This window comes from Candidatus Bathyarchaeota archaeon (genome assembly GCA_026014465.1).
Lineage (GTDB): Archaea > Thermoproteota > Bathyarchaeia > Bathyarchaeales > Bathycorpusculaceae > JADGNF01.
The window spans coordinates 1-56817 of sequence record JAOZID010000010.1; the positions used below are offsets into that span (position 1 = coordinate 1).

General features: G+C 48.0%; 60 protein-coding genes, 1 tRNA gene and 1 rRNA gene (1 of these 62 only partly in view). 30 read left to right on the plus strand and 32 right to left on the minus strand.

Features of this window, described 5'->3' with window-relative positions; all coding sequences use genetic code 11:
* Positions 1-49, plus strand: a 16S ribosomal RNA gene (locus NWF04_02075); the annotation flags it as partial.
* Positions 50-342: 293 nt separating this feature from the next.
* A complete protein-coding gene (locus NWF04_02080) occupies positions 343-531 on the plus strand; it encodes a TRAM domain-containing protein (protein ID MCW4005376.1) in 189 nt (62 codons plus the stop codon).
* Positions 532-579: 48 nt separating this feature from the next.
* On the opposite strand, the gene NWF04_02085 is transcribed toward NWF04_02080, so the two are convergent.
* From NWF04_02085 to NWF04_02105, 5 genes are all read right to left on the minus strand, one after another.
* Entirely contained in the window at positions 580-924 is a 345-nt protein-coding gene (locus NWF04_02085; GenBank protein ID MCW4005377.1) for a hypothetical protein, read from the minus strand.
* 75 nt (positions 925-999) lie between these two features.
* Positions 1000-3036 (minus strand): ferrous iron transport protein B, encoded by a 2037-nt coding sequence (gene feoB / locus NWF04_02090; protein MCW4005378.1) that lies wholly within the window; start codon positions 3034-3036, stop codon positions 1000-1002.
* 3 nt (positions 3037-3039) lie between these two features.
* Complete coding sequence (locus tag NWF04_02095; protein MCW4005379.1) at positions 3040-3345, minus strand: ferrous iron transport protein A; 306 nt, start codon at positions 3343-3345, stop codon at positions 3040-3042.
* Positions 3336-4010, minus strand: coding sequence for a metal-dependent transcriptional regulator (locus NWF04_02100; GenBank protein ID MCW4005380.1), 675 nt, complete (start codon positions 4008-4010; stop codon positions 3336-3338). The genes NWF04_02095 and NWF04_02100 overlap by 10 nt, the downstream gene beginning before the upstream one ends.
* 169 nt (positions 4011-4179) lie before the next feature.
* Complete coding sequence (locus NWF04_02105) at positions 4180-4470, minus strand: cupin domain-containing protein (GenBank protein MCW4005381.1); 291 nt, start codon at positions 4468-4470, stop codon at positions 4180-4182.
* Between the two features lie 261 nt (positions 4471-4731).
* On the opposite strand from NWF04_02105, the gene NWF04_02110 reads away from it, so the two are divergent.
* Positions 4732-5592: a peptidylprolyl isomerase gene (locus NWF04_02110; protein MCW4005382.1), complete on the plus strand. Its 861-nt coding sequence runs from the start codon at positions 4732-4734 to the stop codon at positions 5590-5592.
* Between the two features lie 34 nt (positions 5593-5626).
* Here NWF04_02110 and NWF04_02115 read toward each other — a convergent pair whose 3' ends face one another.
* On the minus strand, positions 5627-6664 hold the full coding sequence (locus NWF04_02115) for an NAD(P)-dependent glycerol-1-phosphate dehydrogenase (protein MCW4005383.1): 1038 nt from the start codon (positions 6662-6664) through the stop codon (positions 5627-5629).
* Between the two features lie 269 nt (positions 6665-6933).
* Between NWF04_02115 and pyrB the strand changes: the two genes are divergently transcribed.
* Positions 6934-7854 (plus strand): aspartate carbamoyltransferase, encoded by a 921-nt coding sequence (gene pyrB / locus NWF04_02120; GenBank protein MCW4005384.1) that lies wholly within the window; start codon positions 6934-6936, stop codon positions 7852-7854.
* A 9-nt stretch (positions 7855-7863) separates the two neighbouring features.
* Here pyrB and NWF04_02125 read toward each other — a convergent pair whose 3' ends face one another.
* Positions 7864-10074, minus strand: coding sequence for an ArsR family transcriptional regulator (locus tag NWF04_02125; GenBank protein MCW4005385.1), 2211 nt, complete (start codon positions 10072-10074; stop codon positions 7864-7866).
* 137 nt (positions 10075-10211) lie between these two features.
* On the opposite strand from NWF04_02125, the gene pyrH reads away from it, so the two are divergent.
* The 7 genes from pyrH (at position 10212) to NWF04_02160 (ending at position 15033) form a co-directional block, all read left to right on the plus strand.
* Positions 10212-10886 (plus strand): UMP kinase, encoded by a 675-nt coding sequence (gene pyrH / locus NWF04_02130; protein ID MCW4005386.1) that lies wholly within the window; start codon positions 10212-10214, stop codon positions 10884-10886.
* Between the two features lie 117 nt (positions 10887-11003).
* On the plus strand, positions 11004-11261 hold the full coding sequence (locus NWF04_02135) for a winged helix-turn-helix domain-containing protein (protein ID MCW4005387.1): 258 nt from the start codon (positions 11004-11006) through the stop codon (positions 11259-11261).
* A 61-nt stretch (positions 11262-11322) separates the two neighbouring features.
* Positions 11323-11676 carry a hypothetical protein gene (locus NWF04_02140; GenBank protein MCW4005388.1) on the plus strand — a complete coding sequence of 118 codons (354 nt, stop codon included), beginning with the start codon at positions 11323-11325 and terminating at the stop codon, positions 11674-11676.
* Positions 11677-11796: 120 nt separating this feature from the next.
* A complete protein-coding gene (locus tag NWF04_02145) occupies positions 11797-12486 on the plus strand; it encodes an ABC transporter ATP-binding protein (protein MCW4005389.1) in 690 nt (229 codons plus the stop codon).
* A gap of 1 nt (position 12487) precedes the next feature.
* Complete coding sequence (locus tag NWF04_02150; protein ID MCW4005390.1) at positions 12488-13792, plus strand: ABC transporter permease; 1305 nt, start codon at positions 12488-12490, stop codon at positions 13790-13792.
* Between the two features lie 114 nt (positions 13793-13906).
* Positions 13907-14524: a class I SAM-dependent methyltransferase gene (locus tag NWF04_02155; GenBank protein MCW4005391.1), complete on the plus strand. Its 618-nt coding sequence runs from the start codon at positions 13907-13909 to the stop codon at positions 14522-14524.
* Between the two features lie 56 nt (positions 14525-14580).
* The gene (locus tag NWF04_02160; protein ID MCW4005392.1) at positions 14581-15033 is read left to right on the plus strand and encodes an NUDIX hydrolase; all 453 of its coding nucleotides are present in this window, start codon (positions 14581-14583) and stop codon (positions 15031-15033) included.
* Here the strand turns inward: NWF04_02160 and NWF04_02165 are convergent.
* Positions 15030-15161, minus strand: coding sequence for a hypothetical protein (locus tag NWF04_02165; protein ID MCW4005393.1), 132 nt, complete (start codon positions 15159-15161; stop codon positions 15030-15032). The genes NWF04_02160 and NWF04_02165 overlap by 4 nt on opposite strands.
* 531 nt (positions 15162-15692) lie before the next feature.
* Here NWF04_02165 and nadA point away from each other — a divergent pair.
* Positions 15693-16604: a quinolinate synthase NadA gene (gene nadA, locus NWF04_02170; protein MCW4005394.1), complete on the plus strand. Its 912-nt coding sequence runs from the start codon at positions 15693-15695 to the stop codon at positions 16602-16604.
* On the opposite strand, the gene nikR is transcribed toward nadA, so the two are convergent.
* Complete coding sequence (gene nikR, locus NWF04_02175) at positions 16601-17011, minus strand: nickel-responsive transcriptional regulator NikR (GenBank protein ID MCW4005395.1); 411 nt, start codon at positions 17009-17011, stop codon at positions 16601-16603. The two genes, nadA and nikR, sit on opposite strands and share 4 nt — an antisense overlap.
* Before the next feature lie 152 nt (positions 17012-17163).
* Between nikR and trxA the strand changes: the two genes are divergently transcribed.
* Complete coding sequence (gene trxA, locus NWF04_02180; GenBank protein ID MCW4005396.1) at positions 17164-17487, plus strand: thioredoxin; 324 nt, start codon at positions 17164-17166, stop codon at positions 17485-17487.
* A gap of 42 nt (positions 17488-17529) precedes the next feature.
* On the opposite strand, the gene NWF04_02185 is transcribed toward trxA, so the two are convergent.
* The 3 genes from NWF04_02185 to NWF04_02195 form a co-directional block, all read right to left on the minus strand.
* On the minus strand, positions 17530-18162 hold the full coding sequence (locus NWF04_02185; GenBank protein MCW4005397.1) for a hypothetical protein: 633 nt from the start codon (positions 18160-18162) through the stop codon (positions 17530-17532).
* 68 nt (positions 18163-18230) lie between these two features.
* Positions 18231-19994 (minus strand): ATP-dependent DNA ligase, encoded by a 1764-nt coding sequence (locus tag NWF04_02190; protein ID MCW4005398.1) that lies wholly within the window; start codon positions 19992-19994, stop codon positions 18231-18233.
* A gap of 151 nt (positions 19995-20145) precedes the next feature.
* Positions 20146-20271 carry a hypothetical protein gene (locus tag NWF04_02195; protein ID MCW4005399.1) on the minus strand — a complete coding sequence of 42 codons (126 nt, stop codon included), beginning with the start codon at positions 20269-20271 and terminating at the stop codon, positions 20146-20148.
* A 211-nt stretch (positions 20272-20482) separates the two neighbouring features.
* Here NWF04_02195 and NWF04_02200 point away from each other — a divergent pair, with 211 nt between their 5' ends.
* Entirely contained in the window at positions 20483-20911 is a 429-nt protein-coding gene (locus NWF04_02200; GenBank protein MCW4005400.1) for a pyridoxamine 5'-phosphate oxidase family protein, read from the plus strand.
* Positions 20912-21016: 105 nt separating this feature from the next.
* On the opposite strand, the gene NWF04_02205 is transcribed toward NWF04_02200, so the two are convergent.
* The 4 genes from NWF04_02205 to NWF04_02220 all read right to left on the minus strand — a co-directional run bounded on the left by NWF04_02205 (position 21017) and on the right by NWF04_02220 (position 23765).
* Positions 21017-21430, minus strand: a complete 414-nt coding sequence (locus NWF04_02205) for an HIT family protein (GenBank protein MCW4005401.1) — start codon at positions 21428-21430, stop codon at positions 21017-21019.
* Positions 21431-21559: 129 nt separating this feature from the next.
* On the minus strand, positions 21560-22330 hold the full coding sequence (locus tag NWF04_02210; protein ID MCW4005402.1) for an ABC transporter permease: 771 nt from the start codon (positions 22328-22330) through the stop codon (positions 21560-21562).
* Complete coding sequence (locus NWF04_02215) at positions 22327-23316, minus strand: ATP-binding cassette domain-containing protein (protein MCW4005403.1); 990 nt, start codon at positions 23314-23316, stop codon at positions 22327-22329. The genes NWF04_02210 and NWF04_02215 overlap by 4 nt, the downstream gene beginning before the upstream one ends.
* Positions 23317-23330: 14 nt before the next feature.
* Positions 23331-23765 carry a MarR family transcriptional regulator gene (locus NWF04_02220; GenBank protein ID MCW4005404.1) on the minus strand — a complete coding sequence of 145 codons (435 nt, stop codon included), beginning with the start codon at positions 23763-23765 and terminating at the stop codon, positions 23331-23333.
* Between the two features lie 161 nt (positions 23766-23926).
* Here NWF04_02220 and NWF04_02225 point away from each other — a divergent pair, with 161 nt between their 5' ends.
* On the plus strand, positions 23927-24328 hold the full coding sequence (locus NWF04_02225) for a VOC family protein (GenBank protein ID MCW4005405.1): 402 nt from the start codon (positions 23927-23929) through the stop codon (positions 24326-24328).
* On the opposite strand, the gene NWF04_02230 is transcribed toward NWF04_02225, so the two are convergent.
* Positions 24325-24633, minus strand: coding sequence for a Rieske 2Fe-2S domain-containing protein (locus tag NWF04_02230; GenBank protein ID MCW4005406.1), 309 nt, complete (start codon positions 24631-24633; stop codon positions 24325-24327). The genes NWF04_02225 and NWF04_02230 overlap by 4 nt on opposite strands.
* A gap of 142 nt (positions 24634-24775) precedes the next feature.
* Between NWF04_02230 and NWF04_02235 the strand changes: the two genes are divergently transcribed.
* Positions 24776-25213: an OsmC family protein gene (locus NWF04_02235; GenBank protein MCW4005407.1), complete on the plus strand. Its 438-nt coding sequence runs from the start codon at positions 24776-24778 to the stop codon at positions 25211-25213.
* A 24-nt stretch (positions 25214-25237) separates the two neighbouring features.
* Here NWF04_02235 and NWF04_02240 read toward each other — a convergent pair whose 3' ends face one another.
* Positions 25238-27292, minus strand: coding sequence for a glycosyltransferase (locus NWF04_02240; protein MCW4005408.1), 2055 nt, complete (start codon positions 27290-27292; stop codon positions 25238-25240).
* Positions 27293-27420: 128 nt separating this feature from the next.
* Here NWF04_02240 and NWF04_02245 point away from each other — a divergent pair, with 128 nt between their 5' ends.
* The 3 genes from NWF04_02245 (at position 27421) to NWF04_02255 (ending at position 29575) form a co-directional block, all read left to right on the plus strand.
* Complete coding sequence (locus NWF04_02245; GenBank protein MCW4005409.1) at positions 27421-28437, plus strand: hypothetical protein; 1017 nt, start codon at positions 27421-27423, stop codon at positions 28435-28437.
* 96 nt (positions 28438-28533) lie between these two features.
* On the plus strand, positions 28534-29121 hold the full coding sequence (locus tag NWF04_02250) for a hypothetical protein (protein MCW4005410.1): 588 nt from the start codon (positions 28534-28536) through the stop codon (positions 29119-29121).
* Positions 29122-29182: 61 nt separating this feature from the next.
* Positions 29183-29575: a hypothetical protein gene (locus NWF04_02255; GenBank protein MCW4005411.1), complete on the plus strand. Its 393-nt coding sequence runs from the start codon at positions 29183-29185 to the stop codon at positions 29573-29575.
* A gap of 71 nt (positions 29576-29646) precedes the next feature.
* Here the strand turns inward: NWF04_02255 and NWF04_02260 are convergent, their stop codons facing one another.
* The 6 genes from NWF04_02260 to NWF04_02285 all read right to left on the minus strand — a co-directional run bounded on the left by NWF04_02260 (position 29647) and on the right by NWF04_02285 (position 36179).
* A complete protein-coding gene (locus NWF04_02260; protein ID MCW4005412.1) occupies positions 29647-30420 on the minus strand; it encodes a DUF72 domain-containing protein in 774 nt (257 codons plus the stop codon).
* Positions 30393-31808, minus strand: a complete 1416-nt coding sequence (gene ligD / locus NWF04_02265; GenBank protein ID MCW4005413.1) for a non-homologous end-joining DNA ligase — start codon at positions 31806-31808, stop codon at positions 30393-30395. Before ligD (NWF04_02265) ends, NWF04_02260 begins: the two co-directional genes overlap by 28 nt.
* Entirely contained in the window at positions 31805-32659 is an 855-nt protein-coding gene (locus NWF04_02270; protein ID MCW4005414.1) for a Ku protein, read from the minus strand. Before NWF04_02270 ends, ligD (NWF04_02265) begins: the two co-directional genes overlap by 4 nt.
* Entirely contained in the window at positions 32656-33522 is an 867-nt protein-coding gene (ligD, locus tag NWF04_02275) for a non-homologous end-joining DNA ligase (GenBank protein ID MCW4005415.1), read from the minus strand. Before ligD (NWF04_02275) ends, NWF04_02270 begins: the two co-directional genes overlap by 4 nt.
* A gap of 44 nt (positions 33523-33566) precedes the next feature.
* Positions 33567-34229, minus strand: a complete 663-nt coding sequence (locus NWF04_02280) for a dihydrofolate reductase family protein (GenBank protein MCW4005416.1) — start codon at positions 34227-34229, stop codon at positions 33567-33569.
* Between the two features lie 183 nt (positions 34230-34412).
* Positions 34413-36179 carry a thiamine pyrophosphate-binding protein gene (locus tag NWF04_02285; GenBank protein ID MCW4005417.1) on the minus strand — a complete coding sequence of 589 codons (1767 nt, stop codon included), beginning with the start codon at positions 36177-36179 and terminating at the stop codon, positions 34413-34415.
* Between the two features lie 368 nt (positions 36180-36547).
* On the opposite strand from NWF04_02285, the gene NWF04_02290 reads away from it, so the two are divergent.
* Positions 36548-38947 (plus strand): AAA family ATPase, encoded by a 2400-nt coding sequence (locus NWF04_02290; protein ID MCW4005418.1) that lies wholly within the window; start codon positions 36548-36550, stop codon positions 38945-38947.
* Positions 38948-39182: 235 nt separating this feature from the next.
* A complete protein-coding gene (locus NWF04_02295) occupies positions 39183-40808 on the plus strand; it encodes a CTP synthase (GenBank protein ID MCW4005419.1) in 1626 nt (541 codons plus the stop codon).
* Between the two features lie 216 nt (positions 40809-41024).
* On the opposite strand, the gene NWF04_02300 is transcribed toward NWF04_02295, so the two are convergent.
* Positions 41025-41462 carry a CBS domain-containing protein gene (locus tag NWF04_02300; GenBank protein ID MCW4005420.1) on the minus strand — a complete coding sequence of 146 codons (438 nt, stop codon included), beginning with the start codon at positions 41460-41462 and terminating at the stop codon, positions 41025-41027.
* A gap of 329 nt (positions 41463-41791) precedes the next feature.
* Here NWF04_02300 and NWF04_02305 point away from each other — a divergent pair, with 329 nt between their 5' ends.
* The 3 genes from NWF04_02305 (at position 41792) to NWF04_02315 (ending at position 43738) form a co-directional block, all read left to right on the plus strand.
* Positions 41792-42877, plus strand: a complete 1086-nt coding sequence (locus tag NWF04_02305) for a flippase-like domain-containing protein (protein ID MCW4005421.1) — start codon at positions 41792-41794, stop codon at positions 42875-42877.
* A gap of 35 nt (positions 42878-42912) precedes the next feature.
* On the plus strand, positions 42913-43368 hold the full coding sequence (locus tag NWF04_02310; protein ID MCW4005422.1) for a GNAT family N-acetyltransferase: 456 nt from the start codon (positions 42913-42915) through the stop codon (positions 43366-43368).
* A 115-nt stretch (positions 43369-43483) separates the two neighbouring features.
* Positions 43484-43738: a hypothetical protein gene (locus NWF04_02315; GenBank protein ID MCW4005423.1), complete on the plus strand. Its 255-nt coding sequence runs from the start codon at positions 43484-43486 to the stop codon at positions 43736-43738.
* Positions 43739-43770: 32 nt separating this feature from the next.
* Here NWF04_02315 and NWF04_02320 read toward each other — a convergent pair whose 3' ends face one another.
* From NWF04_02320 to NWF04_02330, 3 genes are all read right to left on the minus strand, one after another.
* Positions 43771-44385 (minus strand): helix-hairpin-helix domain-containing protein, encoded by a 615-nt coding sequence (locus tag NWF04_02320; GenBank protein MCW4005424.1) that lies wholly within the window; start codon positions 44383-44385, stop codon positions 43771-43773.
* 101 nt (positions 44386-44486) lie between these two features.
* Positions 44487-45848: an NADP-dependent malic enzyme gene (locus tag NWF04_02325; GenBank protein ID MCW4005425.1), complete on the minus strand. Its 1362-nt coding sequence runs from the start codon at positions 45846-45848 to the stop codon at positions 44487-44489.
* An 81-nt stretch (positions 45849-45929) separates the two neighbouring features.
* Positions 45930-46736, minus strand: a complete 807-nt coding sequence (locus tag NWF04_02330) for a glutaminyl-peptide cyclotransferase (protein ID MCW4005426.1) — start codon at positions 46734-46736, stop codon at positions 45930-45932.
* A gap of 182 nt (positions 46737-46918) precedes the next feature.
* On the opposite strand from NWF04_02330, the gene NWF04_02335 reads away from it, so the two are divergent.
* Positions 46919-47449: an OB-fold nucleic acid binding domain-containing protein gene (locus NWF04_02335; GenBank protein MCW4005427.1), complete on the plus strand. Its 531-nt coding sequence runs from the start codon at positions 46919-46921 to the stop codon at positions 47447-47449.
* 263 nt (positions 47450-47712) lie between these two features.
* Positions 47713-48618, plus strand: a complete 906-nt coding sequence (locus tag NWF04_02340) for a hypothetical protein (GenBank protein ID MCW4005428.1) — start codon at positions 47713-47715, stop codon at positions 48616-48618.
* Positions 48619-48685: 67 nt separating this feature from the next.
* Here NWF04_02340 and NWF04_02345 read toward each other — a convergent pair whose 3' ends face one another.
* A complete protein-coding gene (locus tag NWF04_02345) occupies positions 48686-50362 on the minus strand; it encodes a chloride channel protein (GenBank protein MCW4005429.1) in 1677 nt (558 codons plus the stop codon).
* A 137-nt stretch (positions 50363-50499) separates the two neighbouring features.
* Here NWF04_02345 and NWF04_02350 point away from each other — a divergent pair, with 137 nt between their 5' ends.
* Positions 50500-51519 carry a hypothetical protein gene (locus NWF04_02350; protein ID MCW4005430.1) on the plus strand — a complete coding sequence of 340 codons (1020 nt, stop codon included), beginning with the start codon at positions 50500-50502 and terminating at the stop codon, positions 51517-51519.
* 61 nt (positions 51520-51580) lie between these two features.
* Here the strand turns inward: NWF04_02350 and NWF04_02355 are convergent, their stop codons facing one another.
* From NWF04_02355 to NWF04_02365, 3 genes are all read right to left on the minus strand, one after another.
* Positions 51581-51706: a hypothetical protein gene (locus NWF04_02355; protein MCW4005431.1), complete on the minus strand. Its 126-nt coding sequence runs from the start codon at positions 51704-51706 to the stop codon at positions 51581-51583.
* Entirely contained in the window at positions 51699-52628 is a 930-nt protein-coding gene (locus NWF04_02360) for a trypsin-like peptidase domain-containing protein (GenBank protein ID MCW4005432.1), read from the minus strand. Before NWF04_02360 ends, NWF04_02355 begins: the two co-directional genes overlap by 8 nt.
* A gap of 96 nt (positions 52629-52724) precedes the next feature.
* Positions 52725-53363 (minus strand): hypothetical protein, encoded by a 639-nt coding sequence (locus NWF04_02365; protein ID MCW4005433.1) that lies wholly within the window; start codon positions 53361-53363, stop codon positions 52725-52727.
* Between the two features lie 591 nt (positions 53364-53954).
* On the opposite strand from NWF04_02365, the gene NWF04_02370 reads away from it, so the two are divergent.
* The 3 genes from NWF04_02370 to NWF04_02380 form a co-directional block, all read left to right on the plus strand.
* The gene (locus NWF04_02370; GenBank protein ID MCW4005434.1) at positions 53955-54803 is read left to right on the plus strand and encodes a hypothetical protein; all 849 of its coding nucleotides are present in this window, start codon (positions 53955-53957) and stop codon (positions 54801-54803) included.
* 376 nt (positions 54804-55179) lie between these two features.
* A tRNA-Val gene (locus NWF04_02375) sits at positions 55180-55257 on the plus strand.
* 851 nt (positions 55258-56108) lie between these two features.
* Positions 56109-56817, plus strand: partial view of a hypothetical protein gene (locus tag NWF04_02380; protein ID MCW4005435.1) — the 5' end (the start) only. It continues 2582 nt past the right edge of the window; the window shows 709 of its 3291 coding nt (coding positions 1-709); its start codon is at positions 56109-56111; its stop codon lies beyond the right edge, outside the window.

Here is a 56817-nt window from a genome sequence, read left to right on the forward strand (position 1 = left end):
AAGTCGTAACAAGGTGGCCGTAGGGGAACCTGCGGCCGGATCACCTCCTAAGAAAACAAGTTTGTTTTTACTGGAGGAGCAAGGAAGCATCTGCCATATCTCTGAGAAACAGGGAAAACGTCAAAGCCCATACATCACATGTGAAAAAGAGCATTTCTTTTTTGTTTTGCTTTAGCCTTACTGTTTGTTGTGCTTGTTTCTTGTTTGTTTTTGCTGTTTTTGTGCGTAAACGCTTTAAGGTTTGTTGTTTGTTAGGTTGGTGTTATTGGTTTACTGTGAGGATGTTGGATTATTAGCCCAAAAAAGCGTGCACCCAGAAATGCCAAGAACAGAGGTCGCGGTATCGCGTATCCTGTTGAATTAGGCGAAGAATACGAATTGGAAATAGTTGAGACTACCCCCAATGGAGAAGGCGTGGGCAAAATCAAGGGATTCCCCGTTTTTGTCAAAAACGCCCCCTTAGGAGCAAACGTAAAAGTCCGCGTAACCAAACTAGAAGGTGGCTGCGCAGACGCCCAAATAGCTACCTAACTCAACTTATCTTCTTTTGTTTGTTTTGATGCTTTGCTTGTTGCCGGGTTAGTTGAATTTGTTTTGGTAGATGAGTTTGTAGGTGTAGGCTATGGCGATGGCGTTTATGATTATGCGTAGTCCGTTTATGGCTCCGACGGCGGGTCCGTTAAATCCGAAGTAGATGACGTTGAACATGCTTGTTCCCATGGTTATGCCCAGCACGGTTGTGGCGAAGGCTGCTCCCGTTTTGCGCATGCTAAAAAGCCCCACGGCAGAGCCCGCCCAAAGAAGCGGTTCAATATAGTTGTTGAGGTCCTCAGGGTCGCCAGGAATCGAAATCACAAAGAAAACTATGTTAATTACCATCCACACAAGCAGCATATACAAACCCTTAGGCATGCCCGTTTTCATCCAAACAGAACACTCCTTTGACGTAACTTTTCTTTTTCTGCTATATAATTTTGTGTACTCTGTTGATGTTGCGGTTTAGGTGCCCATGAATAGGCTTAGGATTCTAAAGGCTATGCCGCCTATGAGCAGGGCAAGTCCGATGTCGATGAAGGTGATGTAGAGTGTTTTTTTCCATCCGAATTCTTTTTTGCAGGCGGCTATGGTGGCGAGGCAGGGAATGTATATCATAACTACCAAGGTGAACACTATCATCTGGACGGCGCTGAGGGATTCTAGTCCCATGCCTACGGATGCAAGGGTTGTTGCCAGCAAAATAAGCGTGAGTTCTTTGCGTAGCACTCCAAAGATCAGTGGAATCGCAGCTACAGCGGGCAGTCCTAGCCACACGGTCATAAGCGGGCTAGTCGCGTCTACCACGTAGGGCATCAAACCTGACAACGCGATGGCTTCGACGATTATGCTGCCAACGATGATTATGGGGAAGGCAACGTAGACAAAGTCTTTGGTTCGGTTCCATGTTTTGATGGCTATGGTTTTGGCGGAGGGTTTTTTGTAGCTTGGCATCTCCATGATTAACCCGACGGGTTCGCCGGGGAGGGCTTTGAATGCTATTCTGCCCAAGGCAAAGACTAAGATGAGGTCAAAAATGTACAGTGCCAACGCCGCGTGCAGTCCAACGAAGCGTCCTACTAAGCCTAGGATTACGACGGTTCGGGCAGCGCATGGAATGAGCACGACCACAAAGGCGCTAAGTAAACGTTCGCGTTGGGTTTCCATTATGCGGCAGCCAACACAGGCAGGAACAGTGCAGCCATACCCCAGTATAAGCGGAATGAACGCTTTGCCGTGCAACCCAATTTTGTGCATGACATTGTCCATGAGAAACGCTGCCCTTGGCAGGTAACCGCTATCTTCTAGCAACGCCAAAATTATGTAAAACGGCACGATATACGGCAGGGCTATGGTTATTCCTGCGGTTATGCCGCCCATGACGCCGTTTGCTAACAAATCTACTGCCGCTTCAGGCAACACGGGACTTAGCAGGTTTGCAAAGTTCTCCGAAAGCCACATAAGACCCTCATCAAGCAAACCCGAAAGGTAGCTTCCACCCGTAAAAATAGCTCCAAACGTCAAAGCAACCACGCCCGCCAAGATTAGGTAGCCTGTGATTTTGTGGGTGGTTACCTCGGCGAGTTTTTGTTCTAAGCTGATTTTGGGTTGGGCTTCGATGGTGACGGCGTTTTTTGTGAGTTTGCTGGCTAGGGTGTAGCGTTCGGATGCCATTATGATGGGGGAGGTTTCGCCGTGGACTTTTTCGAGTTCTTTGGTGATTTTTTCGATTTGTTGTAGGACGGCTGCGCCTTGGGGGTAGGTTTTGGTTTTTTCTTGTATGTCTGCGTCTTGTTCGATTAGTTTGATGGCTATCCATCGGCAGGGGTATATTTCGCAGAGTTGGGTTAGTTTGTTTTTGACGAGGGTTTGGATAGTTTGGATGCATTCTTCGATTTCTTTGCCGTATGCGATAAGGGCGGGTTTAGGTTTTTCTTTTTGGGTTGCTTGGGCAATTGCGGTGGATAAAAGTTCGGTTATGCCTGTTCCTGTGACGGCGACGGTTGGGACGACTTTGATGTTTAGGGCTTGGCTGAGTTTTTCGGTGTCTATGCGTAGTCCTTTTTTTGCTGCAAAATCCACTTGGTTAAGCGCCAAAACCACGGGAACTTCTAGCTCCAAAAGCTGCAGCGTAAAATACAAGTTCCGCTCAAGCGCCGAAGCATCCACAACATTAACAATCAAATCGGGTTTCTCAATAGCCAAATAATCCCTTGAGACAATCTCTTCTATCGAATACGCCGAAAGAGAATACGTCCCAGGCAAATCAATGACGCGGATTTTGTGGTCTTCAAAAAACAGGGTGCCTTCTGCACGTTCTACGGTTTTGCCTGGCCAGTTGCCCGTGACCTGGTTTAAGCCTGTGAGCTGATTGAAGATGGCGCTTTTACCCACGTTCGCGTTGCCTGCCAGTGCTATACGCAACTCTTCTACGCCCTTTTTCTCTTCAAAGACGCCTGAGCTGTTTGCTGTGTTGTGGTTTGTGGCAAGCACTTTTTTCACGGTCTATTCTCCGTCAGAAGCCATTTTTGGCTGAACCATAACTTTGCAGGCTAAGCCATAACCCAACGCTAAGGATACGCCGCGGATTTGAATCTCCAACGGACCATGAAAGGAGCATTTTCTTAAAAGTTTGATTTCGCTGCCTGGGATTAGTCCCATTTCGGCGAGTCGGTGGGTTCCAGTGCAGCATCCTTCGGTGCGGGTCATTATGCCCTTTTCTCCTTCCTTTAGGTTAACCAGTGAAACTTCGTTACTGCTTGCTTTTGGTGACGCTTCTTTTTCTTTTCCGTTGGATTTTTTTATCTGCACTTTTTTTCCTCCATTTTTCTGAGCAAAACAACCGCTGCCAAGCTGTGGTCTATGCGGTGCTCTTTTCCTTCAACAAGAAAGCACACGTGTTGCGTGTCGTGTTTGATGATTTTGACCTGCACGCCTGGTTTGATGCATTTTAACGCCAACTGCCGTAGCGTTTCTGATTCCTCGTTACTGATGCTCTCCACAACGTAGCCGTGGCTTGGATCAGCAGTTGTTAGCGGCGTACAGTTTTTTTCTTCGACCACGCCGTTTTCGGTTGGTATGGGGTTTCCATGCGGGCACGCTTTGGGGTAACCCAGCCTTTTCTCTAAGAGTGCGACCACGTTTTTGGTTAACGCATGCTCCAGCTTGCAGGCATCCTCGTGCACGTTGCTCCAATCCGCCTCTAGCACGTCGGTTAAGAGCCTCTCTGCCAAACGGTGCTTTCTTAGGATGTCCATGGCAATTTTTTCGCCCTCGTAGGTGAGTTTTGCTCCACGGTAGGGTTCATGAACCACCAAGCCAAGGTTCTCTAAGTGTTGGATGGTGTTGGTTACTGAGCCTGGGACAACGTGTAGCGCGTTGGAGATGTCTTTGGTTTTTGCGGCTCCACCTTGCTTTTGAAGCCTGTAGATAACTTCGATGTATTCTTCGGCTTCATGTGAGATTGCTTTTTCCATGGTGGATAACCCCTGATTTTTCGAGTGCTCGTACTTTTTTGTGAGAAATTGTAGCTTAAGAGCCTCCGCTGGCTAATAAGGTTTATGGAATAATATTAGATACCTCTAGTATTGTTTGCACATGCTTCCAAAACATGCTACGCAACAATTCGCTTAGCACAGCACTTGGTTATGAGCGCACCATGGTTAGCATCATTTTGAATCTTGTTTTTGCTTCGACTGCGTGTGGCTCATTTGCAGGCATCACGGTGATTTCTCCCGCTTTTACTTGGACGCTTTTGCCTGAAATCGTAATCTTCGCTTCGCCGTCAAAGACGTAGACAAGGGCGTCAAAGGGTGCTGTGTGTTCGCTAAGACCTTGTTTTTCGTCAAAAGCAAACAACGTTACCGTTCCCGTTTGTTTGTCAATTAATGTTCGGCTGACCACTGAGCCTTCTTGGTAATCAATCAAACTGTCCAGGTTGGTTGCTGTTGCTGCAAGCTTGGATTTATCTTTGGATTCTTGATTTGACACTTTGTATCCCACTCTACCTGATGTGCCCCAGTATTAAAACAGTTTTACGCCTGCCACCTATGACGCAAGTGCACAAGAACCTGCCGTGAAAATGGCGGATTTCCAAATCTTACTGTTGATCTTCGCGTGAAATCAGGGTCAACTACTGAAAGGTTTTTATGCGCGGTATAGGCTTATTTTTGAATCGCAAGTGAAGGATGAACTAGTATGGCTTTACAAAAAGGAGACTTCATACTAATCGACTATAACGCTCAAGTGAAGGAAACAAACGAAGTTTTCGACACCACCTCCGAGGAAACCGCCACTAAAGAGCATCTTCAAAAAGAAGGCGAAATCTACGAACCCAAACTTATCGTTGTGGGTGAAGGCTGGGTTCTCAAAGACTTAGACGAAAGCTTCCTAAACATGGAAGTAGACAAACCCCAAAAAGTCGAAATCCCCCCAGAAAAAGCCTTTGGCCCCCGCGACAGCGACAAAGTCAAACGTGTCCCCCTCAAACAATTAGCCTCTACCGGTGCAAACATCGCAATCGGTGCACGCATCGAATACGGCGGAAAAAACGCGATTATCCGAAGCATAGGCGCAGGACGTGTCTTGCTTGACTTCAACCCGCCCTTAGCTGGACGCACCCTAGTCTACGACATCACTGTCACCAAAAAACTTGAAAACAACGAAGAAAAAGTTGCCGCTCTAATCCACCGCCGCATACCCATCATCGAAGCATCCAAATTCAACTTCTCTCTTTCCGACAAATCCCTAACTCTTGACATGCCCGAAGACACATTCTACTTGGAGGGCGTGCAAATCGCAAAACGTGGCATAGCCATGGACATGCAACGCTTCTTCCCCGACCTAGACGAAACAACATTCGTTGAAACCTTCAAGGCACCACCAAAACCAAAACCAGCCGCCGAAGCAAAACCTGCTGCTGAGAAAGAAGTCACCGAAGAAAAACCCGCTAAAGAAGAGAAACCTGCCAAAGCAAAGCCTGCTGCTGAGAAAGAAACAAAACCCAAAGCTTCCAAGGCTGACAAAGAAAAGCCAGCAAAAGCTGACTCCAAAGCCTAACCTTTCCTTTTTCTTCAAAAATTTAGTTTTTAGATTATTCTATTACTTGGGTGTTTTTTGCTACCTGTTCACATTGTTTGCGGTTTAGCCGTAGTTTTTGCAGGATTGTGTATCTGTCGGGGCGTATGGTGGTTGCCAGTTCTAGGGCTTTTATGATGTCTTGGTTTTCTACGCCCATTTCGGCTGCGGTGGTGGGTGCTTTGAGGTGCCATAGGGTTTCGCGTATGCGTTTCCAGTCGGCTCCGTATAGGTATGCCATCATGATTGCGCCTACTCCGCAGCGTTCGCCGTGCATGGCATCAGAGCTTTTTACCATGTCTAAGGCGTGGCTAAAGAGGTGTTCGGAGCCGCTGCAGGGGCGGCTGCTTCCCGCGATGCTCATGGCTACTCCGCAGCTAATTAGCGCCTCTAAGAGTATGCGTATGCCGTCTTCGTTGCCTTGTTTGATGCATTGAATGTTTTTTTCCACAAGTGTCGAACTCATCAGGGCTAAGCTGGCAGCGTATTCTCCGTAGTACTCGTCTTTTTCCATGTGCGCCAGTTCCCAGTCTTTGACGGCGGTGAACTTTGCTAGTACGTCTCCGCATCCGCTTACGGTAAAGCGCCAGGGAGACTGCGCTATGATTTCGGTGTCGGCGATTATGGCTAAGGGTGCTTGGGACATGGCGGAGTACGGTTTCCCAAAGCCTCTAACCGAAGCAAGGGGACTGGAAATTCCGTCGTGACTCAACGTAGTGGGTACACTCACAAAAGATAGTCCTTGATGCGCGGAACTTAGTTTTGCTGCGTCAATCTTGGTGCCTCCGCCTACGCCAAAAAGAACCTGAGGCTTCCACTCCATAATCCTCTCCTCAATAGTCAAAACATCCCTAATCGTCGCGGTCTGAACCAGCAACGTGTCCACTGCCATACCTGCCTGTTCTAGAAGGTCATGAACTGTTTTTCCCGCAATTTCACAGCTTTTTTGCCCAGCAATTATCAACGCGGGTCCAGTGAGGTTTAATCTTTTGACCACTTCAGGGATACGTTCAAGCGTCCCCTTACCGACGATAACCTCTCGTGGAAGCTGCATGTAATGGTAGTTTAGCGCCAAACAAATCACGCAGTAATATTCCTTATAACCCTTCCAAGAGATAAAGTTTAAACCTTTGCACCCAAACTCGCCAACCACAACATAAAACCAGCAAAACATCCGCCGCAACGCCTGCATATTTGCAGCCCCAACGCCCCTGCAAAACCACTGCCCTGCCCTGTTTTCTATGTTTTGTGGGGTGCTGTTGGGTTGGTTTTCGCAAGTGTTATGTATCAGTTGCCTGCTTCTTTGTTTTAGGTGCGCTAAACGTGGAGTTTCAAGGAAGAGACATTACTTCTATTGAAGGCTTGACTCAGCAGGAAATCAACCATATCCTCAAAACCAGCAAAGACATGGAACCCCTTGCCGCAACAGGCTCAGACATGCTAAAAGGCAAAATCTTGGCGAACATCTTTTTCGAACCCAGCACCCGCACGCGCCTAAGTTTCGAATCCGCCATGCTCAAGCTGGGAGGAAGCGTCATCGGATTTGCCGACGCCGAAAGCACCAGCGTAGCCAAAGGCGAAAACCTCGCCGACACCATGCGCACCATAGAAAACTACGCCGACATCATCGCTCTTAGGCACCCACTGGAGGGCGCAGCCAAACTCGCTGCCGAATTCTCCTCTGTCCCAGTCATAAACGCAGGCAGCGGAGCCGAAGAACACCCAACCCAAGCTCTCATTGACCTGTACACTATCCAAAAAGAACGCGGCAGAATTGACGGCTTAAAAATCGCGTTGGTGGGTGATTTGCGTTATGGGCGAACGGTGCATTCGTTGGCGTATGCGTTGTCGTTTTATGATATCAAGTTGACCTTGGTTTCGCCTGAAAGCCTCAAGATGCGCCGCGAAGTCTTGCGCAGTATACAAAGCAAAATCAACGTTTGCGAAACCCAGCATCTAGAAGAGGTAATCCCAAACGTGGATGTTCTTTACGTTACTCGTATCCAAAAAGAACGCTTCCCCGCCCAAGCTGACTACGCAAAAGTTCAAGGCGCATACCGTATAGACCTAAAAGCCCTCGCAGAAGCCAAAGACGACCTTATAATTTTGCATCCTTTGCCGCGCGTGGACGAAATCGCCCCCGAAGTTGATGCTACGCCAAAGGCTCGTTACTTCCAGCAGGTCTGGAACGGCGTAGTTGTCAGGATGGCGCTGCTTTCACTGGTTTTGGGCGCCACCAAATAAAAGCCCTTTTTATGTGCCTTGGTATCTGTCAAATGTGGTGACGGTTCCTATGGAGCCGCATGAGGGACATTTGTGGGAAGTGCCAAACCAGCTTTTGACGCAGTTGCTGCAGTAAGTGACGCCTCTGTTGTAGGTTAACAGTTCAACGTTGTGTTTTTGCATTAGCTGCGCCGTGAACTTCATTAGCGCCTCCGCCGTGTTTTCCGTATCATCTATGTCCACGATGGTTAGGTTGGCGCCTTTGTTGAGTCCTTTGAGGTTGTTTTCCCAGTCAAGCTGCTCTAGGGGAACGTTGGGGAAGTTGCCTTGCTGCATCTGCAACCTGCGGGTGGTGGCGTAGAAGGGTTTGTCGCGGGTTCCTGAAAACTTTGTTTTTGCAATGCCGTACTTTTCGATATCCAAGTGAGCTAGGCGTTTGGAGGCTTGGCTGCTGTGTAGTATCGCGGGGAACAGGCGTTTTCCGTGTCGCTTGCCGACTCGTTGCAGGTATGTCCTTGTGTTCTTCACGACTTCCTTGGCGAACTCTACGCTTTCCTCCTGATTCAAATCTTTGCCCATGAAACTCACTACGGCTTCGTTGAAACCCGCCAAGTTTACTGCGCCGCAGCAGTTCTCCAACCTGAAATACGTGTCTCCGTTAGTGCCCTGTGTTAGAAACGGCAAAGCGTTTTTTCCGTGGTGTCTTAGGGCTCGTTGTTTGATGCCCAGTGCCCGCGCGGCTAATTCGCAGCGTTCTTTGAGTATGCTAAAAAACTTGGTTTTGTCCTGTTCGCCTTCCCGCACGATTCGCGGCAAATTTAGCGTGACGCATCCCAAACAGCCCGTCCGCAATGTGTCGGTTTCCCAGTCGCCACTTAACGTTGCTTCAAGCTTTACACCCGATGCAGAAAACGCTACGTTCGTACCCTGTGCCCCAAATAAGCTGGCGAAGTACACTATGCCTTTGTCTGCGGCGATTTCGTGGGCTTTGAGCAGAATCTGTTGGGCTTCGGGGTCTGAGAGTGTTTTCTTGTTTATTTTGACGATGACCTTTGGGTTGGTTAGGGGTTTGATTTGGCTGGTTTTTGCGAGAACCTCTAAAATAAGTGAGGCTAACCGGTTGCTTTCTTTGGTGAAGTCGGCGTAGGTGCCCGTGGTTGTTTTGGGTCCTATGGCGGTTTTGCGGGCTAGGGCATCGGAAGGCGGCAGCTCAAGTCCCAGTGCTGCGTCTACGTGCTGGTTGAGGTTCATGATGAAAAGGCGCAGTTCCTGTTTTATGTGCTCCTCATCTAAGCCCCTAATGTAGGGGGCAAGGAAAACGTTGAAGCACTCTACGGTTTGGGTTGTGTTTACTTCTTGCTGGGTGAAGAGCAAAACGTTAAACGCCATGGCTAAGGCAGCCCCAAAGTTTTCTGGGGACGTTTGAGAGTGCTGTTGCGTGTTGAGTTTTTCGGTTTTCAAGCCGTTTTGGAAGAAGAACCGCAAATCATGCACGATTTCGCTGGGCTTCAACAACCATGTGCTCAAATCGTTAATGTGCAAAGTGCCCGAAACATGCGCGTCGGCAATGTCACGCGGAAAAACGTTAAGCAACGTGTACTCCCTAAACACTGTCTTGCCTGCCATGCAAGTTACGTCTTCGGGTTTGTCGGGGTTTTTGCGTTCCACAAGCGCCGAGACTTCATGAACAGGTAACCCCAACCGCGTCAGCTTATGCCTGTACTCCTCAAGCCCTTTTTCAATCAAAATCACGTTCACAATTTCCCTAATCAACGGCGCCGTCAAATACTTCGTCTTTGCTTTAACCACAATTTTTTCAGTTTCCTTAGCGGTTTTCTGCGCCAACTCGACAGGCATCTTTGCTTCCTTGGTCAGGCTGTTTGCGATTTTGTTAGGGTCAAATTCTTCAAAAGTGAAATGCGAAGTACGAACCAGCATGCCCTTAGGCTTAACCGCCTTCTTCTCCACACGCTCCGCAATATCTATAACCATCTTGCCCAAATCAGTCAAAAAATACTTCTTAGCATCCGCATCAGCCTCCACCAACCCTGCTTTGAGCAAAAACTTTAGGTGATACGCAAACCTTCCCGCGTCACGGCTTGGGTTCATCTTCAATGCATTCATTAGTTCCGTGTAGCTCAGGGCGCCCTTGTCGAAGAGGAAATTGAGAATCTGCAGCCTCAACGGTGACGAAACAGCTTTAAGAACTTTAACTCCGCGGGCACGATGAGGCAATGACATACTAAATAAATTCCGTTTGTGGTGCTGTAGGTATTGGCATCTGCAAGGTTTAAACTTTAGGCAAAAATCCGACGAGCGTGGAAGGCAGAAGTTTTTTAGATGGGGTTTGTACGTTATCGTGAAGGTAGCTGTTAGGTATGCGTGTTGTGCTTAGAATCGGCGGTTCTGTTGTTGCGTCTCCTATTAATCCTGGTCTTATTGCTGAGTATGCTGAGTTGTTGAAGGTTTTGAAGCTGCAGGGGCATGAGGTTGCGGTAGTTGTGGGCGGCGGCGCGTTAGCTCGTGAATTCATCCAAATCGGCAAGAAGCTGGATTTGCAAATGCAAGCTCAAGACGAAATCGCCATATCCGTTTCCCGGTTGTTTGCTCAGGTTTTCCTCAAGCGCGTCGGCGATTTGGCATGCGAAAAAGTGGCGGTAACGCTTGATGAAGCCGCAGCGTACCTGCAGACAGGCAAAATCCTGTTCATGGGCGGCTTGCGGCCTGGAATCACCACGGATGCGGTTGCCGCTTTAGTTGCCGAGCACGTACACGCAGATTTGCTAGTCAAAGGCACCGACCAAGACGGCATCTACAACAAAGACCCCCGCAAACACAGCGACGCAGTAAAGCTTGACCAGCTGCGCTTTGAAGACCTGCAAAACATCTTTAGCCAAAGCACCCACACCGCAGGCATGCACCAAATCGTCGACCCCGAAGCCATCAAAGTCCTCAAACGCAACCGCCTAAAACTCGTCGCCGTAAACGGATTCAAACCCCAAAACATCCTCGCCGCCGTGAACGGAGAAAAAATTGGAACTGTCGTCACTTAACCCCGCGGTTTGCCGCTTTTGGGTTTTCTTGTGGCTAGGTTTTAAATGGTCTTTTTCCAATAATGGATTATTCCAGCTTTGATTTAGGCGCGGTAGGGACTGTTTGACGGTGCAGCAATGGTAGATAAACGTAAAGGGCCTGTTCAGATACGTTTTGAAATGCTAGAGTTCTTGTTCTTTGTGGATAAGCCGCAGTTGCGTACGCATGTTTGGCGAAAAGCAACGGATGTTTCGTATGATGATTTTTTGAAGCATCTGGGGTATTTGCAAGCGAAGGGTTTTGTGGCGGAGACTGCGGAGGGAAAACTGTTGCTGACTGTTGAGGGACGAAAAATCTACAGTTCCCTGCGCGATTCCTTGCCCTCTTTGTTGTAGCACTTCACCTTTGGTGCATCACCTATATAACAACTGCAACGAAAACTATAGATGGAGTAAGATGAGCGAGAAAGAGCCTGAACCAATCTACCCCGTAAAAACGCTTCATGAGCTTCTCTCAGAGCTAAATCGGGAATGGCGACGCTTCAAACGTGGAACCCTCATTAGCCTATGCATACTTAGCACGCTATTGGTCGCTTTTGCTCTACTGTTCCTGCGCCACATCCGAACAGGCATAGACGAAATAACCATAATATTCCCCATAATCCTAGCCGCCTTCGTAATCTACAGCATACGCATCATGGTCATGCAGTACCGTTTCTTCAAAAAATGGGGACACCGCATGGAACAGCTTAATAATCTGGAAGAAAAACTGTTAAATGATAAACTTGCAGAAAACACGCCGCCAAAATAGCCTGCTTTGACACATGCGCAGCTTATGCTTGGATTTCACCTTTGGTGTATATGCTCCATGAGATATTCTTTATAAAAACGCGGTGTTTTTTGTTCAATGAACTCTTAAGGAAGTGAACATATGTCAGTGGCAACACCTGTTGTCGAAATAAAAAACCTCAAAAAAACGTATATGCTGGGCAAAGTCCCAGTGGAAGCCCTTCGGGGCTTAGATTTAACCATTAACAGCGGAGACTTCGTTTCAATACTAGGGCCTTCAGGAAGCGGCAAATCAACGCTTCTAAACCTAATTGGCGCCTTAGACAAACCAACCTCCGGACAACTCCTCATCGAAGGCGTAGACATAGGCAAACTCAACGACAACCAACTCACCAACATCCGACGCCGCATAGGCTTTGTTTTCCAATTCTTCAACCTCATTCCACGCTTAACCGCCAAAGGCAACGTCGAGCTGTCCTTGTCTATTGCAGACGTGGGCAAAGCCGAACGCACCAAACGCACAGAACAACTTCTCGAATCCGTCGGACTCAAAGACCGCATGAACCACAAACCCGCAGAACTTAGCGGCGGACAACAACAACGCGTAGCCATAGCCCGCGCCTTAGCAAACAACCCACGCTTTTTGCTCATGGATGAACCCACAGGAAACGTTGACTCCAAAACCGCCCAAGAAGTCCTCGCCATAATCCGCAAACTCAACGCTGAAGGCGTAACCATCATCATGGTAACCCACGACCAAAACCTAGCCAAAGAAGCGCGGCGCACAATCCACGTTTTCGACGGCGTGGTAACAAAGGATATGGTGAATTAACATGAAGACCAAAGATGTATTTTCTTACTCGTTTAGCGCGATTAAGCTGCGTAAGCTGCGTGCGGGCTTGACGACTTTGGGTGTGGTCATTGGTATTGCGGCTATTGTTGCGTTGCTTTCTATTTCCACGGGGCTGCAAAGCACCATCACAGGGCAGCTTGAAGAAGGCTTAGCCTCTGATACCCTAATTGTGTCTGTCAACACGGGTGGCGGTATAGGCTCAGGCGATGGCGCAGGTGCAGGCGGTGGCGGATTGGGTGGCGGCAGTTCATCAGCCAGTTCAGGCTTCAAACTGTACCTGAATTACACCGAAGAAATCAAGACGCTCTCGCCTGATATAGAAACCGCGTTTGGCTTCATTTCACAGTCAGGCTTCATCCAAAAAGGCGACATTGACGGGCTCATACGCGGCGGCATAACCGGCACAGACTTTGCTGACTACGCCCAAGTGTACCCCACGACCTTTGTTGCCGCGCAAGGTGCTATTCCGTTAACGCCCTCGGACACGGACATCGTCGTTGGCGCGCGTCTGCATGACCCCTGGCTCAACGGCTCCTCTGTTATCGACGTAAACGATGAAGTTACTATACTTTGGACTAACGCTACGCAGCTTCCCTTCACAAATAAGACTTACACTGCCAACGTTGCTGCTGTTCTTGAACCCGTAGGTGGTCTTGGTTTTCTTGGTCCTTCGGACACGGGAGTGTATGTTCCCCTCTCGCAGGCGCAGAGTTTCTTTGGAACCGACGAAGCCTCCATGATAATAGTTAAGCTATCAGGCAGCGACCAAGCCGTCATCGACAGCGTCTCAGAAGCCATAACCGACTACTTCGCAGGACAAGTCACCGTAACCTCCGCAACCGCCATCCTCTCACTCGTCTCAACCATATTCTCCACGCTAACGCTCTTCCTCGGAGGCATAGCCGCAATCTCGCTGCTCGTCGCAGGCATAGGCATCATGAACATCATGATAGTCTCCCTAATCGAGCGCACCCGCGAAATTGGCATACTCAAAGCCCTAGGAACCAAAAGTCGCACTGTCCTCGCAATATTCCTGTGCGAATCCGCCATAATCGGAGTAATCGGAGCCGCCATAGGCATCGTCGCAGGCTGGGGACTATCCAACGTGGTAGCAGTGGTCTTTGCAGGAACCGCAAGCGGCGGCTTAGCAATAACCCCCGTGTTGACCCCTGAAGTGCTGCTGCTGGCACTAGGCTTTGGCGTAGGCGTAAGCGTTATCTTCGCTCTGTACCCCGCATGGCGCGCCTCAAAACTAAAACCCGTAGACGCCCTACGCTACGAATAAACCCATGGCTCCAACCGAGCCCCGCCTTTTTCTTTTTTGTTTTAGGGGAAATGCTTATTCTGCTTTCTGAGCCTATCTTCCTGTTCCCGTTGCATAGTGGATGTGTTGTGGGTTATGGACGCAAAGGTTAAGACAGTGCATGATGAATGTGCCCGTTCCTATGATGATGCTTGCAGACAGACGGAGTCGTACGCGCATGAAATCGTGTTTGGGTTAACCTACGAATTCGTCCAAGCTCAGCAGACCCTGCTGGATGTTGGGGTGGGTACTGGATTGGGTTCTGTGCTTTTCCACAAGGCTGGATTGGTTGTTTACGGTGTAGACCACTCGGAAGAGATGCTTGGCGTTTGCAGGGAAAAAGCGTTTGCAAAAGAACTCAAAACCTGCGACCTGCGCATAGGCAACTGGCCCTACACTGACAACCAGTTCCACCATGCCATCTGCTGTGGTGTCTTCCACTTTATCCGCGACCTTGACGTTTTTTTCGCTGAAACCCGTCGCGTACTGCAAAACAGCGGAACCTTTAGCTTCACCACCATAGACAAAACCGACAAGGCTTGTTACTTGGATGAATCAGGCATCTGCATATACTGCCACAGCCAAGACGACATACGCGAGCTCGCAAAAAAGTACGGTTTCACGCTGCTAAAAACCGTGGCGTTTTACGCGTTCAAAACACCCGCCAAAAAAGAACAGCTCCTCTTTAGAGCCTATACCCTGCAAAAACTCTAACTGCCACGCAAGCCTTAAGACACAAATCCGACACAGATAACCGCTGAGGCTCCAAGTTGAAACGACATTACCCCGACCACCCCGTAGCAGGCGTAGGCGCAGTCATTTTGCGTGACGACAAGCTTTTGCTGGAAAAACGAGGTAACGAACCCGCGAAGGGTCAATGGACAATTCCTGGCGGCGTTGTGGAGTTAGGTGAGAGCCTTAAAGAAGCGGTGTTGCGTGAAACCTTAGAAGAAACAGGCTTAACCGCGTCAAACCCGCAGCTTGTAGACGTCGTCGACCAAGTCCACCTAGACCAAAAAGGCAAAATCGCCTACCACTACATCATAATCGACTACCTCGTCCACGTTAACCCCGACGAACCCGCCGCTTCAAGCGACGCCGACGAACTACGCTGGGTAAATCTAAACCAAGTTGAAACCTACGACCTCACACCCTCGTTCAGGCGATTCTTCACAAAAAACAAACCCAAACTCCAAAACGCCTCTCAACAACATACAAATTAGTACCCAAAAATGGTGGCTAAAAGCAAAAGTCCTGGCGAGAAGTAGACGATGTAGATTTTTTGGATAAATGCTGGAAGCTTGCCCATCGCGGGAACTGCTATGTCCTCAATGAAGTTATGAGTGTTCACCAGCATCTCACCTGTTTCACGGCTAAACGTCGACGCAGCTTTTGTCCAAGCAAAACTGCCTTCAACCCTGCCGCGACATCTAAAGCCTCCTTCCACCCCTAATAAACATAAAGGCTACAAATCCAGAATCTGCACAACTGAATTGACTATTCGGCTTTGGTTGCATACTTGAAACGAAAAACCTGCGCGTCTGCACCTCATGCTTTAACATCAATGCGCCGCTACCCAAACCGCCAGTGGAGTCTCTCCAAGGTTTCACCTTTCAAGGCACGATTTTAGTGACTGCCCGTCGTGGATTTCCAAACCGCTGAAGCACTTTGATTTCACATGACCTGCCAACATATTTGCCCCTATTTGATTCCAAATTTTATTTGTATGCAGAAAAGGGGGGGGAGGGGGGTAGGTGGTTGGTTGTTTGCCGAAAGGGTTTGTGGTGGTTGTTGGTGTTGTAAAGTGGGTTTTTGGGCGGATAAAATATATATCTGCTTTTGAACATTTACGGTCGTTATCTCTGTCTTGCAGGCGCATCTAATGAATGATTTAATGGCACGTATTGAGGCTCTTAAGAAGGAGAAGAAAGCAGTTATTCTTGCTCATAATTATGAGCGTCCTGAGGTTCAGGATGTTGCGGATTATGTGGGGGATAGTATTGAGTTGAGTCGTAAGGCGATGCAGGAGCAGGATGCTCAGGTTATCGTGTTTGCGGCGGTGGATTTTATGGCTCAGTCCGCGGCGATTTTGAATCCCTCCAAGAAGGTTTTGTTGCCAACGTTGGGTGCAAGGTGCCCGATGGCGCAGATGTTAACGGTGGATGAGATAAAACGCGCTAAAGCTCAGTACCCTGGGGCGCCAGTGGTTGTTTACGTGAATACTTTGGCGGAAGCCAAGGCGGAAAGTGACGTCTGCTGTACTAGCGCTAATGCCGTGGAGGTCATCAAATCCTTGGACGCGGACACCATACTGTTTGGTCCTGACCGCAACCTTGCTGACCACGCCGCCAAGCAGACAGGCAAAACTTTGATTCCGATTCCACAGTGGGGCTTTTGCCCGACGCATCTGCTTTTCCAACCTGAAGACATCGAGGTTCTAAAGCAGCAGCACCCAAACGCCGTGGTCATGGTTCACCCTGAATGCAGCGCAGAAACCCGCGCCATCGCCGACTTCATAGGCAGCACCAGCAAAATCTGCCAACACGTAAAACAAAGCCCCGCCACCGAGTTCATAATCGCTACGGAAGATGGCATACTGCATCGGCTGCGCAAAGAAAACCCTGACAAAAAGTTCTTCATAGCCTACGAGGGCGCAGTGTGCCCGAACATGAAACTCACCACGTTGGAGCGGCTTTATGCCTCTTTGAAGGAGGATAAGTACCGTGTGGAGGTTCCTCAGAACGTGGCTGCGAAGGCAAAAGCTGCTTTGGACCGCATGTTTGAGGTAAGCTAAACGCTTACTACTACGGTTTTTAGGATTTTTACGCCTCGTTTGGTGGCTAATTCATCGCTTAGATGCTGAATTTCCGAGGCTTTGCCTTTGACTACGATGGCTTCTAGGCAGTCGCGTTCGCTTATGTGCACGTGCAAGGTGGAGGTTACCAACGAAGCGTGATGATGCTGCGTATCAGTCAAGTCACGTTCTAGCTCACGCACTTCATGATCATACACCATCAACAAAACGCCCGTCTGCACAACATTCGCTTCTTTCTTGAGCCATTTACGCTCCGAAACAAACAGTCTAACCGCATCCTGCACCGCCTTGCTACGGCTCTCATAACCCATACCGCTTATCACATCATCAAAATCCTTCAAAAGCTCAGGCGGAAAAGTAACGCCTACCCTAGTAATTTTCGACATCCGTATCCACAACCTAAACACACAGAATACCATTAAAAGCTTTTACACACTTCACGTAGCCGCCGCGCACGTTGGATGATTGCTGAAAAGCGCCGCGAACAGTTTATATCGCAGCAACGGGTTCTATTATAGGTTAATGAGGCGAATGTTTTATGTCCAGTGAACCATTTCATTTGACCGATGCAAATTTTGATGAAACCGTGAGTAAAAACAAGATGGTTCTTGTTGATTTTTGGGCTGCTTGGTGTGGTCCTTGCAGGGCTTTGGCGCCAACTATCGCGGAGCTTGCAAAAGACTACGACGGAAAAGTGCTTATCGGAAAACTAAACGTCGACGAAAACCCAAAAACCGCCGAGAAATTCCAGGTCTTTAGCATACCCACCGTGGTCGTAATCAAAGACGGCAGCGAAGTAGACCGCGTCGTCGGTTTGGTTCCCAAGAAAAGCTTTGACGCCGCCTTAGAAAAACACATGTAACCCACCCAAACAGCAAACAAAAAGAAGAGCTCTTTTTCTTTTTTAGCTCTTAATTTTTTCGTTCATCTTCTCTAACGTCCAGCGTATGCTCGATTTAAGCTCCCTGAACCGTTCGTCATCCACGTTCTTCAATACAATTTCACGGATCAAATCGCCTTCACGCACGATATTGTACGAAAACATCTGTTCAGGCGTCAACTGCCCCAACCGCGCCAACTCTGCGTCTTTATCTTGCATCTTAGCCAGCACGCGGTCAATTAGAAAACTGCTAAACGGCGGCGTATTTACGTCAAACTGTTTGCTTTCATCAGGCAAAACATGCAGCTCGTCTTTCTCCACATAAACCAAAGCCAACGTCTCATCAGATAGGGTTTTGAGGGGTATGGCATTGTCGGGTTCGCCGCCTTTGTAGCCTGTGGGTTTGGAGGGTTTGGGTTGATTGTCAGGTTCAGAGGTTGGTTGCTGCGGCGTTTGTGTGGGCGGTTTTTGTTGTGGTTGTGGTGTTTTGGCGTCTTGAAGGCTGCCGCGTTTGAATCCTTTCTCCAGCAGGACCATATTTACTGCGTCAAGGCTGTCTCTAATCTCTGCTGCTTCAGCTTCAACAGCTTCCAAACGCTTCTCCAAACGTTCCTTAAGCCCCAAAAGAGCCTTCGTTCTATCAGAATCCTGAGCCATTAACCATCACACCCAACCAGTAAGCAGCACCTTACTTATCAAGCCTTTTAACAAAACCCTGTACAAACCTACTGCGAACTGATTTTCTTTAACTGGCGTTGATACATTTCTATGATTTCCTGTGAGGTTGTGGCGTCTTCGGCGGCTTTGTCTATGCGGTAGTTGCCTGTGAAGCGTGGGAACCTGATTGCTAAGCCGCTGCCCTTGCGAATCGAATCCATGGCTGCCATGTGAATAGGGCTCAAAGTGATTTCGGCGCCTAGAACCTCCATGACCAACGCGGGTTCAAACCAGACATCCGCTTCCACAGTGGACTGCACGCGCGGCGGCTTATGCGCGACCTCATGCTTGCGCAGTAACTCAGGCAACTTCGCCAAGTCCTCATCAGTAAAGCCCGTACCACATTTGGTTACCGTCTCAAACGTGTCCGTGTCCTTGTTGTACGTCGCCAAAAGCAGTGCACCGTAGGCTCCTGCACGTCTGCCCCTGCCATGTATGGCGCCCACCACCACAAGGTCTACGGTGTCGTTCATTTCGCTCTTGTAATCGCGTTTGTACTTTATCCAAAGCCACCCACGCGCGCCCGCTTGATACACGGATTCTTTGGCTACGGATTTACACATCAGTCCTTCGCAGCCGTCTGCAATGGCTTCCTCAAAAAACTCCTCCAACGCTTTGGCTGTGCTGACTTTGCGTTGCTTGGCAACGGTGACTTTGTCGTTTTTCTTTATGGTCTCTTCTAAGGCTTTGCGCCGTTTGGGGTACGCCTGCTGTGTTAGGTCTTCGCCGTCAACGTAGAGGGCGTCAAACATGAAAAGCGCCACAGGATACTGCTCTATGGCTGCTGTGATTCCGTATTTGCGCCTGCGGTGCATCAACTCCTGAAACGCGCGCATCTCCCCCGTCTCCAAATCCATAGCAACGCATTCCCCCTCCAAAATTGCGTCCTTGGCTTTCACGTACTTTTTGATGAGGTCTACGGTGTCGGGGTACTGGTCAGAAATCTTTTCTAGGCGTCTGGAGAACAGGTTTATTTTGTCTCCTTGTTTGTGGATTTGTATGCGTTCGCCGTCGTACTTGTATTCTGCCACGCATTTTCCGTTGAATTTCTCGAGGATTTCTTCGGGGGCGGCGAGGCGTTCTGCTAGCATGGGGCGGATGGGTTCGAAGACTTTGACTTGAATCTGTTTTATGCCCTCAATGCCTTCGTCGGCGACTATGCGTGCTACGCGTCCTAGGTCGCTGCAGATGTTGTAGGCGCGTTCTATGGGTTTGCGGTTTTCTTTTCCGCCGCCATACGCTATGGCTAACGCGTCAAGAACAGTCATGTCTGCTATGCCCAACCGCAGGTTTCCCGTTACGGTGCGTAGCAGGTATTTGGCTTCAGAGGGCGTGGCATCGCTAAGTAGTCCTGAGAGCATAGCCATCTTCAAATCCACCGCGCCCGAACCCGTCGTCTTTGCCATCTTATCTAACGTCTCATATACGCGCGAAACTGTGAGGGTTTTTTTGAAAAACGTGGTCTGCTGATTTTTGGCTATGACGTTCTGGGCGGTTTTGCCTATATCCCCTGTTATTTTGAGGTCGTCTAAAATGTCTGCTTGCCGTTTTCCTGAAACCCGCGACAACGCTTTTATGGCTAGTTTTTCGGCTACGCCTATTTCTATGCCTTCAAAGTCGGGGTACAGTTTGCCTTGGGTGAGGTAGACTACTTTGCCAAGCAGGTTCGTGGGCGTTTTCTGAAGCAACTCCACCAGCAAATCCGTCATTTCCAGCCGCTTAGTAGTAGCTTCAATCTTCTCGTACGCCACGGCAATGTCAACGTAATCCAACAAACAAACCTCAATGCAAACTATAGGTTTAGAAATATGTTAAAAAAGCTTTCAGGATACCTCTGACCAAGAAACGTGTTTAGCCAGCTAATGGAAAAGAAGATGGAAAATGGCAGGTCTCGTTTTGGTCTGGTTAATGTGTCTGGAAAGTTTAGTTTCCGTCCACTAGGTGAGCGGTTCCGTCGGGGCAGTAGACTTTGTTGCCTTTTGCAACTTCGACGTAACGTTTGCCGCAGGGTTTCATTTGGCTACAGCCGTCACAGTCTCTTGATAGCATCTTCGCTTTTCGCCTCCTATTTACCATCCTCAAGCGTTTTGGAGCAGCCCTTATTGGGTGCTGCCTAAGGTTTGTGAATGCAAACAAGGTCAACCGCGGTCTTTTATACTTTATGTATACAAAATCAATATAACTAATCTACTAACTGAGGGTTTGGCTTCGAAACTCTCTTATGCCCCCATGCCGTAAACACAGTATTGGAGGTACAATTATGGATTTTGAAGAATGCCTTAAATTTGCAAACCAAAACCCCGCAAGCTTTTTCGCCACCGTAGACCAAACTGGGCACCCCCGCGTCCGAGGACTGCTCATGTGGTACGCAGACAAAACAGGGTTTTACTTCCAAATCGGAGCCATGAAAGACCTCTACAAGCAACTTCAGCAAAACCCAAACGTCGAAGTCTGCTTCTTCAACAACAAACTAGAAGGCGGCATCATGCTACGCGTCGCAGGCCAAATCGAATTCTTAGACGACACCGAACTAAAACGCAAAGCAATCCAAGACCGCAAATTCCTACAAACATGGGGATTCACACCAGAAAGCCCCGACCTCATCATCTTTCGCATACCCAAAGGACAAGCCCACACCTGGACCATGAAAACCAACTTCGAACCCAAAAAAATAATCAACTTCGGCTAAAAAACCAGCAGACACGCACACAAACCCAAAAAGTAGACCCCCTCCCCCCCTTTTCTGCATACAATTAAAATTTGGAGGCTGATAGGTTGGTGTGAAGGTGGGGTTTTAGAGGTTTTGTTTGATTTTTTGTGCGGTTTCTTCTAGTTGTTTTCTGTCTGCGAAGGTGAGTTTGGCGAAGTTGGGCATTTTTTGGTCTTTGAAGCGGGGGATGATGTGTACGTGTAAGTGGAAGACTTCTTGTCCTGCTGCTTTTTCGTTTTGCTGGATTATGCTTATGCCGTCGGCGTTGGTGGCTTTTTTCACAGCGGTGGATAGGCGTTTGGTTATGGCGTATGTTTTGCTGATTAGCTCTTCGGGGGTTTCGTAGATGTCTTTGCAGTGTTGCTTGGGAATAACCAGCGTATGCCCCAGGTTAACAGGGCGAATATCCATAAACGCAAAAACATCATCATCCTCATACACAATACTCGCAGGCGCTTCTTTACGCACGATTTTACAAAATATGCAACTCTCACTCACAGCTAACACCACTACTACTGCTCACTGCCACAATAACCACGCAACAGTTTAAATCCATTCCGAACCCAACCAGCATCTTGCAACATCAACCCCTTCTTTCCACAAAAGAAAAGGTGGGGGTGGGCTTGGCTATTTCATTTTGCTAAACGCCCGGGTTCCGATGGCTATCATGCCGACGGCGAAGAGGCACAGGATTGTTATGTCTATCCAGAGGGGTTGGGTGGCGGTGTAGGCTGTGCCTATGAGGATTTGGCGTAGGGCGTCGATGCCGTATGTTAGGGGGTTGAATGCTGAGGCGATTTGCATCCATGCGGGTACGCCTTGGGCTAGGGGGCCGTTGATGGGGAAGAGGGCTCCGCTGAGGAAGAATAGGGGTAGGTTGATGAAGGTTTGTATGGCTCCGAAGCTTTCGAGGCTGCCCATGACGCTGGCTAATGTGAGTCCGACGCTGACTAAGCCAAAGGTGATAAGCAGCATAATGGGTATGCACGCTGCGAATGCTACGGGGTTTATGCCTATGCCTAGCGCGGTGCCCACGGCGAACACGATTGCGCCCTGAAGCAGTGCGTCTGTGCTGTCGCCAAGCATCTTGCCCATGAACATGGAGAACCGTGAAATCGGCGCGACCAAGATTTCTTTCATGAACCCAAATTCTCTGTCCCAGATAACCGATATGCCCATGAACATGGACGTGAACAGCAACGTTTGTCCCAAGATTCCTGGGAACAGGTACTGTTGGTAGTCGATTCCTGGCGCGGCGAAGTGTCTGGCAAAGCCTGCTCCAAAAATTACCAGCCAAAGCAGGGGCTGAGCTAAACTGCTAATCACTCGGGTGCGGTCTCTGGTGAACCGTTTAATTTCCCGCAGCCAAAGCGTATAGAAACCGCGTAGTTCGCTCAACGGATTTTCCTCCTTTGAATCGCAGCAAACCCGTGCAGTTCACGGCTGTTATCCGAACGTATTTTCCTGCCCGTGTAATGCAAAAACACGTCCTCCAAGTTGGGTTCACGAAGCACCACTGAGTCTATGAAGAACTTGTTTTGCGCTGCAACCTCCATGATCCGCGGCATAACCGATCTTCCACCCCGCACCGTTATCTCCAAGGCACCGTCCACTATGCGGCTCTGGGACAGCCCAAGTTTCTCCGAGAGCAGGGCGGTTAACTCGTCGATTTTGTCGGCTTTGAGAGTTACAACATCGCCCTCTAGGGTTTCTTTTAGTTTGGGTGGGGTGTCTAATGCGATGAGTTTGCCGTGGTCGATGATGCCGATGCGGTCGCTGAGTTTGTCGGCTTCGTCCATGTAGTGGGTGGTTAGGACGATGGTTATGTCGTGGGTTTCTTTGAGTTCGCGGATGTAGTTCCAGATGTGGTCTCTGGTTTGGGGGTCAAGCCCTACGGTGGGTTCGTCTAGGAACAGGACTTTGGGGTAGTGGATTAAGCCGCGTCCAAGTTCTAGTCTGCGGCGCATGCCTCCGCTGTAGGTTCGCAGCAAATCGTCTGCGCGGTCTTCTAACTCGACTAGTTTGAGGACTTCGTTTATGCGGTTCTTCTGTTCGCTTACGGGAACGCCATACAAATTAGCGTGCATCCAAAGGTTTTCTCTGCCTGTCATGCGGTCGTCGATGCTGGGGTCTTGGAAGACGATGCCTATGCTTTTGCGCACTTTCATGGCTTCCTTGACTATGTCAAACCCGTTTACCGTGGCAGAGCCGCCTGTGGGTTTTAGAATTGTGCAAAGCATGTTGATGGTGGTTGTTTTGCCTGCGCCGTTTGGACCCAGAAAACCAAAAATCTCGCCTGAATCCACAGATATATCCAGCTTATCAACAGCTGTCAATCCGTTAAATGACATAGTTAACTGGTTAGTTTCAATAACTTTTCCCATTCTTTTCACCTGCTTTATCTTTGAAGAACTGCTCGTATGACGCGCGTGGCCTTGACTATGTTTTCTCTTTCGCCCGCATCTGTTTCAAGCAGTTTTTTTGCCAAATATGCCAAGGTTCCCCTTCGTGAACTCTCCAAAATCTCAAGTCCCTTTTTAGTTACAGCCAGTTTGACTCGCCTGCGGTCTTGCGGATGCTCTTCACGCTCCATCATCCCATCGTTTATGAGGTCATCCACCAGTTTCGAGGTTGAAGGCAAAGTGGTTCCCATGTGGCATGCGACTTCTGATAGTGACGACCCCGTGTGGTGTTCTACAAAAACCAGTGTGCGAAACTGTGGCACTGTCAAGTCGGGGGTTCTTCGGCTGCACATCTGAGACCTGATTTCTCTCATTATAAGTGGTGCGGTTTCAAGGAGTTCTTGGGCGCATTCTTCAGGAGTAACCGACATATTAATTTCAGTTTCTAATAGTTAGAAAAGCTAACTAATTAACGTTTTGCCCAAAAAACACAAACCAACACAACCAACCCCCAAAACCTACACTCTGGACCTTGCAACAGCAACAGTAATTCCTTTAAGGAAAAACCGTCTCTGCCTTAATGGAGAACCCAATGTTTGTTCACGTGAGCGTCCGCGTAAGTGATATGGATCGGTCTGTTGAGTTTTACTCTGGCTTTTTAGGGTTGGAGCTTAAAAGCCGCCGTGAAATTGCGCAGAATAACGCTGAAATTGCGTTTTTGCAAGACCCAGAAGAAAAAGGTGCCCTGCTGGAGTTGACCTGCTACCGTGACCAGAAAGAGTTTTTGCAGGCTGACTACGAAAAACGCGTCTTTGACCATTTGGCTTTTACCGTTACGGATTTGAACAGTTTGGTGGAAGCGATGCGCAAGGCAGGGGTAACCATAACTGATGAACCCTACCGTTTAAGCGCCACTGGCTCCTTGATGGCATTCGTAGAAGACCCCAACGGCACCCTAATAGAACTAATCGAGCGCTCCAACGCAGCTGACTAAACACTGATTTTTATCTCTCCATCTTCCACGGTTACTTCGTATTTTTGCACAGGCTTCTTCGCGGGTCCTTTGAGGACATTTCCCGTTTTCACGTCAAAAACTGAGTTGTGACAGCCACATTTCACCGTGCCATCCTTTAGTACACCACTGCTTAACTTACAGTTCCTATGTGTACACTTGTTTCCGATGGCATACATGGTTCCATCCAAATTCACCAGCAACACTGACTCACCTTCCACATCCACCGCCTTCATCTCATTAGAACCCAAATTCACCTCAGAAGCAGAAATCTTTACAACAGCCATTACATAATTCACCTCCCAAAACAACCATCACCTATCTATTGGGTAATCAGAAATAAAACAGTTCTTCTCTTGGCTGTGGCTGCAGGTTTTCCGTAAGCATTAAATTGTGCCTTGGCTGCTTTTTTAGTGGAGACGCGTTTTTATGTCTGAAATGAATTTTGAAGGAAGCGCCACTTGGAAAAGCGGCACCGAATGCGACTTAACCGTTAAAGGCAAACAAATCGCAACCGTAAGCCCCCCGCCCTCGTTTGGCGGAAAAGAAGGTTTTTGTGTTCCCGAAGAAATATTCGCCGCCGCCTTAGCCTCCTGCATGAATACCCTCTTCTTGCTAATTGCCAAAAACAGCCAACTCGAACTTGAAAACCTAGACACCAAAGCCGCAATCACCATGAACGTAGAAAGCCTAGAAAAACTACTTTTCACAAAAATCCACTTCACCATGACCGTCAAACTACAAAAAGACAACGAACACGAACGCAAAAAAGCAAGCAAAGTCTACGAAATGGCACAAAAAATCTGCCCCATACGCCAATCCTGGGGAGAAGGCGTACCCATCAGCTTTGACTTAATCTTCCAATAACCCCTTTTTGTTTTTTGTTTATTTCTATGTTTTTGTTACGCCGTGTGCGGTTTTTTCCCAGTAGAAGGGTTTGGTTATGAGTTGTATGAGTCCTCTCCATGATGCGATGCTTATGATTAGCCAGTAGATCGGCATTGCCAGTGCGAAGGGGATTGATTTGTATTTGCCTTTTTTTATGCACGCAACTACGTACAGTGTCAGGTACGCAGAGTTGCCTACTAGCAAGTTGAAGATGCATATCGATTCAATTGGCAGCAGGAACAGGATACTGAGTACTCCAGGCACAAACAAGCCTACCGCCGTTAGTATCCAAAGCAAAGGATTGATAACGGGCATGAAAATTGAGCCGCCAAACGTGAACTGGAACAGCCCAAACCGTTTCCACCCCAATTCATCAATCAACCTCTTTGGATGCCTCATATGCACCAGATAAGTTTGGACATGGCCTTTGTACCATCGCGAACGCTGTTTTATCCATCCCCCAACAGTAAGAGTTGCTTCTTCGTACGTGTAGGTTTCTATCATGGCGGTTTTGAGTTTTCTGCGGGCTATTCGTACGCCTAGGTCGGCGTCTTCGGTTACGTTGTATGGGTCCCAGCCGCCTAGTTCGCGTAGGTGGTCGATTCTGAAGTGGTTGCTGGTTCCGCCAAGGGGTATTGGCACGTCGACTCTGTCCAAGCCGTCTAGGTAGAAGTCGTACCAGTACGAGTATTCGATGGAAAACCATTTGGTTAGCAGGTTTTCGTTGGCATTGTAGAAGTTTAGTTTGCCTTGTAGGCACGTGACTTTTTTGTCGGCTACTTCAAACGCGTTGGCAGCATACCTTAGTTGTTGGAGGTCGGGGCTGTCTTCGGCGTCGTAGATTACGCAGTATTTGCCTTTTGCTCTAATCAATCCATAATTGCATGCACGCGGCTTAGTTGTAATATCTGCCATTGGTATCACAACGGGATCAAAAGTTGTTAAGAAACGACGGTACTCCTCTGTGGGAATGCCTTGAGCACGCTTCTTGGGTTCCCCAAACAACCCCAAATCTTTGGCTTCTTGGATGGTTTCTTTATCTTTTTCTTCCATTAAGATTTTGACGTCAAGCTTTTCGTTGGGGTAATTCATCAGGTACATGTTGCGCATAATTTGGGACAGAACTTTGGCTTCGCGGTAAACAGGAACAAGCACCGTGTAAATTGGCAGTTCATCATCGCTTAGTTTGTTGGTTTCCTCTATGGTGTGGGATGCGTTTTGTTCTTGCTGGAAACCTTTTATGGATATGTAGATTTTGATGGGGTTGATGAGAAAGTACACCGCGTTTATTGCTGCGAAGAACACCGCAAACGTTATGGCTGAGCCGAGTATGGCTGCCACCGAAAGAGCCAGCAACGTACCCACAATCCAGTACTTTTGTTTATTCGTAAGCACCTTGTGCGCCGACTCGTCTGGGCTTCTGTAAAGCAGGTCAAGCAAAGCCGTGTGTTTATGAATCTCGCTGTAAACCTTCTCCACAGACATATACACAGATTCCCAAGATGCCACATACCAGCTAACTACCCGTTTCCCCATAAGGGTCTGCAGAATCATCATGGCTTTGAGGTTGAACGGGTTTGAAACCGCCAAACTCGCCTTTTTTTGGGTAATCCGGGTGGGTATTATCATGTTGTCTTCTACGACGCGGTAGGGCAGAACTTTTAGGACTTTGCATCTTTCGGTGTTGTTGTAGAGTCTTCTGGCTTGAGTTTTGCTCAGAAAAGGAAGCTGCAGTAGGGTGGCTAATTCTTCAAAGAATGCCTCGGGTACCTTGACTTTGGCTTTGCGCAGCACGGGAATAACGTTTTCCCTTTTAACTGCTGGTGCATCCAAAAGATACGGCTCTTCAACTCCGTGTTTTCGCAGCAGCCAAACAAGTTGGTCTTTACTGAAAAAATCTGGGCTTTGCGGCTTTTCAGTTTCTCCAATAGACGAAGCATTTGTCTCTATGGTTGCATCTGCTGTCGTGCTTTTTCCATAGCTGCATCCAACCGCAAATTCTATATTTTCCTCTGTTTGAGTTATAATAATGCCTTGTGAACCCCGAATCTGAATCAAAAGACATTGCCGCGATGGTTTTGTTTTTATTGAAACGTATTACATGATAAACAAGCAAGCTTAAGTCGAAATATTTTTATTTGCATATCGACAATTGTAGCGCACTGAAAAAGAGAGGAGAAAAGGCTTTGACAAATAACTTTAAACTGAACAAAAAATTTGTGACTGCGTTTGTTTTGGTTGCTCTTTTTGTATCAACTATGTTTGCAGCCCTTCCAGTTCAAGCCGTAGACCCTGACCTTCCTGAAATAGAATTGACGGTCGTTGGAGCTGACGGCACCCAAATTGTCCTAGACGAAGACGACATCGATGCCATGACCCACATTTATGGTGAAGGTGCAATGGTGAAAACAAGACCTCCCTACGGCACTAGTGGTCCATTTAATTACACTGGTGTTGGCGTTGCTGAACTCTGCGACTTGGTCGGCGGCTTAGTTAGCAAGAGCCAAATCTACGTCTACGCTGACGATGGCTACTGGGTTGACTTCACCTACGAACAAGTACACGACGGCATATTTGAGACTTGGGAGCAGACAGTACCAAATACGGAGCCAACAAACCCCCAGGACAGCTATGGCATGAACCTTATACTCGCATACTACATTGACATGGGCAGCGGTAACGAACTAATTGCAGACGGTCCATTGCGCTCAGTCCCAGTTGGTGACCCCACAGACCGCTACACTACCTCAAGCTACTGGAACAAATACGTAAACAAAGTCGCAGTTATCGGCGGAACCACTAGCTTGACCGTTGCATACGTCCCCGACACAGTGGACAGAACTGTTCCTGAAGACGCAACCATAAGCGGCGTTCTAACTGACGTAACCGCAGCAGCAGGTATCGCAGGCAAAACAATAAGCCTCTACCGTTCTGAAGGCGCAAACTGGGTACGAATCGGCCAAACTACAACCGAAGCTGACGGCAGCTACAGCTACGACTGGACACCCAACGTCCCCAACGGCTACTACCACATAAAAGCTGAATTCGCCCAAGACACCGAATACTTTGAAAGCACCGCCCAAACAGAAGCACCCATGCTCGGCGTACACGTTGTCCCCGAATACACCCTAGGCGCCCTACTAGCAATCGCAGCCTGCTTCGCAGCACTACTAGTCTACCGCAAAACCAAAACCACCGCTTAAACAGCCAACAAAAACGTTACTACTTCCCACAAGGAAGTAACGTAACCTTCTTTTCTTTCTTATCAAAAAACACGTTCCCCGTCGAAATATTTTTATGTGCACATCGCAAAGTGTGCAGTCAGAAAGGAGACGAACCAAAATGCCACACAGCTCAGGTTTATCAAAAATTCTATCCGCCTTACTAATCATAGTTGTGGCTACAGGAAGCGCAGCCGTAGCCTACACCGTATTCACAGAACCCACACCCTCCCCGCCTCCTACCCCGACCCCAACAGCTACTCCAACCCCAACACCCTCCCCGACATCCACTGCAACACCTACCCCGACCCCAACAGCTACTCCAACGCCCACACCTACTCCGACCCCAACGCCCACGCCTACAATTACTCCACCGCCTACGCCAACTGCAACCCCGACCCCGACACCCACGCCTACAGCTACACCTACGCCAACACCGACTCCCACTCCAACGGCAACCCCTACTCCAACGCCCACAGCTACCCCGACCCCAACGCCAACCCCCACTCCTACTCCCACCCCGACACCTACTCCCACCCCGACACCTACTCCCACCCCCACTCCTGCCACGCCTCCTCCACTCCCGCCTCCTACCCCGACCCCAACAGCTACTCCAACGCCCACACCTACTCCAACTCCTACACCTTCTCCTACTCCGAGTCCTGATTTAGTGGTAGTTGGTGCTGATGGGACTACTCGCGGGTTCACGTTTGCTGAGGTAGAGGCTATGGGCGCGGTTACAGGTGATGGTCAGTACGTGAATACTTTTCCAACTGCTAGAGGTCCTAACAGCTACACTGGTGTTACGCTTGCTGCGCTTTGCAACACCGTAGGTGCTCTTGGTCCCTCAAACGTAATCACAACTGTATCTGGTGACAGCTACGTTACAACTTTGACGTATGACCAAGTGGTGAACGGCAACTTGGAGACCTTCAACGAGGTGCGAGAAGACTCCCAAATTACGTCTGGGCAGACCCTGCTGTTGTCTTACAAGATTGACGGCGACTACTGGGTTTCCGATTCAGGACCACTACGGCTGGTAATCATCAACACCCCCTCAGACCGCTACAGCGACTCAACACTATGGGCTAAAAACATAGTACGCATAGAAATCAGCTAACAAACGGGCAACCAATAAAATCAGCTAACATGGCGCCTTCGGGCGTTCAACTGCACTTTTTTGGTGTGTCGTTACCTGTTTAGCTGCTTTAGAAGCTCCTGTGCATCTGCAGGCGGATAACCTGAATAATACTTGCTAAAATAGCCAAAAACCACCGTTTTTTCTTTTGCCGCCGCTTGCAGCTTATGTGCCCACTGCCCGATTTGCACTGTTTTGTCAACTTCAACCTTGCTAAGGCTGCCCGTGACGGCTTTTCGGTCGCCTTCCCATCGCACGTAAGCAAAATCCGATGTCTCTTCTTTGGTAAGGGGCATTTTGGCTGCGTCAACCCATGCTAAGGCGATGTTGTTGTCGTGTAGAATCTTGTAGACTTCGCTGGTGAGCAGGGATTTGTTTCGGATTTCGATGGCGTAGCGGCAGGTTTTTGGCAGGGCATTTAGGAAATCTGATAGCTGGCTGAAGTGTTGTTGCCTGAACATGGGTGGCAGCTGGATTAGCAGGGCTCCACGTTTTTCTTCAAGCCCCTCTGCGCGTTCAAGGAACACCTGCGTTTCTTCTTGGCAGCCTTTTAGCAGCTTCTCATGCGTTATCTTCTTGGGGAACTTGAGCGAGAACATAAAGCCGTCGGGTGTTTGCTGTTTCCAGTCAAGCACGGTCGAGGCGCGTGGTATCCGATAAAAAGTGCTGTCCACTTCAACGCTGTCAAAATGCTTTGCGTAGTATGCAAGAAACTCTTTGGATGGGAGTTTGTCGGGGTAGAAGGTGCCTTTCCAGAAGCTGTAGCTCCAGCCCATTGTGCCAACGTGCACTTTTCTGTTTAGTCTTTTGCTTTGAGCATCAACCAATTTTTATCGCCGCCCTTCTTCAACGGCACCAACACATACCGCCCCTCAAGCCGCTTCCCCTTCAACACAACCTCAATCATCTTCCTCTTCTCCCAAGCCTTCTCCTCATACGTACCCTTATCCCAAATAATCACTTTGCCTGCGCCGTATTCTCCATTTGGAATTTCCCCTTCAAAACCCGCATACTCCACAGGATGGTCTTCAGTTTCCACCGCCAAATGCTTCTCCCCCTCCTGCGGTATGCCCTTTGGAACAGCCCAACTCTTCAAAACCCCGCCGCGCTCCAACCTAAAATCATAATGCAACTTTCTAGAATGGTGTTCTTGGACAACAAAAATCCTGTTTTCACCGCTTTTACTTTGCGGGTTGCCTTCGGGTTCGCTGGTTTGCTTGAAGTCTCGTTTTGAATGGTATTCATGCAGAGGTTTAGCAGAGGCTACTTTTAGCTGGTCAGTGGTGCATTCTTCAGGTTTCTTGTCCCTTCGCAACCTTTGAAAACGCGGCATCCTCAAACGCATATCCCTTGTAACTACCTGATAAACAACTTCACATACAAACTTGGGCTCCAACCACGTAACCTCCTCAACAATATCCACCAAAAAAGGCGCAACACTCACTTTTATCTTTTGAAACTCCTCACGAAGCTCCTCCAAAAGTTTTTGCGAAAAACCTGTCCCCACCTTCCCCACATATACGGGTTTTTCATCTCCAGCTTGGTAAAGACCCAAAAGCAATGCCCCAAACGTGTTTTCCCGTGCTCCTGTTCCTTTGGTGTAACCAAAAATGACGCAGTCACAAGAACGAAGCTTTTTGATTTTAAGCCAATTGCCACTTCGTAGCCCCTCTGCGTAGACGCTAGTTTTCTTTTTCGCCATAACCCCCTCTAAGCCTTTCTCCATAACCGCATCAAAATACGCCTCGCCTTTTTCTTCCACATAATCCGCTAGCAAAACATTCTCGCTTTCCTGCAAGGTCTCTTTGAGCACCCGTTTACGCTCCATAAGCGACAAATCAACCAAAGACTCCCCATTTTTCTCCAAAACATCAAAAACAACATACACGGCGGGGCTGCGTTGAGCTTTAAACCTGATTTCTGTTTGGGCGCTGCTTTTGTTTCTTTCAAGTAACGCTTGGAAATCTACGTTGCCCTCTTTTAAGATGATGATTTCGCCGTCAAGAACCATTTGAGCGGTTTGGTTTTCAAGTTCCTGTAGCTCGGGAAATATGTCCTTGAGTTCTTTGTTGTTGCGGCTTTTTAGGCTCAACTGGGCGTCGTTGATGTAGGCGAGGGCTCGAAAGCCGTCCCATTTCACCTCGAAAACCCAGTTTTTATCAGTGAAGGGTTTGTCTGCGACTTTGGCAAGCATGGGTTTGTATGTGCGGGTCATTTCTTTTCCAGCTGTTTGAGCGTTTCCTGCAAAGCAGCCATGAGTTCCTTGACTTCTTCTTTAGGCGCTTTTTCCACCGTGACGGTTTCGCCTTTGAGTTTCTTCTCGATTAGCTCTTCTACTTTTTGCCTGTAGGTGTCCTTGTACTGGGTTATGTCAAATTCGCCTGAGAGGTCGTTTATGATTTTTTTGGCAAGTTCCAACTCGGTTTTTGAGGGCGCCTTTAGCTTTTTGAGTTCCTCGGTGCTGTGCGGGTCACCCACATCATACGCGTAGCGTAATGTGGTCAAAACCAGAGCTTCCTTGTATGCGTGTACCAGAGCAGGATACTCTTTGGTTCGCAACGTAATTTTTCCAACTGCCGCCTTGCCCATTCTACCTAGAGCTGTTAAAAGTAAACTGTATGCATCATTACTCTTATCAGGCATCAACGCATACGTTTTGTCAAAATACACGGGGTCAACGCTTAGGTAATCTACAAACTTATCCACGCGAATTCGCTTATCAGACTCAGGCTTAATTGCCTCCAACTCTTCCTTCTCAAAAATCACGTACTCGTCCTTGGCGAACTCGTATCCACGCACCACTTCCTGCCACGAAACCACCTTCCCATCTTTCGTGCAGACTCTCTCATACCGCAGCGGATGCTTATCCGTTTTATGCAGAAAATGAAAGCTTATACCTCGGTCAAAAATCATCGCATACAACTTAACAGGGATGTTAATCAAGCCAAGCGATATGCTTCCCGTCCACATCGACCTCTTGGAAATGGGCACCTGCTCCACGTAATCGTCAGGGGATTCTTTGGGTTTAGATTCAACCTGCTGATTGCTTGCAGACTTTTTCTTCAACTATTTCCCTCCAGTTTTTGCCGATTCTCAAAAATACCTTCCCAAGGGTCCTTGTTTATCTTGGGGATACTGTGAATATTAAATTCGGAGGGCTTTATGCTTTTCTTAACCTCCTTCCAGTCCAGCGGCGTAGAAACTGACGCATCATTGTTTGCACGTAAGCTGTAGGGGCATGCCATGGTTCGTCCATGCGAGTTTTGAGTATAATCCACAAAGACTTTGCCTGGTTTTTTGGTGTCCTTGAATTCCGAAACAACCACCTCCAACTCTTTGGTTAACTGCTGCCCCAAGCTATGCACAAACGCCCGCGTTTTCTTAAAATCGTATCCATTCACCACGGGAACCAAAACATGTAGCCCCTTCTTCCCCGACGTTTTGACATACGACAAAAGCCCCAAATCGTCAAGCTTCTCCTTAAGCAATAGCCCCACCTCAACCGCATCTGCAAACGCCGCAGGAGGCTCAGGGTCTAAATCAAAAAAAGCAAAATCAGGCATCTCCCGAGAATTGGCCCTAGACAGCGGCATGTGAAGTTCAACTGCAGCCAGATTCGCAAGCCAAATCAACGTATCCAAATCATTACACAAAACATAGTGAACATCACGTTTCGCCGTCTGTGAATACAACGTTGCCGTTTTCACCCAGTCAGGCTTGCCCTTTGGCGCATCTTTTTCATAAAACCCCTCCTTATCCACGCCGTTGGGATATCGGGTCAAAACAAGCGGGCGGTCAACCAAAAACGGGAGTATCTTGGGCGCAATTTTGATGTAGTATTCGATGAATTTAGCTTTGGTTATGCCCAACTTTGGAAACAGCGTTTTACTCAGATTCGAAAACTTTACCTTAGTTAGCTTCTTGGTCATTACAAAAAACCTTGACCCTAAAGTGAATACGCTGCAGCAGTTAATTATTCTTTTACTACATTGTATGTTAGCCAAACCAGCCCTTTTCCGCGTGGCTCCTGCTTGAGTAGCTTTAATTTGATGTTTTGGCTGATGCTGCCAAACATTCCGTAAGCATTTTCTCCAACGACTATGGGGTGCACAAGCAAGCTTACCTCCGAAACCAAGCCCTGCTCCAAAAGCAGATTCCCCAAAATCCTGCCAGTATCAGTCAAAACCGTCTTCGCCTCATAACTACGAGATAAAACCTCCAACGCCAACCTCAAATCCACCGAATCCCTGCCCACAACATGATAATCATAGTTTCTTTCTTCAAGAAAATTACGGTACGTCTTTGGCGTTTTTTCTGAAACCAACACAACGATGTCTCTGCAGTATTCCAGTCTGCGGCAAGTATGCAAAACCTTCTCTAAAATGCCCTTGCTGTCAATTACCGCCCAATACGCAAGCGCGGGGTCTCTTTTTGGCTTCTCAAAATCAGTTTCTTCTTCTGGTTTGATGGGGCTCCCAAACATTTCAGCTCCCGTTTTCATCGTGTTTGACCCAACCAAATGAACTTGGGGCTCATATTCTCGAGCGATTTGGTAATGCCCCGTCATATCAGGTTCAAAACCAGTCAATGAACCATCCAAACTAACTGAATTATGAATCACAACCTTTGGCAACATATGTTTCCCCGTTTCCAGTAAGATCTGCCTAACCTTTAACGGTTTAGTAACCTGAAGCGGCGACCTTAACGCAGTTTTGCTACACATAGAAATTTGATGTGCCAAAGAAAAACTGGTGCCTTGCACGTCATCTTATGTGTTTGTTGATGTACTGTCTGCAAAGAAAGCGGGGGAGGGGGGGGGTTAGAGGAATCTGCGGGGGTCAGTGTCTATGTCGACTATGGTGGCTTTGGGGGATGCGAGGGCTTTGTCGACTGCTGCTTCGAGTTGGTTGGGTTGGGTGACTTTGATTCCTGTGCCGCCTGCTAACGTGGCGTATTCGGCGAAGTTGAAGTCATGCAACTCAGTTTGGCTGCTCTTGTACCCTTCTACTTTTTGTTCTTGCATAATCATGCCCAGATGCTTGTTGTTTATGATGAAAACCTTCACGGGCAACTGGTACTTCAAAGCCGTCAAGAAATCACCCAAAACCATCGTGAAGCCGCCATCGCCTGAAACGCAAATTATCTGCCGCTCTGGATACGCAAGCGCAGCCGCCATGGCACCAGGCAAACCTGAACCCATAGATGCCAACAACCCACTCATTACCATCTTTTGCGTCTTCTTCATGGAAAAGTTCCTGCCAAACCACCAGCCATTCTCCCCCACATCCAAAGCAATCACAGCATCCGACGCGATTTTCTCGTTGAGGACTTTCATTATGTATTGGGGTCGAAGAGGCGAAAGCCTGCCGTCGGCTTCGTGCAACAGCTGGTTTTTCCATTCTTGCTTTAGCTGGGATAGCTCGTTTAGGTAATTCGTGTTCTGTTTGGGTTTTACTTTGGCGGCGAGTTTAGGCACAATCACTGCGCTGTTGCCCAGAAGTCCCACTTGGGCGGGGTATCGTCTGCCGATGTTTTTCATGTTGATGTCGATTTGCACCAGTTTTTTCTCTGGCAGATGCGTAAGGTCACTAAATGATGAACCCGCCACAACAAGCAGGTCGGATTTGCGGACGAACTCGGCAGCCGCTAACGTGCCCAAGTCTCCATGGATGCCCGCGCATAAGGGGTGGTCTTCGTCGATTACGCCTTTTGCCCTAAACGTCGTCACTATGGGCGCGGAGATTTTCTTGGCAAGGGCTAAGAGTTTGTTTCCTTGTCCTCGGGCGCCGTATCCTGCAACAATCACGGGGCGCTGCGCTTGGTCTACAAGTTGAGCGGCTTTGTCTATGAGAAATTCTTCGGCTCCAAAGGCGAGGTTTGGCATTCTGCCTTCTAAGGGTTGAATCGGCGCGTCATAGGGCAGTTTTTGTACGTCGTTGGGTATTCCGATGTTACTGACTCCGCGGTCAAGAAGCGCCGTTTTCACTGCAAGCGTGGCTAACGTGGTTGTCTGCTCGGGGCTCATCAGGGTCTTGTTGAAAACGCACATGGGCTCAAAGAAGCTGTGCTGGTCAATTTCCTGAATCGAACCCGGTCCAATGAATTGCCTAGCGACCATGCCTGATAAAACCAGCACCGGCGACTGGTCTAAGCTGGCGTCAAATAGGCCTGTAGCCAAATTTGTTGTGCCTGGTCCAGAAACCGTCAAACACGCCGCAACATTTCCCGTAAGCTTTCCATACGCTGAAGCCATAAACGCCGCAGCCTGCTCATGCCTAACCTGCAGGTACTGGACTTTAGGGTTTTTCCGTATCGCATCGACCACACCCAAAGTTGAAGTGCCTGGAACGCCAAACACGTACCGAACACCCCACTGAGAAATCTGCTCAACAAGAACATCCGAAACCGTCCGACCCGACGCAGCCTTCTGGGACGTAGGCTCTGCATCTTCGCTTAGCAGCACAAAAACGTTCGCGGGAACCCCACAAACAGGACATACCCACTCCTCAGGCAAATCCGAGAACCCAACTTTTTCTTTAGCTTCATCATAAACGTAATTACAAACCGTACAACGATACCTTGCCATCATAACACCTCAGAAAACAGTACTACCAACGTGTTTTGCTCTTATCTGCTTTTTGGAAACCCATCAACTTTGCTGCAAGCGGCGCCGTAGTTCGAGGCAATGTAAAAGTGTAAGTGCTGAGTTTGGGCTCAGAGTGTGTTGAACTGCTTAGTTAATGGCGCACCATTCTAGCGGTTCTACTCTGAAGACCCAACTCGTTTTTTCATAGACTTTCCAGCATTTAAAGTCTTGCGCATTAGCAATTAGTATTTTCACAATAGACAATTTGGCGTGTTTTTGTGGGGCTTGCTTTGAGGGGTAAACTTTTATTTTTAGGCTCTGTAGAATTAGTTTGTTTCTTTGCGAATTACTTGAAGGTGAATTATGAAGTGTCTACTGAATTGTCTGCGAAGCAGCTTAGAAGAACCTGTGACCCTCGTCTTTTGCAGTGCAAAACCACCAGTGAACTCAAACCTCTTCAGGAAATAATTGGGCAGGAGCGGGCGGTTCGTGCCTTGAAGTTTGGTTTGGGCATCAAGAATCATGGTTTTAACATTTACGTGGCTGGTTATCCTGGGACGGGGCGGACTACGGCGGTTAAGAATTTTTTGGATAAGCTTGCTCAGGCAAAGCCTGTTCCGTCGGATTGGTGTTATGTGAACAATTTTGAAGATGAATACACGCCAAAAGCTATCGAGTTGCCTTCGGGGAAAGGTAAGGTTTTCCAAAAGGACATGAAGGCGTTTATTGAAAATGCTCAGCGTGCGTTGCGTAACGCCTTTGAAAGTGAAGACTACAGCATCCGCCGTGAACAAGCCATCAAACAAGTAGAAGCCCAACGCAAAAAACTCATCGAACAACTCAACAATGAAGCCCAAAAAGAAGGCTTCGTCATCCAAAGCGGACCCATGGGTTTACTGCTCATCCCCGTAGTCAACGGCAAACCCCTAAGCCAAGAAGAAATCCTCGCGTTGTCCCCCAAAGACAAAAGCGCAATCCAAGAAAAACGCTCCAAACTTGAATCCAAACTCCGCAGCGCCATGAGGCAATTCATGGATGTAGACCGCAAAGCCCAAGAAGAAATCGACAAAGTCAACCGCGAAGTCGCCATGTACGCCATCGGAAACCTAGTCAACGCGCTCGCCGACCGCTACAAAGGCTTCTCGGACGTCGCAGATTACCTCAAAAAAGTCCAAACAGACATCCTTGACAATTTTGCCAAGTTCATACAAGACCCCAAAGAGCAACAACAAGCACAGGCTCCCCTCCAGCTGCCGTGGATGCGCGAAAACGCCCTACGCAAATACGAAGTCAACGTCATCGTAGACAACTCCCAAGAAACAGGCGCCCCCGTCGTCATGGCCTCCAACCCCACCTACCATCACCTGTTTGGACGAATCGAACGCGAAGCACAATTTGGCGCCTTGATTACCGATTTCACCATGATTCGCGGCGGCTTTTTGCACAAGGCAAACGGTGGCTACCTCATTGTTCCTGTGGAGGAGCTTTTGCGTAACAGTTTTTCGTATGAGGGTTTGAAGCGTGCCTTGCAAAGTCAGCAAATCCGCATTGAAGAACTTGAGGAACGCTACGGATTCGCGGTTACCAAGAGCCTTAAGCCCCAACCCGTCCCCTTAGACGTAAAAGTCATACTCATAGGAGACCCCATCCTGTACCAGCAACTGTACGCGTTAGACAAAGACTTTAGCGAACTCTTCAAAGTAAAAGCCGACTTCGACACCACCATGCCCCGAACCGAAGACTGCAACCAACAATACGCCGCCTTCATCTGTACACTGTGCCAAAAAGAAAACCTCAAACACCTCAACGGCTCAGGCCTAGCCAAAATCATCGAACACAGCAGCCGACTCGCAAGCGACCAAACAAAACTCTCCACCCACTTCGCCGAAGTCGCCGACATCGCACGCGAAGCAAACTATTACGCCCAACAAGAAAACGCCTCCCACATAACAGGCGAGCACGTGAAAAAAGCCGTTGAAGAAAAACTGTACCGATCCAAAATGATTCAGGAAAAACTCCAAGAAATGATTCAACGCGGCTTTTTGCTCATCGACACCAAATCCCAAAAGGTCGGGCAGGTTAACGGTTTGTCGGTTTCTTCTGCAGGCGACTTTGCGTTTGGTATGCCCTCTCGCGTGACTTCTAGCATCGGTTTGGGCAAAGAAGGCGTGGTCGATATTGAACGGGAAGCCAAGATGGGTGGTCCTATTCACACGAAAGGCGTGTTGATTTTGAGCGGTTACTTGAATGAGAAGTATGCTAAGGATAAGCCGTTGAGTTTGTCGGCGCGGCTGGTGTTTGAGCAAAACTACGGCGGCGTAGACGGCGACAGCGCTTCGAGCACCGAGTTGTACTCGTTGCTCTCTAACCTCTCTGGCGTGCCTATCAAGCAAAGTATTGCGGTTACGGGTTCGGTGAATCAGCGCGGCGAAGTGCAAGCTATCGGCGGGGTCAACGAGAAAATCGAGGGGTTCTTTGAAGTCTGCAAAGCCGAAGGGCTAACAGGCGAGCAGGGCGTCATGATTCCAGAAAGCAACGTTCAGAACCTGATGCTCAAAGAAGAAGTCGTCGAAGCCGTAGCCCAAGGCAAATTCCACATCTACGCAGTCAAAACCATCGACCAAGGCATCCAAGTCCTCACAGACAAAAAAGCCGACACCATAAACACGTTAGTCGACAAACGCCTCACAGAAATGACCCAAAAACTCTCATCACTCGCAGCATACAACCCCCAAACCCCCGCCCCCAAAGAAAAAACCCAACCTTAACCTCCCTCTCACCAATTTTCCATCCGCTACCCCTTTCTTTTTTGGGTAGCATTTGCTGCTTATTTGAGCAGTTTGGAGAAGAAGTGAATAAACCCTGTTGCCTCAACTTGTTTGTGTTGTAGTTATGTGCATAGAAGCCGCTGTGCTTGAGTGAACGATTATCCACGTTTGTACACAAAAAGGTTATATAAATTCCAGTTGCAAGGTGTAGTTTATTGTGTAGGGGTAATCGTGTATGGTCAGATATATTTTCGTGACGGGTGGGGTTCTTAGTTCTGTTGGTAAGGGTATTTTGACTAGTTCTATTGGGAAGATGCTTCAGTCTCGCGGCGTGAAGGTTACAGTTATCAAAATTGACCCTTACGTGAATGTGGATGCGGGTACTATGAACCCGTACATGCACGGCGAAGTTTTCGTCACGGATGATGGCGGCGAGACCGACTTGGATTTGGGTTGGTACGAACGCTTTCTTGACCTTAACCTCACACAGGAAAACAACCTCACCACAGGCTTAGTCTACAAATCCGTTATCGAAAAAGAGCGCCGCGGCGACTTTCTGGGGCGCTGTGTCCAGATTATTCCTCATGTAACTAACGAAATCAAGAACCGCATAAGAGCCATAGCTAAAACCTGCAACGCCGACGTAGTCCTCACCGAAGTAGGCGGCACAGTGGGTGACATTGAGGGCTTGCCTTTTCTTGAAGCCATCCGCCAAATGCGCATAGAAGAAGGCTACGACAACACGTTATACGTTCACGTGGCTTTGGTTCCGATTTTGGATGTTACCATGGAGATGAAAACCAAACCGCTTCAGCACAGCGTCAACGAACTGCGCCGCATCGGTATCCAACCCGACACCATCGTCGCAAGAAGCCCCCACATGATTGACGCTGAAGTCCTAAGAAAAATCGCGCTGTTTGGAACCATACCCGAATACGCCGTATTTTGCAGTTACAACGCCGAATCCGTCTACCAAGTACCCGTCATACTGGACAGGCAGGGCATGGGCGACTACATTTGTCATCGTTTTAATTATACGTGTGCGCGTCCTGACTTTGCGCAGTGGCAACAGTTTGTGGATGCAGTCGTGAAACCCGAGCATGAAGTTAGCATTGCTTTGGTTGGCAAGTACGCAGGTTTAACTGACAGCTACGTCAGCATGAGCGAAGCCCTACGACACGGCGGCGCAGCCTGCAAAACCAAAGTTTGCATCAACTACTTAGAATCCGAAAAATTCGAACAAAACCCGCAGTGCCTAAGCGAACTTGACAGCTACGACGGCATCTTTGTCCCCTACGGCTTTGGACCCCGCGGAACAGAAGGAAAAATCGCCGCCGTCAAATACGCAAGAGAAAACGACATACCCTTCCTTGGCATCTGCTACGGCTTCCAACTAGCAACCATAGAGTTCGCACGCAACGTCTGCGGCTTAAAAGACGCAAACAGCAGCGAAATCAACCCCGAAACCCCTCACCCCGTAATTGCTCTTATGCCTGAACAACGCGGCATAGAAAACAAGGGCGCTACCATGCGTTTAGGCGTACACGAAGTCGTCGTGGAAAAAGGCACCTTAGCCCACGGTTTGTACAAAGCTGATAAAGTGCAAGAGCGCCACCGCCACCGCTTCGAAGTCAACCTCGACTACATCGACGTTTTAACCAAAAACGGAGTAGTTTTCGGCGGCAAAAGCACCGACGGCAGACGCATGGAAATGCTCGAACTACCCGATAAATACTTCTTCTTCGCCTCACAATTCCACGGTGAATTCAAAAGCAGACCCGCCCGACCCTCACCCGAATACTACGGCTTCATCAACGCCTGCATAAACAAAAAACTCGGCAACCCCAAACCCACCTACTAACCCCACCGCTTTTTCTATGCGGTTCTTGGTTTTTGCTTGAAAAACTGTTTTGTTGTTGTTTGGTTTTGAAAAAGAAAAAGTTGGGTTGTTAACCCCATGTTTTCCCTTGTCTCTTGGAGCTGTTTAGCCCTGTTTGGTTTTGTGTACCTGAGCCATCCGTGTGAAGTGGATATTTCTGGTTTGGGCTTTTGGTTGGCTCCGTTTTGAGAACTGGGTTTATTCAGATGTGCCAGATTGTGGGTAGCAGAGTTCTTTGAGGTCAGCTAGTTTTGAGGGTATGTTGAAGATGATGTCGTCTTTGGTTAGTACGCCGAGCATTTTGCCTTCTTTGTCGATTACGGGTAGGTGCTTGATTTTCCAGTGGTTCATTAGTTTGATGGCATCGTCTACGGTGGCTTCTTCGTCTATGGTTACAAGTGGGTTGGTGTAGACCATGCGTGCGATGACTGCGTTGGGTGCTAAGTTTTGGGTGAAAAGGCGCACCAGCAGGTCATGGATTGTGATGATGCCGGTGGGTTTCTCGCTTTGAATCACCATCATGTAATTCAAGTCGTACTTGGACATGGTGTCAAGGACGTCAGCTACGCTTGTTTCGTTCTTGGCTATATGGATGTCTTTGGTCATGATGTCTTTTACTAGGACATTACTTGCCATTCAGATTCCTCAATGGCTATGAAAAATGCTCTTGTTGTTTATCAATTTTTTGTTAGTTTACTGTGCCGCGCAGTGTTTTGCTGCCTTTCACGGCGCCAAAGACACGTGTGCAACACCAAAAAACCCGCAGAACTCCTGCTTCATGCAAAACTGCTTGGGCTTCTCTTTTTCTGGTTTCCCCCTGCAGCCCTGTTATTAGCCGCCTCTTTCATGGTGCGTTGCAGTTTGCTTTTGGTTTGGTTCTGATTGGTTTGCCTTGGATTTGGATAAAGGTATAATAGCACGAACAACATCCTGTGAGCGTTTATCAACGTTTGATGCGATGCTCGATGACTGCAGCTAACAAAGTGCAAATAACAAAAAAAACCATCATACTGCCAATCCTAGGCATAGCTGCATTCCTTCTGTACGTATACTTCTTCAACGTTGACATCCTCGAAATCATAGCCACCGCCCAAACCGCCGACCCCCTCTTCTACTCTGCAGCCATACTTCTGGGGTTTGCGGAAATCTTTTTCTACGCAGTTTCTTGGCGCTCTTTGCTTGCGGCGCTTAAAGTCAAAATCTCCGTTGTGCGGTCTTTTCTGTACACATGGTATGGCATGTTCATGGACTTGGTAATCCCTGCGGAGTCCATAGCGGGAGAGGTCTGTAGGATATTTCTGGTTAACCGCGAAAAAAACGGCACACAAGGCAAAACTGTAGCTTCTGTTGTCGCCCAAAGAATCTTGGGTATGGCAATTAACGTAGCCGTTTTGATTTTGGGCATTACTTTTTTGTTTGATGTTGCAACGATTCGGTCAGACATCTTCTTTTTTGTTGTGCTCTTCACGGCTGGTATAACTGGTCTTTTGATTTTGCTGCTGCTTATTTCGTGGAAGGAACCTTGGAGCAAGAAAATAATCAACGGTGTAGTCCGCATAGCCAAGTTCGTAACACGCGGCAGATGGGAAGAAAAAATTGACAAACTGCGTGAACAGGCACTCTTCGAGGCACTTAGGTTCCATGATTCCATGAAAGAGTTTGGACGCAACCCCAAATCCCTAGTCCTGCCCACAATTTTCATGGCACTGAACTGGCTATCTAGCCTAGCTATTCCTTACTTCGTCTTCCTATCCCTGGGCTATCCTGTTTCATGGACAATTATCTTCATAACCATGTCCATAGTAGTAGCGGTTAAATCCATACCCATAGGGGTTCCTTTCGAAGTGGGATTGCCTGAAATTACCATGATGGGCATGTTCCAACTTATGGGGGTTCCTGTTCCTATAAGTGCAACGGCAACGGTGTTGACCCGTATCATTACGATGTGGATGCGTGTGGGCATCGGGTTTGGTGTCCAGCAGTGGGTAGAGCTAAAATGTGCTTTACTTAAGAAAGACGCTGCTGCTACTGCTGATGTGGAAAAAGCCTAAATCCTGCTTGAGTTTTCTTTTTGTTAGGCGCAGAGATGGAAATTGAGATTGGCGATGCTTCTGTTCAGTTTTTGGATGAGCTTTTTGCGGTGGAGAAGCAGTGTTTTGAGCAGGAAGCGTTTTCAAAAAGTCAGATAGCTTGCTTGTTGACTGATTGTGATTCGATTGGTTTGGCGGCGTGGTTTGGAGACGAGCTGGCAGGGTTTATAATTGGACGGGTTGCATTGAAACGGCGCATGCTTGTGGGGCATATTCTTACTGTTGATGTTGCGCCTGTTTTTCGTAGAAGGGGTGTTGGCAAGCAGCTTATGCAGGGGCTTGAAGAAGCGTTTGGGCGTTGCCGGGTTAGGGAAGTTCATTTGGAGGTTCGGGAGGATAATGTTGCGGCTTTGGGTTTGTATCAGGGGTTGGGTTATCGGCGTGTTGCCCGTCTTGAGAATTATTATGGTGCTGTGCATGGGTTGTATTTTAGAAAGCGCTTGCGGGTTTGACCCGCAGAATTAACTGCTACCGTCCATGTGGCTTACTTAAATATGTTGTGGCTGCTAAAACACAAACCCTTAAAAACAGTGATGCAGTTTTGGGTTCTGGGGGCAAATAGGAGATTTGTCTAATCGACAAGCTAAAGAACAAGCACTTGTAAGGACGATAGTAGTTTTAATCCGCAACACCACCTGGCGTTGTGGAAAACTAGAACGCGCAATTGTAAAGCATCTCCACAAACGTTACGAGAATTTTGGTGCACCTGAAGTCTGCATTAAAGACATGATGTGCAACTTAGAATTGTCTGCGGATAAACGTAACGAATTTCTAGATGCCCTTAAGCGTTTGGAAAAAAGGAATATAGTGAAGCTAATGTAAAAGACGCTTCGTCCTCTACAAGCCCTCTCTTTTTATTTTACCTGCTTCTTCGCCGTACCAATCCACATCTTTACAATTCTTGGGGAAATCTCTAACTTTGTGGCAATTTCCTCAGCGGACGCTTTAGCCAAATCCTCAATCGTATTAACCCCACAAGAACTCAACTGATCAGCACGTTTCTGGTTTATACCCCGTATCTTGGTAAGCTCTGTTTCTGCTGGCGCTGCGGACTCTGCGGGTTTAACGTCTTCTTTAGCTGCTGCTAGCTTTTCGGCTTGTGGTTTTATCTCTGGAGTAACAGTTGCTGGTGGCGCTGCAGGGTTCTTCATTTCGGCGGGTTGCACTTCTGGCACTGTTGGAACTGTCGGTTTGGGCGCGGCTGGTTCTGGTGCTTTGGGTTTGGGCTGTTCGGGTTCTGCTGGCATTGCGGGTTCAGGCGCTGCTGCTGGTGCTGGAGCGACGGCTTGTGTTGCGGGTTTTGGTCTCATAAGATATCCGCTGCATGCAAAAACTACTCCCAAGACGGCAGTAGAAGCAACGTACAGGAGTCTTCCGTCTGCTTCAGGAATCACAAACATCGTGACTACTGCTGCAACGAAGAAGATGACTGCTAAAGCGTACAATACATAATCTAAACGCATGGTCATACCCCCGACTCTATCTGCTAACGTACTGCTTAAATAATTTTCTCCTACTTTCTGCAGAAAAACTTTTCCTGCTGATTTTGCAACGGCGTGTTTGCCAAAATTTAGGTGGGGGGTTGTTTGATTAACCCCTTTTTCATCAAGAGTTCGGTTGATTGCCGCGCGTTTTGTATGATTGCCGCTGCTCTTTCATAGAGTTCTTGCCTGCTGGGCTTAACCCTTGCCACGCCCTGCTCAATGGATTTCAACGCGCAAGCTACGGCTTCACGGGGGAAAACCTCCCACTCTTCCATACGCGGCAAAATATCCTGCTCATGCATGCCCCTCTCCTCCGCAAACGCTGCAAGCTCCTGCGCCGCCGCTATGCACATGTCATCCGTAACAGTCTTGGCTTTAACGTCAAGTACGCCTCGGAAAATAGCGGGGAACCCCAAGCTGTTGTTAACTTGGTTGGGAAAATCGTTTCTGCCCGTTGCAATGATTCGCGCGCCTGCTTCTTGGGCTTCCCATGGCCAAATCTCGGGAATTGGGTTTGCGCAGGCGAAAACTATGGGGTTGGTTGCCATGGTTTTTATCCACTGGGGCTTGATGGTTCCTGGTCCTTGTTTGGATGCTGCAACAACTGCGTCGACGCCTTCGAAGGCTTGTGCGATGGTGCCTGTTCGGTTTTCGCCGTTTGTTATCTGGGTTAGCTCGTACTTCCACGGGTCATCTTGCTCTTTAATGTCGGTTCGGTTCCTGTGCACGATGCCTTTTGAATCCGCCATGATGATGTTTTCGGGTTTAACGCCCCACCGTTTCAAAACATACGCGGTGCGCATGTTCGCCGAACCCGAGCCGACGAGCGTAATGAGGGCTTCTTGGGGTTTTTTGCCCACAATCTTAAACGAGTTAATCAACCCCGCCAAAATCACCGTGGCAGTTCCCTGCTGGTCATCATGCCAAACAGGTACGCCAAGGCGGTCGCGGGCTTTCTCTAAAACCTCAAAACATTTGGGTTTAGCTATATCCTCAAGGTTTATGCCGCCAAACGTAGGCTCCAACAACTCGCAGGTACGCACGATTTCCTCGGGGTCTTTGGTTTTTAGGCAAATCGCAGTTGCATCCACGCCGCCCAGATACTTAAACAGCATAGCTTTGCCCTCCATAACAGGCATCGCCGCTTCAGGACCAATATCCCCCAAACCCAAAACGCGCGTACCATCCGTAACGACTGCGACGCTGTTCCAACGGTTCGTCAACTCAAACGATTTATCCACGTCAGCCTGGATTTCCCTGCACGCAGCCGCAACCCCTGGCGTGTACCATACAGAAAAATCCTCAGGACCGGTTATGGCGCATTTGGGCATAACCTGCATTTTTCCTTCGTAGAACCTGTGTAGACCTGGTGCGACCTGAGCGGGTTTTTTGGCTTTAGCTAGTAATTCCTCAACTGTTGGTTTAACATCAACCTTGTTGGCAACCATCGTAATTTCCCTTGTACGACAGCAAATGGCAGCTTTTAACCCTTAAAGGCTTCTCTTCTGTTTGCCTGCATCTTTGGTTGTTTATCCGCAGCAGAAGTCGCTGGGTATGAGTGTGATTTCGTAGAGGTTGGGCCAGTTTTTGCCTGTTACAAAGAGTCTGTTGTTTGCGGGGTCGTAGGCTATGCCGTTGGGTACTTTTTCGGGGTTTAGCCAGCTAGCGCTTTCTAGTCCTGAAATGTCAATCCAGCTCTTTACCTGCCCTGTTTCTGGGTTGATTATGGCTATTGTTTGTTGGTTCCAGATGTTGGCGTAGATTTCGCCGTTTACGTATTCGAGTTCGTTGAGATTTCGTACTGCGGTGCCATTGGCTTGTACTTGAATTTCTCCTGTGCGCTCAAACGTTTGCGGGTCTAAAAAGTACAGGTTCTCCGAGCCATCACTCATGATTAAGCGTTCCCCGTCATAGGTTAATCCCCAACCTTCTGTGGGATACGAAAAATTAGCCAGCAACGCAAACGAGTCCCTATCATACACAAAGCCCGTCTGAGAATGCCACGTCAACTGCACAATCCTGTTCCCAACAACCGCTATGCCTTCCCCAAAAAACTGGTCCGGCAGCAAAACCTCCCGGGTTATTTCTCCTGTTTCCAAATCCACCTCACGCAGCGCGGATTCACCTAAAAGTCCCGTGCCCTCAAACAAGGTGCCGCCGCTAAAAACCAGCCCCTGCGTAAAAGCGTTCTCGTCATGGGGAAAAACGTTGACAACCGTGTACGAATAGCTTACTGGGGCAGTTTCTGTTTGGTCTCCCATTATCCAGATTACCATCCCCGCTATCAAGCATGCCAGAATGACTGTTGCTGCCGCCAAAACTATGCGCTGCTTCATAACTTAACAGTAACTGCATCACCTTTAATAGGTAGCTAGCTAAAACGTCCTAAAACAGGCTCTGTTTGCCGTTTTACTTGAATGCTTGGGCAGAACTGTTTAATGGGTTAACCGCAAACCTTAAGTGCCCCTGACAATCTACTCTTGTCTGTTTAAAAGAACCATTAAGGTGTTGAAACAGTTTGGCAGTCGAAGGATTTTTCGAAAACAAAAGACAACCAGTTGAAGCAAAAGTCGGAGAGTTAACCCCCCAATCCAGAGCAGTTAACGTCACCGCAAAAGTAGTCTCCAAAAGTGAGATACGCGAAATTCCCATGGGCAGAGATGGCTCACCCCACAAAGTCTGCGACGCATTAGTCGGCGACGAAACAGGAACCGTTTACCTAACTCTATGGGACGACAACATCGAAAAAGTAACAGAAGAAGAAACCATACGCATCGAAAACGGGTACGTAACCCTCTTCAAGGGCAACATGCGCCTAAACATAGGCAAATATGGCACCCTACAAAACGCAGAAGAACCCCTAGCAGAGGAAGTTAACACAGAAAACAACGTCTCCAGCAAAACCTACGAACAAGAACGACGCCCCTTTAGACGTGGCGGCGGCGGTTTTGGTGGCCGTAGCGGCGGTTTTGGTGGCCGTAGCGGCGGCGGTGGTTTTGGCGGACGCGACCGACGTGGCGGCGGCGGTTTTAGAGACCGCAGATACTAAATCCCCGCAAACGTCCTTTTTTCCTTTTTTCACTTTTTCTCACCCTTCTTAAACCAAGACTTTCTGCAGTTATGTGCGTATAGACCCCCTACCCCTATCGTTTCTGCATACAATTAAAATTTGAATCCTGATAGGCGGCTAATATGTTGGTTGTGGGGCGTGTTTTGTTGATTTTGGATTCAGATTGTTAGGTCGTAATTGTATAATATGTGGTTGGCTGATTTTGTGTTAAGCTTTAGGCTTAAATTAAGGTGAAGGCGTGAATGGAACTTGCAGTTGAGAGACAAGGCAGCGGTGATGTAGAGGTGTATGAGAGAGCCGCTGATGCCACGCGTTTTGTTAAACAGGAGAAGGTTTTCAGCAAACAGTTGTCCACGATTGAGGAAACCTTGACGCGGTTTGGGCTTTTGAAAAACGAAATTAAAGTTTACCTGTATCTTGCGCGGTCAGGAGAGAAGAAAGCGGGTGAAATTGCTCAGTCAATATCTTTGCACCGCACAGAGACCTACCGTATATTGCGTGACTTGGAGAAGAAGGGCATAATCTGTAGCATTTTTGAAAAGCCCCTAAAGTTCACGGCGGTTCCTTTGGATAAGGCGATTGATATGCTTGTGGACGCGCAGAAGATGCGTTTGAAACTGTTGGAGAAAGAGAAGTCTCATGTTATGGAGCTTTGGAACAGCATTCCCCAAGCCAAATCTGGGGTGCTCAAAAAAGAGCTTTTCCAAATGCTTGAAGGCGAACAGCAAGTCCTCCTCAAAGCCGAAGAACTCCTAGACAAAACCCACCGCAAATTCCAAATCTTCATACCAATCGACTACATCGCAAAACTGTACTACAGCGACTTCACCGACAAATTAAAACGAAAACAAAACCGCGCCGACCTAACCGTACTAGCCGAAGACTCCCCCAAAAGCTTCTTCTTCGCAAGACAAATGCAAAAACAAAAAAACACCTGCAAATTCGTAGAAGCCCCCAACCTGCCCTGCTTCATGATATCCGACAACAAAGAACTGCTCATAGCATTTCACGAAAACAACGGCGACGACAAAAAGAAAACCAAAACCATAGCCCTCTGGACCAACTACACCGCGTTCATCTGGACCCTGCAAACGCTTTTCGAAAAACTACAGCAAGACAACACAGACACAATCGAACTCTCCCTATAACCCAAACCCTATTTTTGACCCAGTTTGTCCCAAGCAGCGGCTTCATGGTTTTCCAGTTTTTGCGGGGTTAGGTTGAGACGAGTTCTAAGATTTTTTTGACTGCGTCGATTCCTGATATGACGCCTATGATTTCGTCGTCTTTGTTTACTACGAAGAGGTGGTCTTGTTGGGTTTCCATCATGAGTTGCGCAATGTCTTCTAGGCAGATTTGGTCGTCGATGAGGGCGGGGGTGTGCATGATGGTTTCTGAGAGGCTTACGTTTTGGCGGCGCATATCCATGTATCCGAGGTCTTCGAGGTTGACTACGCCCCAGACATGTTTTTTGTCGTCTACTACGGGGAGGACTCTAAGGCGAGTGCTTTCAAAGGTTTCCAGGGCTTCTTTGACGGTTAAGCCGTAGTGTAGCGCGATTGGGTCTTTGGTCATTACGTCGCAGGCGCGGGTGCATTTTAGTTTTTCAGGAACCAATGTTTGTCCTTTGATGAAGAAGCGTTCTAACGCGAGCTCTTCAGCTCGTAGGCGTGTACGGGGTTGTAGTGGATAAAACGAGTACTTGCCTGAAACAATGTAGCTCAAACCGCTGGCAAGAAGCGCAGGTATAGCAAATATGCCCCCCAAAGTTTCCACGACGAACGCGACGGGAGTCATCATGACCTTGTGGGTTCCAGCCAGCAACGCCGCCATGCCCACTGCTATGAACATGACCGTAAAGTCTGCGCTAAAGAACATGGAAAATATGTAGCCTATGCCTGCGCCTATGACGATGGTGGGGAAGAATAGTCCGCCGCTGCCTCCAAACGTGAGTGTGGTTGAAGACACGAACGTTTTTAGCAGAACGATCATGATCAGGACAGCTAAACTAAATGATGTGCCCTCGATTAATGCGTGGACAAAATGGACGCCTATGCCTATGGTGTAAAGCGACAGGGCTCCTGACGCACTCAGGCTCAACGCGCCCAAAACAATCAACCCCTTATTCCCGATTCTTTTACGCAACTTAAACGCGACGTGTTCACACCAAGAAAACGTCTTCGTGAAAAACACGGCGTACAAACCGCAGATTAAACCCAAAACCAAAGACAAACCAATTTCATAAACAGTCAAAGGCATGTTGAAGATGATTCCAAAGAACGGTTCGCTGCCCAAAACCGCAACTGAAAGCAGATACGCGGGAACCGACGCAACCGCCGCTTCAATAAAAGTTTCCCTGTCCAAGTCGTTTTGATACGGAATTTCCAGCGCAAACAAGATACCCGTGAACGGCGTGCGAAAAGTCGCCGCCAAACCCGCAGCTGCACCTGCAATAAAGAGTCTTCGGCGAAAATCCGTTTGTATCCTGAATTTTTTAGCTAAAACTGAAGCGATGCCTCCGCCAACCAGCAAGCTGGGACCTTCGGGTCCTGCACTGCCGCCCAATCCGATGGTGAGAATGGCTGCCGTGGGTTTTACGACGGTGTCTTTTAAGCCGATGTCGCCGTTGGTTAAATGGTAAGCTTCCAAGACGGTATGAGTTCCTGAGCCTGTGGATTTAGTTTCTGCAAACTGCCTAACCAGCAAGTACGGTACCCCTATAGCAAGAAACGCCAGCGGCAGCAGGAAAAGCATGGAGTAGTCTAGTGTGCTTTCAGTGAAACTCCACAGTTGCAGGTACAACAGGTAAAACCCGATGGATATAGAAGCCGAAGCCAAACCAACTACTGCAACCAGCAGATAATACCGCAGTCCATCTTGAAACTTGCTCATTCCAGTGTCCAAACAACCACACAAACTTTATAAATCTGATGCACCGCCGCAGAACACTCATTCATCCAAAGCCCCCGCCGCAAACCCGCCCGCGCCAGACAATCAATTTTAAAAGCACACACGCCAACTATTCCTGTATGAGCGTACTAATTGATGATGTGGGCAGCTTTCCCTTACCCGATAACGTGGATAAAGAAACCTACTGTAAAGCATACAAAGCCGCAAGGGAAGCATACCGTAACGGCAAAGACCCCAACGAAGACGAATTTGTACGCCAAAATTTCTGCCAAGTTGTTTTGGACTCGTTTAGATGCAAACTTCAAAGCGGCTTGGATGTGGTGAATTATCCGCAGCATTACGATGGCATCTTGCAGGTTGGCGACGCCGTGCACAAAGCTATGGAAAACGGCAGCTTCATAGTCGCTGAAGAGGACGCGTTCTTGCCCGAAGTACGCCTAATCGAAGCCAACGCCAAAAGCCTATGCGAAGAATTTGGCAAAAAAATCCTGCTGCGCATATCATTGTTTGGTCCTATGGAGCAGTACCTCAAAGAAGTAGGAACCGTAGCCTACGCCGACGTATTAGACAACTTCGCACAGACCATACAGCGCTTCGCCAAAAACAGCGTCTTAGACAGCAAGTACGTTAAAACAGAGGCTGTCTCCATTGATGAACCCAGCTTTGGCTTCCTAAACATATCCGCCGACACCGACGACCTCTGCAATGTCTTGGAGAAAGCCTACAACTTCCAAGGCGCAACCCGCCAAATCCACCTCCACTCCTCAGTACAGCTACCCGACCTGCTGGGCATAAAAAACCTCGATGTCCTCTCCTTCGAATACGCCGCCTCACCCAAAAACATCGAAGGCATCACCAAAAAAATGATACAAAACGCCGACAAACAACTCCGAGTAGGCGTATCCCGAACCGACATAGACTCCATCACTGCCGAACTAAACGACCAAAACATAACAAACCCAGACCCAACGCAACTCGTAGACCCCCCAGACGTCATCCAAAAACGCTACCAATTCGCCAAAGAAAAATTCCAAGAAACCATGACCTACACAGGACCTGACTGCGGACTAGGCGGATGGCCAAACCAAAACGCCGCCCAACTGCTTCTAAAACAAACTGTAAAAGCCATCAAAAACTAACCTGCAAAAAACAGCAAAAAACAAAAAGAAAGAAGAGCCGCAAAGGGCTTTTGGTTGTTGTTTAGGCTGCGTGTTGGTGTTGGATGGTTATGCCGACGAGGGGTGTTGGGTGGGGGAAATGAGTTTGTGGTTCTGAACGGTATAATGGTCTGGGTGGTTCCAGTTTTATCGCGGTTAGTTTATTCATGGTATCCCTCCTTGGCAGCGGGTGTGATGGTTAGTTCGTGGAGTTGTTCTTCGCGGATGATTTTGATTTTGACTAGTTTGTCTACGACGTCTTCTTCTGCGAGTAGCCTTGGCAGGTCATAAAAGCTGGTGACTGCTTTGCCGTTAAAACCCACAATCACATCACCCATGATTAAACCTGCTTTTCGGGCGGGCGTATCAGGTGCTGCTTGGAAAACCATAACCCCTGTTTCCTGCTCAACGCCTGTTCTTTCTTGAATGTCACGGGGAACCATTACGGTATTTACCACAACGCCCAAGTAGCCTTTCCTGACTTTTTTGCCTGTAATTAGCCTGTCTGTTATGGCTTTGACCTTGTTTATGGGAACTGCTATGCCGCGGTTCCACACGTAGGCGGTGTTTATGCCGATAAGTTTGCCTTCTGCGTCTACAAGGGGACCTCCTGAGAATCCTGGGTTGAGTTTGGCGTCGGTTGCGATGACGTTTTCCATGGCGACTCCGTGGAAGCCTCTTAGGGTGCCGTTGGGGTTGGTTATGATGCCTGTGGTTGCTGTGGGTTGCTTGTGGTTGAACGGGTTGGCTAATGCAAGTACGAATTGTCCTGTGCTAAGGTTGTCTGAGTCGGCGTTTTCCATGGGCGTGAACTCTGCGTTTTCGGTTTTGAGCAGTGCCAAGTCGTTGTAGGGGTCTACGCCTACGATACGTGCCTCAAAAGTTTTTTCGCCCTGCCCAACGCGTACAGTGTTGCATCCGTGAAGCACGTGATTGCACGTTGCTATGTGGCCTTCTTTGTTAAGGACAATGCCTGTTCCTTTTGACATGCCGCCGTTAACGCTAACCACTGACTTCGAAAGCTTCTCCACAAGCTTCGCCGTCGCATCACTAATAGTCTTCAACAACTCCAAACTACTAAGTTGGCTCAATACTCTTTGCTCCTTCCAATATACTAATGACAAAAAGAGTATTTGTTGACTAAGAACACGCCAAACCCCATCACACCCCAAAAACGTGGATGATGGTTAGGAGGGCAAAAGAGAGTAATCTTGGCTGCCAAAGTAGCCGACGTGTTGTGCCATGGGCGCGGGTGCGTGGCTGCGGCTGCACAGTTTGCCTATGTGGTTCATGAGCTGGTATGTGGCGCGTAGGGCAAGGTCTTGGTTGTAGCCGCGCAAAAACTTGGCTTCAATGCTCAAAGTGTTTAACGTAACTTTCGCGTCCACCTGAACATCGCCCTCGTCGGTAACCCATTTGAGCGTGACGTCCTCGCTGCTTTGCGCCAACCCCAACCAACGAAGCAAACCAAACCATCTGCCCTGCAAATTCGAAATCAACTGCTCCACAGGCATATCCGAAGGCAAAAACGTCTGCAACAAAACCGCGCTACCGCGGCTGCTGTCAACGGGGGCCTTGAGGTTCTTGGTCAACTCCTTAGTTACTTGGTAACCACGGCTGCTCTTCTTCACAATGCCTTCTTGCTCCAAACGGCTAAGAATCCTTGACAGCGTCTCAGGATGCAAACCCAAACGCCGCTTCAAACCCTCAAACGTGAAAAACTCGAACTCCTCTTCACCCAAAAACGCCAACACATCAACATCGCGTTCGCTAAGAGACCACTCAGAAACACCCGAAAACGCGACATCTAAAAGAGGAATCGTCATAACTAACCTACTCTAAGGCACAAAAAGCCCCTATTAACATTACTCCCAAAAAAGAAGAAAACCCACGAAAAGCCCCCTTTTTAAGGGGTTGCGGCGGGGTTTAGGTTGTGTTCCCTTTTGGGAGTTATCGTTTCAGTTTGTTAGGTTCAAGCAGTTATAGTTAGCATTGAAGTTCCAGTTTACACTTCTGTTCCCGTTTAGTATGCCCAGCTGTAACGTTGTCTGGTTGGACTATTTTGTTGTCGTGGTAAAGCGTTATGTGGGTTGCTGTTTTTGGTTGGGCAGAGAAGTAACTGCGTTTAATCATCAAAAGTAACCTGAAATCACGCGCCTCTGCGATATTATGAAACAAGACAAGGGGCATCCCTGTTTCAAGAAACAGATAGCCAACTAATTGATTTAAATGCGAAAAATTCTGAGGCAAACAACACCAGAAAAGCCAGTATTTAAGAAAAACAAAAACATGTTTTGCAGCTAAAACCTTTTTATGACAAAATTTAAATGCGCTACACATGCATAGAACTGTTTGAATATTGCACGGAAAAGGAGGTATTTTTTACATCTTTTTCCTGAATTGAAGGGTGTATTACGATGATCTGGAACTATGAATGTGTAAGTTGTTATGTTTCCCCTTCCCCAGTGGAGGGCTATGAACCTGTATTTCGCGCGTACAACGGCAGCAACCATCTATACATTAGGTCACAACAAGCTCACGATGAATTACCAGAAAATTACACAAAAGAAGGACTTGCCTTCTACATATCCCCTGGACTTCTGCCAGGGCATTCACCGCTTTATACGCTATACAACCAAGAAAGCGACAACACTTTTTGTACAATAGATGAAACAGAAAAAAACCTTGCCCTCAACAACGGCTACATAGAAACACCAACCCTGGGTTTTGTGACAAACGTTCCTGGACCTGGCTTAGTGCCCTTGTATCGCCTCTATAACTCAAGCATCATAGACCACTACTACACAACAAACAGTGAAGACCTAGACTTATCCGCACCCAAGCTTAACTCAGAGCAGCTTAAAGCACTAATAACAGAAAAACTTGGGGCAATAGCATCAGACTGCAAAATAGTATTCAACGATGAGAACTATCATATCCCAACCGAAAGCTTAACTCAACGCATGGTAAACGACTTCTTGGCGCATCAACTACAACATATAAGTGCAAATCCCCTGCCTGCAAACGACTTTGTTAACCTCCTGAAAAGCCACGTCACAAAAGAAACATACCGCAACGGAAGAAAAATGCTTCCCTACCCGCTTGGGGTACTCTGGGAAAAAACAACAGGAAAAACATCAAACATCATCGCAGTCTATACGGGAAACGAAAACGACCCGTGGGGGATAAGAATCGTAGACCCTAAAAGCAAGGAGATGCACGTTCCAGACAACTTCAATAAAGATGTCGATTTAATCATCATTTAACTGAACTAAATCTCATAAGGTAATTGAGTGGCTGGCTATCATAGCAAATGCACTTAATCTTTGTTGATTGGTCTTATTCGATTGCGTATGGGTGGCTCTGATGTTTAGCACTTTGCCTACGCTGTAGCGCGTTTTTCGTTTGGGTTACAGTTGCAGCTATGGAACCAAGCCGCGTTACACGCTTGGGGTCTTAAGCGTATTTACTCGCGCCTCCAAATCCGCCTTTTCCAAATCCACACACCCACATATTAACTCACAAGAACAAAACGTTCCACCACACAAATACCCAAATCAACTCATAAACCACAAACAACACAAAACCCGCAAAACCCATAAATACACCGAACACGGAACAATTCTAACACAACATCAACGTGGGCCGGTCGTCTAGCCTGGTTAGGACATCTGCTTGACGTGCAGAAGGTCACCGGTCCGAATCCGGTCCGGCCCACCATAACGAATCAGGTATTCTTTTTTTGCACACAAGCAAGTGGTTGGTTTTCTTAGTAGCCTTGGAGGTTATTCGCTAATTGAAGTGCGAGTGCGGCGCCTTAAGGCGTATGGAATGAAATGCCAATAGAACCATGGTTGACTTGGTTTTGTCAGGGCTAATTCATTGATAAAGCATTCGGTCATATTGATGACTGTAAAGCTGTATCTTGCAATTATATGTGAGAAAAAATTCTAATCATTTAACGGAATTATCTGCTTTAAAGCAAAAAAACATGGGCGCAAAAGAGTATTTTATTCAATGTCAGAAAAAACATTTTAACAGCATAATTATCAGGCAAGCATTTTTGCTTTTGATACTTTTGACCCTAAATCATACTAAATACATCATAACAGCACACTTGACAGCACATTAAAAAACAGACCCCAAAAGGGAACCTCACACTGGTTATAGGCTGTACAATCATGAGTCGCCCGACCTTCAACTATCCGAAATAGCATGAAGGAAACAAAGAATTGAAAACTCCAGTTCCCTGGAAACGCCAACTACATTTGAAAAGGGTACAAAAATGATCAAACGAGAAAAGAACCTCGCCAAACAATCAGCCACAGTATCCAATCAACAATTGGTCAGCCACCAAAAAAGGAGGCAATATCTTGTCAGGTGAAGAAAAGCCTAAACGTTCACAACCAAATATAACACCCATAAAAAAGGTAAATGTAAATACAATCTCCACATCACGAACCGCAACCCAACCAACAACTCAACCTGCCCCAAAAACAACATCATCCTCATCGGCAGCCACTCGTTCAATACCTCAACCAACCCCAACCCTAGTCATCAATGCGCCTAGTATGCGTCGCGTTCGTAAGACCGTGGACATCCTCAATCCTGCAGACAAGCAAGAAGAAGCAATGTTTCTATCCGTACGCAAAAATTCGATTCAGCATTTCTATCTGGGAATGAAAGAGTCTGTTAAGCTTGTTGGAACCATGAAACTTGTTTTGGCGCGAATGATTCCCAGCCGTCTCTCAGGAGTTATACTCGCCAAAAACGGAGACCCCGCCCAGCGCCTTCAAATCTCCATAGACTTTGAGGATGGTAACTACTTAGCCCTTACCGACAAACAAGGGAGCTTCACCCTTTCTTTAGGGGACAAAATCCACTTTTTCCCAGAATCAAAAACATTGACATTCAAGATAAAGGGCGCAAACAAAACTCTTACCGTTGAAATTAACTCTTCCAAGATAGACGCACAAGGCACAGTAGAAAACATCACCCTCACCGAAGACATAACACCCCTGCCCGTAAGCATAATCACAAGCCTCAAAGACCTGCTTCCCCCTGAAGAACCAACCAAACCAACCCAAGAAAAAGAAGAAACCCCCACCCAACCAGGAATAACCCTAGGCGAAGAAAACAACTGCCTCATAAAATTCATGAAAGACTACACTGTTGACCGTTTCCCCTTTGGCGTGTTCTTCCGACTCGTAGAACCCAAAACCAGTGTGGTCTCAGCAGTCAGAAGAATTCCGCTAAACGGAATCAAATTCTTCTACACCA

Excerpts from the sequence above, each read along its gene's own strand:
- NWF04_02215 (MCW4005403.1), bottom strand. The coding sequence starts at position 23,316 with ATGGGAAAAGTTATTGAAACTAACCAGTTAACTATGTCATTTAACGGA.
- NWF04_02145 (MCW4005389.1), top strand. The coding sequence starts at position 11,797 with ATGTCAGTGGCAACACCTGTTGTCGAAATAAAAAACCTCAAAAAAACG.
- NWF04_02300 (MCW4005420.1), bottom strand. The coding sequence starts at position 41,462 with ATGGCAAGTAATGTCCTAGTAAAAGACATCATGACCAAAGACATCCAT.
- pyrH (MCW4005386.1), top strand. The coding sequence starts at position 10,212 with ATGCGTGTTGTGCTTAGAATCGGCGGTTCTGTTGTTGCGTCTCCTATT.
- NWF04_02295 (MCW4005419.1), top strand. The coding sequence starts at position 39,183 with ATGGTCAGATATATTTTCGTGACGGGTGGGGTTCTTAGTTCTGTTGGT.
- NWF04_02135 (MCW4005387.1), top strand. The coding sequence starts at position 11,004 with ATGGTAGATAAACGTAAAGGGCCTGTTCAGATACGTTTTGAAATGCTA.
- NWF04_02235 (MCW4005407.1), top strand. The coding sequence starts at position 24,776 with ATGTCTGAAATGAATTTTGAAGGAAGCGCCACTTGGAAAAGCGGCACC.
- NWF04_02100 (MCW4005380.1), bottom strand. The coding sequence starts at position 4,010 with ATGGAAAAAGCAATCTCACATGAAGCCGAAGAATACATCGAAGTTATC.
- NWF04_02230 (MCW4005406.1), bottom strand. The coding sequence starts at position 24,633 with ATGGCTGTTGTAAAGATTTCTGCTTCTGAGGTGAATTTGGGTTCTAAT.
- NWF04_02140 (MCW4005388.1), top strand. The coding sequence starts at position 11,323 with ATGAGCGAGAAAGAGCCTGAACCAATCTACCCCGTAAAAACGCTTCAT.
- NWF04_02110 (MCW4005382.1), top strand. The coding sequence starts at position 4,732 with ATGGCTTTACAAAAAGGAGACTTCATACTAATCGACTATAACGCTCAA.
- NWF04_02185 (MCW4005397.1), bottom strand. The coding sequence starts at position 18,162 with ATGGCTCAGGATTCTGATAGAACGAAGGCTCTTTTGGGGCTTAAGGAA.
- NWF04_02310 (MCW4005422.1), top strand. The coding sequence starts at position 42,913 with ATGGAAATTGAGATTGGCGATGCTTCTGTTCAGTTTTTGGATGAGCTT.
- NWF04_02325 (MCW4005425.1), bottom strand. The coding sequence starts at position 45,848 with ATGGTTGCCAACAAGGTTGATGTTAAACCAACAGTTGAGGAATTACTA.
- NWF04_02150 (MCW4005390.1), top strand. The coding sequence starts at position 12,488 with ATGAAGACCAAAGATGTATTTTCTTACTCGTTTAGCGCGATTAAGCTG.
- ligD (MCW4005415.1), bottom strand. The coding sequence starts at position 33,522 with ATGACCAAGAAGCTAACTAAGGTAAAGTTTTCGAATCTGAGTAAAACG.
- NWF04_02195 (MCW4005399.1), bottom strand. The coding sequence starts at position 20,271 with ATGCTATCAAGAGACTGTGACGGCTGTAGCCAAATGAAACCCTGCGGC.
- NWF04_02285 (MCW4005417.1), bottom strand. The coding sequence starts at position 36,179 with ATGGCAAGGTATCGTTGTACGGTTTGTAATTACGTTTATGATGAAGCT.
- NWF04_02280 (MCW4005416.1), bottom strand. The coding sequence starts at position 34,229 with ATGTTGCCAAAGGTTGTGATTCATAATTCAGTTAGTTTGGATGGTTCA.
- NWF04_02225 (MCW4005405.1), top strand. The coding sequence starts at position 23,927 with ATGTTTGTTCACGTGAGCGTCCGCGTAAGTGATATGGATCGGTCTGTT.
- NWF04_02345 (MCW4005429.1), bottom strand. The coding sequence starts at position 50,362 with ATGAGCAAGTTTCAAGATGGACTGCGGTATTATCTGCTGGTTGCAGTA.
- NWF04_02320 (MCW4005424.1), bottom strand. The coding sequence starts at position 44,385 with ATGACCATGCGTTTAGATTATGTATTGTACGCTTTAGCAGTCATCTTC.
- NWF04_02085 (MCW4005377.1), bottom strand. The coding sequence starts at position 924 with ATGAAAACGGGCATGCCTAAGGGTTTGTATATGCTGCTTGTGTGGATG.
- NWF04_02220 (MCW4005404.1), bottom strand. The coding sequence starts at position 23,765 with ATGTCGGTTACTCCTGAAGAATGCGCCCAAGAACTCCTTGAAACCGCA.
- NWF04_02125 (MCW4005385.1), bottom strand. The coding sequence starts at position 10,074 with ATGTCATTGCCTCATCGTGCCCGCGGAGTTAAAGTTCTTAAAGCTGTT.
- NWF04_02305 (MCW4005421.1), top strand. The coding sequence starts at position 41,792 with ATGACTGCAGCTAACAAAGTGCAAATAACAAAAAAAACCATCATACTG.
- NWF04_02355 (MCW4005431.1), bottom strand. The coding sequence starts at position 51,706 with ATGAATAAACTAACCGCGATAAAACTGGAACCACCCAGACCATTATAC.
- NWF04_02330 (MCW4005426.1), bottom strand. The coding sequence starts at position 46,736 with ATGAAGCAGCGCATAGTTTTGGCGGCAGCAACAGTCATTCTGGCATGC.
- trxA (MCW4005396.1), top strand. The coding sequence starts at position 17,164 with ATGTCCAGTGAACCATTTCATTTGACCGATGCAAATTTTGATGAAACC.
- nadA (MCW4005394.1), top strand. The coding sequence starts at position 15,693 with ATGAATGATTTAATGGCACGTATTGAGGCTCTTAAGAAGGAGAAGAAA.
- NWF04_02370 (MCW4005434.1), top strand. The coding sequence starts at position 53,955 with ATGATCTGGAACTATGAATGTGTAAGTTGTTATGTTTCCCCTTCCCCA.
- NWF04_02255 (MCW4005411.1), top strand. The coding sequence starts at position 29,183 with ATGGGCGCGGTTACAGGTGATGGTCAGTACGTGAATACTTTTCCAACT.
- NWF04_02340 (MCW4005428.1), top strand. The coding sequence starts at position 47,713 with ATGGAACTTGCAGTTGAGAGACAAGGCAGCGGTGATGTAGAGGTGTAT.
- NWF04_02200 (MCW4005400.1), top strand. The coding sequence starts at position 20,483 with ATGGATTTTGAAGAATGCCTTAAATTTGCAAACCAAAACCCCGCAAGC.
- nikR (MCW4005395.1), bottom strand. The coding sequence starts at position 17,011 with ATGTCGAAAATTACTAGGGTAGGCGTTACTTTTCCGCCTGAGCTTTTG.
- NWF04_02155 (MCW4005391.1), top strand. The coding sequence starts at position 13,907 with ATGGACGCAAAGGTTAAGACAGTGCATGATGAATGTGCCCGTTCCTAT.
- NWF04_02350 (MCW4005430.1), top strand. The coding sequence starts at position 50,500 with ATGAGCGTACTAATTGATGATGTGGGCAGCTTTCCCTTACCCGATAAC.
- NWF04_02115 (MCW4005383.1), bottom strand. The coding sequence starts at position 6,664 with ATGCAGCTTCCACGAGAGGTTATCGTCGGTAAGGGGACGCTTGAACGT.
- NWF04_02365 (MCW4005433.1), bottom strand. The coding sequence starts at position 53,363 with ATGACGATTCCTCTTTTAGATGTCGCGTTTTCGGGTGTTTCTGAGTGG.
- ligD (MCW4005413.1), bottom strand. The coding sequence starts at position 31,808 with ATGACCCGCACATACAAACCCATGCTTGCCAAAGTCGCAGACAAACCC.